Here is a 57,671-nt window from a genome sequence, read left to right as displayed (position 1 = left end):
TCCTGCGCGGCCGGATCACCGCCCGCGACGGCAAAGCGGTGGGGAGACCCTAGATGGAGCGAACGCTGTGGGTGCTGGCGTTTCTGGCGCTGTTCGTGCTGTGCCTGTGGCTGATGTACCGGGCGTGGCAGGGGAAGGCGCGGCGGCAGGCGTCCTCGATCGGGGAACTGCCCGCGGTGCCCGCCGACCTCGGGGCGCAGCTGCTGGAGCCCACGACGGGTCTCTACCTCGGCAGCACCCTGGCGCCGAGTTGGATCCAGCGGATCACGGTCGGCGACCTGGGTTTCCGCGCCACGGCGGAGCTGACCCGGTTCGAGCGGGGCATCCTGCTCGAGCGCGACGGCGCGGCCGCGATCTGGATTCCGCAGGAATCCGTCACGGCGGTTCGCACCGAACGCGGGCACGCGGGCAAGGTGATGACGGAAGATGGTGTGCTGGTAATTCGCTGGACACTGCCGACCGGGACCGAGGTGGACACCGGGTTCCGCGGTGACGACAAGACGGTGTATCCGGCCTGGACGAAGGGCGCGACCGGCACGATGACGGGAGACGAGAACACGTGAACAACGCGGTGATGGTGCTGGAGGACGGCCGGGTGTTCCGCGGCTCGGCCTTCGGCGCCGAGGGCGAGACGCTGGGCGAGGCGGTGTTCTGCACCGCGATGACGGGGTACCAGGAGACGCTGACCGACCCGAGCTACCACCGGCAGATCGTGGTGGCGACGGCACCGCAGATCGGCAACACCGGCTGGAACGACGAGGACGACGAGTCGAAGCGGATCTGGGTGGCCGGGTACGCCGTGCGCGACCCCGCGCGCCGGGTGTCCAACTGGCGCGCCACCACCACGCTGCCCGAGGAGCTGCGCCGCCAGAACGTGGTCGGCATCGCGGGCATCGACACCCGCGCGCTGGTCCGCCACCTGCGCACCCGCGGCTCGATGAAGGCGGGCATCTTCTCCGGCCCGGCCGCCGACGCCTCGGTCGACGAGTTGCTGGGCCGGGTCACCGGGCAACCCTCGATGCTCGGCGCGGACCTGGCCGGCGAGGTCAGCACCGACGACGTCTACACGATCGAGCCCACCGGCGAACACCGGTTCACCGTGGTCGCGGTCGACCTCGGGATCAAGACCAACACGCCGCGCATGTTCGCCGAGCGCGGGATGCGCGTGCACGTGGTGCCGTCGAGCGTCACGCTCGACCGGATCAGGGACCTGAAGGCGGACGGGGTCTTCCTGTCCAACGGTCCCGGCGACCCCGCCACGCAGGACGACGCCGTGGAACTCACCAAAGCCGTTCTGGGCGAAGGCATTCCGTTGTTCGGCATCTGCTTCGGCAATCAGATTCTGGGCCGCGCGCTGGGCCTGGGCACCTACAAGATGAAGTTCGGCCACCGCGGCATCAACGTGCCGGTCGTCGACCACGCCACCGGGCAGATCTCCATCACCGCGCAGAACCACGGGTTCGCGCTGGAGGGCGAGGCCGGGCAGCGATTCGACACCCCGTTCGGCGCCGCGGAGGTCAGCCACACCTGCGCCAACGACGGCACCGTCGAGGGTGTGCGGCTGGTGGACGGCCGCGCCTTCTCCGTGCAGTACCACCCGGAAGCCGCCGCCGGGCCCCATGATGCCGCTTATCTCTTCGACCGTTTCGCCGGTCTCATGGAAGGAGCCTGATGCCCCGCCGCGAGGATCTACGCCACATCCTGGTGATCGGCTCGGGCCCGATCGTGATCGGCCAGGCCTGCGAGTTCGACTACTCGGGCACCCAGGCGTGCCGGGTGCTGCGGGCCGACGGCCTGCGGGTCTCGCTGGTCAACTCCAACCCGGCCACCATCATGACCGACCCGGAGTTCGCCGACTCCACCTACGTGGAGCCCATCACGCCGGAATTCGTCGAGAAGGTCATCGAGAAGGAGCGCCCCGACGCGATTCTGGCGACGCTCGGCGGCCAGACCGCGCTGAACACCGCCGTCGCGCTGCACGAGCGCGGGGTGCTGGAGAAGTACGGCGTGGAGCTGATCGGCGCCGACTTCGAGGCCATCCAGCGCGGTGAGGATCGGCAGAAGTTCAAGGACATCGTCGCCAAGGTGGGCGGCGAGTCCGCGCGCTCCAAGGTCTGCTACACCATGGACGAGGTCCGCGAAACCGTTGCGGAACTGGGCTTTCCGGTGGTGGTGCGGCCGTCGTTCACCATGGGCGGGCTGGGCTCGGGCATGGCCTACAACGACGCGGACCTCGACCGCATCGCCGGCGGCGGCCTCGCCGCGTCCCCGACGGCCAATGTGCTCATCGAGGAATCCATCCTGGGCTGGAAGGAATTCGAGGCTGCAGCTCATGCGCGACGGCCGCGACAATGTCGTGGTGGTCTGTTCGATCGAGAACGTCGACCCGATGGGCGTGCACACCGGCGATTCGATGACCGTCGCGCCCGCGATGACCCTCACCGACCGCGAGTACCAGAAGATGCGCGATCTCGGCATCGCCATTCTGCGTGAGGTCGGCGTCGACACCGGCGGCTGCAACATCCAGTTCGCCATCGACCCGAGCGACGGCCGCCTGATCGTCATCGAGATGAACCCGCGTGTGTCGCGGTCGTCGGCGCTGGCCTCCAAGGCGACCGGCTTCCCGATCGCCAAGATCGCCGCCAAGCTGGCCATCGGCTACACCCTCGACGAGATCGTCAACGACATCACCAAGGCGACCCCGGCCTGCTTCGAGCCCACGCTCGACTACGTGGTCGTCAAGGCGCCGCGGTTCGCGTTCGAGAAGTTCCCCGGCGCCGATCCGACGCTGACCACCACCATGAAGTCGGTCGGCGAGGCGATGAGCCTGGGCCGCAACTTCGCCGAGGCGCTGGGCAAGGTACTGCGCTCACTGGAGACCAAGGCCACCGGCTTCTGGACCCTGCCCGACGGCGAATGGACCGATCCCGCGGCGATTCTCGAAGATCTGCGGACCCCCACCGAGGGCCGTATCTATCAGGTCGAGCGGGCGCTGCGGCTGGGCGCGAGCATCGAGGACGTCGCCGCCGCCTCCGGGATCGACCCGTGGTTCGTCGCGGAGGTCGCGGCCCTGGTGGATCTGCGCATCGACATTCTCGCCGCGCCGGTCCTCGACGAGCGGCTGCTGCGCCGGGCGAAGCACTACGGGCTGTCCGACCGCCAGCTCGCCGCCCTGCGCCCGGAACTGGCCGGTGAGACCGGCGTGCGGGAGCTGCGCCACCGCCTCGGCGTGCGCCCGGTGTACAAGACCGTCGACACCTGCGCCGCGGAGTTCGAGGCCAAGACGCCGTACCACTACTCCGCCTACGAGCTGGACCCGGCGGCGGAGTCCGAGGTGGCGCCGCAGCCCGAACGCGACAAGGTGATCATCCTCGGCTCCGGCCCGAACCGCATCGGCCAGGGCATCGAGTTCGACTACTCGTGCGTGCACGCCGCCCAGACCCTGTCCGAGGCCGGGTACGAGACGGTGATGGTCAACTGCAACCCGGAGACCGTCTCCACCGACTACGACACCGCCGACCGCCTCTACTTCGAGCCGCTCACCTTCGAGGACGTGCTCGAGGTGTACCACGCCGAACGCGAGTCCGGCACGGTCGCGGGCGTGATCGTGCAGCTGGGCGGCCAGACCCCCCTCGGCCTGGCACAGCGGCTGACCGACGCCGGCGTGCCCGTGGTCGGCACCTCCGCGGCGGCCATCGACCTGGCCGAAGATCGCGGCGAGTTCGGTGATGTGCTGGTCGCGGCCGGGCTGCCCGCGCCGAAGTACGGCACGGCCACCACCTTCGCGCAGGCGAAGGAGATCGCCGCCGGGATCGGTTACCCGGTGCTGGTCCGCCCGTCCTACGTGCTCGGCGGGCGCGGCATGGAGATCGTCTACGACGAGACCTCGCTGGAGGGCTACATCTCCCGTGCCACCGAGCTGAGCCCGGAGCACCCGGTGCTGGTCGACCGGTTCCTGGAGGACGCCATCGAGATCGACGTCGACGCGCTGTGCGACGGCGACGAGGTCTACCTGGGCGGCGTGATGGAGCACATCGAGGAGGCCGGTATCCACTCCGGCGACTCGGCGTGCGCGCTGCCGCCGATCACCCTGGGCCGCAGCGACATCGAGGCCGTCCGCCGCTCCACCACGGCCCTGGCCAAGGGCATCGGCGTGCGCGGCCTGCTCAACGTGCAATACGCCCTCAAGGACGACGTGCTGTACGTGCTCGAGGCCAATCCCCGTGCCAGCCGGACGGTTCCGTTCGTGTCCAAGGCCACGGCGGTGCCGCTGGCCAAGGCCGCGGCGCGGATCATGCTCGGCGCCACCATCGCCGAGCTGCGCAAGGAAGGCATGCTGCCCGCCGAGGGCGACGGCGGCCACGCGCCGCTGGACGCGCCGGTCGCGGTGAAGGAGGCGGTGCTGCCGTTCCACCGGTTCCGCCGCCCGGACGGCACCGGCATCGACTCCCTGCTGTCGCCGGAGATGAAGTCCACCGGCGAGGTGATGGGCATCGACGCCGACTTCGGCACCGCCTTCGCCAAGAGCCAGGCGGCGGCCTACGGGTCGCTGCCGGTCTCGGGCACCGTGTTCGTCTCCATCGCCAATCGCGACAAGCGGGCGATGGTGTTCCCGGTGAAGCGGCTGCACGACCTCGGCTTCCGCATCCTCGCCACGGACGGCACGGCGGAGATGTTGCGGCGCAACGGCATTCCGTGCGAGCCGGTGCGCAAGCACTCCGAGCCGGGGCCGTCGGACGAGCCGACGATCGTCGACCACATCAAGGATGGTGAGATCGACATCGTGTTCAATACCCCGTACGGCAATTCGGGGCCGCGCGTCGACGGATACGAGATCCGCAGCGCAGCGGTGGGTGTGAGCATTCCGTGTATTACGACGGTGCAGGGCGCGGCCGCGGCCGTGCAGGGTATCGAGGCAACGATCAACGGCGGTATCGGGGTGCGCTCGCTGCAAGAGCTGCACGCCGTACTTCGGGGCTGACTGAAGGAGACATAACGGTGGGAACCATCGGGTTTGGCGCGGGACCGCGACCGGTAGGCGCTGGACGAGTGAAGCCGCGGCGCCGCGCGATCGACGGCGCCGTGGTGTCCCCGCCCGGCGGCGGGGACGTCCGGCCGATGCGGAAGGTGGGCGGTTACAGCACTGTCGGCTTCCGCGCGACGCCACCCATCGACCGCAAGCCGCCGGCCGATACGGAGATCACGTCGACCGAGCGCGAACTGGCGGCGATCGACCGCGAACTCGCCGCCATCGACCGGGAGCTGGCGGCTGCGGACCGGGAGCTGGCGGGTTCGGGCACGGCCTCCGAGGCCCGGCTCGCCGGGGTTCCCGAGGCGTTCGCCGGTGTGCCCGGCCTCGCCGCGGTCGCCGACGTGCCGCCGGGCGCGCGGCTCGCCGCGGCCCACCGATGACATCGTTCGGCGCGCGGCTGCGGCAGGCGATGCGGCAGCACGGCCCGCTGTGCGTCGGTATCGATCCACACCCCCAGTTGCTGCGCGACTGGGAGCTGTCGGAGGACATCGATGGCCTGAAACGGTTCGCCGACGCGTGCGTGGACGCCTTCGCGGGCCGGGTCGCCCTGGTCAAACCGCAGGTGGCCTTCTTCGAGACGTACGGCTCCAGCGGTTTCATGGTCCTCGAGGACACCATCGCCGCGCTGCGCGACGCCGGCACCCTGGTGCTCGCCGACGCCAAACGCGGCGACATCGGCTCCACCATGGCCGCCTACGCCGCGGCCTGGCTCGGTGACGGTCCGCTGGGCAGCGACGCCGTCACGGTGTCGCCGTATCTCGGATTCGGTTCGCTCGCACCGGCATTGGAGCTGGCCGAGACGAACCGCCGCGGCCTGTTCGTGCTGGCGGCCACCTCCAATCCGGAGGCCGCCGGTCTGCAGCGCACCGTCACCCCCGACGGCCGGACCGTCGCCCAAGGCATGGTCGACGACGCCGCGGTACGCAATGTGGGCGCGGCGTTCGGCTCGGTCGGGGTCGTCGTGGGCGCCACGCTGACCGAGATCCCGAACCTCTCGCTGCTCAACGGTCCGATCCTGATGCCGGGGGTGGGCGCGCAGGGCGGGGGACCGGAGTCCGTCCGCGCCCTGGTTCCGGCGGGCAGCCATGCCGCGGTGCTGCCCAACGTGTCCCGGGAGCTGCTACGCGCCGGGCCGGACGTGCTCGCGCTGTGCGAGCGGCTCGAGCAACTCCGCGACGATTTCGCGTTTCTCCAGGCCTGAGTTTGGCACCGTCCGGGTCTCCACACGGGAGCCTGGACGGTGGCGGTCGCTCCGCGAATCGACGAAACTGGTCTGTTTGCGAATATGGGCCCGCTGGACTTCGCTCCGCCTTCGGCCGTGCGGGAATTACACCTATGTGTTTTCCGCTGTCAGCGCGCCGCGGAGGCCCCGGCGCGCGGCCTCCTGATCGGATTCCGGCACCGCTCTCGTGACCCAGATCAGGTGCCTCGAAGCGCGACACGCAGACACGAAAACGCGCGACACGCCGAAAAATCAAGAAAAGTCCTGGTCGCGCGATAACGGGCCGATTACGACCGCTTCGGTCACTCGCCCAATCGGTCATCCGCCCGGTAGTGGACCGAATAACCGCAGGCCACGCGGCTGCGAGCGGATCCGGCGGTAGGATCAGCGCTACCGGCCCAAGCGTGCGCGATGGTCCGCCCGGGTGCCCGCCACCCTGCCCGAATCCCGCGCTGACCTGGGGGGTGGGTTCGCAATCGGCACGCCGCGTGGGTACGGTCGCACAGACCGCCGGGTTACCGGCGGGAGATTTAGCAATGAACGATGAGACGGAGGAACCGTGGCCCTTCCCCAGCTGACTGACGAGCAGCGCGCCGCTGCTTTGGAGAAGGCGGCTGCCGCTCGCCGCGCTCGGGCAGAGCTCAAGGAGCGCTTGAAGCGTGGCGGCACCGACCTGAAGACGGTCCTGAAGGATGCCGAGACCGACGAGGTCCTGGGCAAGATGAAGGTGTCGGCGCTGCTGGAGGCCCTGCCCAAGGTCGGCAAGGTCAAGGCGGCGGAGATCATGAGCGAGCTGGAGATCGCTCCGACGCGGCGCCTGCGCGGTCTGGGTGACCGCCAGCGCAAGGCGTTGCTGGCGAAGTTCGACCAAGCCTGATCCGAGGGTGGTCGAGCATTCGCAGAAGGGTCGGCTGGTAGTACTGGTCGGCCCCTCGGCCGTCGGCAAGTCCACCGTGGTCCGCTGTGTCCGCGAGCGGCTGCCCGACCTGGTTTTCAGTGTGTCGGCCACCACCCGGGCCCCGCGGCCCGGGGAGGTCGACGGCCGGGACTACCGGTTCGTGACCAGGGCCGAGTTCGACGCCATGATCGAACAGGGGGAATTGCTCGAGTGGGCCGATATCCACGGCGGCCTGCAGCGGTCCGGCACCCCGGCCGCACCCGTACGGGCGGCGCTCGCCGCCAACCTGCCCGTGCTCGTGGAGGTGGACCTGGCGGGGGCGCGGCAGATCCGCACCACCATGCCGGAGGCCCTCCTGGTCTTCCTGGCGCCGCCCAGCTGGGACGAACTGGTGGCCCGGCTGACCGGCCGCGGCACCGAATCGCCCGAGGTCATCGAGCGTCGGCTGCAAACCGCGAGGACCGAACTCGCCGCATGTGACGAGTTCGACACCGTGATCGTGAACGACGACCTGACCAGCGCCTGTGAGCAGTTGGTATCGTTGTTCGTTAGCACAAATTCGAGATGAGGGCGACGGAATCGTCCCGTCGCCGCCGAATTTGCCGCAAGACCCCGATTTTCCACCACGACCCGCAGGAGCCTCCCCAGTGAGCGACACCAAGAGCGTGCCCGCGTACGACACTCCGATCGGCCTCACCAACCCGCCGATCGACGAGCTGCTCGAGCGCACGTCGTCCAAGTACGCGCTGGTCATCTACGCGGCCAAGCGGGCGCGTCAGATCAACGACTACTACAACCAGCTCGGCGACGGCATCCTCGAGTACGTGGGCCCGCTGGTCGAGCCGGGCCTGCAGGAGAAGCCGCTGTCGGTGGCGATGCGCGAGATCCACGCCGACCTGCTCGAGCACTCCGAAGGCGAGTGAGCTAGCGGCGTCGCCGCCCACCCATCTCCACCGGACGAAGAGGCTTAGTAGATGCGGATCGTTGTCGGCGTGGGCGGCGGGATCGCCGCCTACAAGGCCTGCTCGCTCGTTCGCAAGTTCACCGAGACCGGGCACGACGTCCGGGTGATCCCCAGCGAGGCGGCGCTGCAATTCGTCGGCCGGGCGACCTTCGAGGCGCTGTCGGGCAACCCCGTGCACACCGGCGTCTTCTCCGACGTGCCCGAGGTGCCGCACGTGCGCCTCGGCCAGGAAGCCGATCTGGTCGTGATCGCCCCGGCGACGGCCGACCTGATGGCCCGCTCGGCCATGGGCCGCGCCGACGATCTGCTCACCGCGACTCTGCTGACCGCACGATGTCCCGTGCTGTTCGCCCCGGCCATGCACACCGAGATGTGGGAGCACCCGGCCACGGTGGCGAACGTCGCGACCCTGCGGGCGCACGGCGCGATCGTCATGGAACCGGCCGCGGGCCGGCTGACCGGCGCCGACACCGGCCCGGGGCGGCTGCCCGAGCCCGAGGAGATCTTCGCGCTGGCGTCGCTGCTGCTGGAGCGCTCCGACGCCATCCCGCGCGACCTGGCCGGCCGCCGGATCGTGGTCTCCGCGGGCGGTACCCGCGAGCCGCTGGATCCGGTGCGCTTTCTGGGCAATCGCAGTTCCGGGAAGCAGGGTTTCGCGCTGGCCCGGCTGGCCGCGCAGCGCGGCGCGCACGTCACGCTGGTCGCGGGCAACACCATCGGCCTCGAACCGCCCGCCGCGGTGGAAATGGTGCACGTCACCACCGCCGAACAGCTCGGCGTCGCGGTCGACAAGCACGCGGTCGGCGCCGACGCGGTGATCATGGCCGCCGCGGTGGCCGACTTCCGGCCCACCAATGTCGCCGCGGCCAAGATCAAGAAGGGTGTGGACGAGCCGGACCGGATCGACCTCACCAAGAATCGCGACATCCTGGCCGGTCTGGTGCAGGCCCGGCACGACGGGCACCTGCCCGGACTGGCCATCGTCGGCTTCGCCGCGGAGACCGGCGACGAGCACGGCGACGTGCTCACCCACGCGCGCGCCAAACTCGAGCGGAAGGGCTGCGACCTGCTGGTGGTCAACGCCGTCGGCGAGGGTAAGGCGTTCGAGGTGGACAACAACGACGGCTGGCTGCTCGGGGCCGACGGCACCGAGCAGGCTCTCGACCACGGGTCGAAGCTGCTGCTGGCCAGTCGCGTGCTGGATGCGCTGGGACCGTTGTTGCGCTGAGGCGCAAACGGTTTCGGCCTAGCATGCAAATACGCGTTCGGTGCACAATGGCATCGAGCGCGATATTGCACCGACTGCCGAAACGGAGCCCTGTGGAGGCGGTAGCGGGTGGCGACGGCGGTAGTTGCTGGTAACGGCAGTGCCGCGGTGCGCTGGGACCGTGCCGCGTCGGTGGTTTGGAATAGTCTGAGGTAAAGGGTTGTGCTGTGGCGCGAGTTCGCTACTGTCGCAACTCGGTACCAGACCCGTTGAGGGAGAGGGAAAAACTGTGCGCACGTCCGGTAGTCGGCTATTCACTAGCGAGTCCGTGACCGAGGGTCATCCCGATAAGATCTGTGATGCCATCAGCGATTCCGTCCTCGATGCGCTGCTCGCGCAGGACCCCCGCAGCCGCGTCGCGGTGGAGACCTTGGTGACGACGGGCCAGGTGCACGTCGCGGGCGAGGTCACCACCGAGGCCTACGCCGACATCCCGACCATCGTGCGCGAGAAGGTGCTCGAGATCGGATACGACTCGTCCGCAAAGGGTTTCGACGGCGCCTCCTGCGGCGTGAACGTCGCGATCGGCGCGCAGTCGCCGGATATCGCCCAGGGTGTGGACACCTCGCACGAGGCCCGCGTCGGCGGCTCCGACGACGAGATCGAGCGCCAGGGCGCCGGCGACCAGGGCCTGATGTTCGGCTACGCCACCCGGGAGACCCCGGAGCTGATGCCGCTGCCGATCGCGCTGGCGCACCGGCTGTCGCGGCGGCTCACCGAGGTCCGCAAGTCCGGCGTGCTGCCGTACCTGCGTCCCGACGGCAAGACGCAGGTCACCATCGAGTACGACGGCACCAAGCCGGTCCGGCTGGACACGGTGGTGCTGTCCACCCAGCACGCCGCCGATATCGACCTGGACAACCTGCTCGCCCCCGACATCCGCGAGAAGGTCGTCGAGTCCGTGCTGGCCGACCTGGAACTGCCCGAGCCGCTCAACACCTCCGACTTCCGCCTGCTGGTGAACCCGACCGGCAAGTTCGTGCTCGGCGGTCCCATGGGCGACGCCGGTCTCACCGGCCGCAAGATCATCGTCGACACCTACGGCGGCATGGCCCGCCACGGCGGCGGCGCGTTCTCCGGCAAGGATCCGTCGAAGGTGGACCGCTCGGCCGCCTACGCCATGCGGTGGGTCGCCAAGAACGTCGTCGCGGCCGAGCTCGCCGAGCGGGTCGAAGTGCAGGTCGCCTACGCCATCGGCAAGGCCGCGCCGGTGGGCCTGTTCGTGGAGACGTTCGGCACCGAACAGGTGGATCCGGCCAAGATCTCCGCCGCCATCGCCGAGGTGTTCGACCTACGGCCGGGCGCGATCATCCGCGATCTGGACCTGCTGCGCCCGATCTACGCGCCCACCGCGGCGTACGGCCACTTCGGCCGTACCGATATCGAGCTGCCGTGGGAGAGCACCGACCGCGCCGGCAAGCTGCGCGCGGCCGTGGGGCTGTGATCGTGGCCGTCGACGGTGCCGGGCTGTAATTGACCGAGGCCGTGCCCGAGGCGGCAGCCGCGAAGACCCGCAAGGGTAAGCAGGCTGCCGCCGCCGTCGCCTCGGCACGCCCCATCGCGCGGGTGCTGCCGATGCTGGAACCCGCCCACCTCGACCGGGACTTCGACTACCTGGTCCCCGCGGACATGGACGCGCTCGCCCAGCCGGGTGTGCGCGTCCGTGTGCGTTTCTCGGGCCGGCTGATCGACGGCTTCCTCTTGGACCGCCTCGACCACACCGACCACACCGGAAAGCTGATGAGGCTGGAGCGCGTGGTCTCCGGCGAGCAGGTCCTCACCCCCGAAATCCTCCGCCTCGCCACCGCGGTCGCCTCCCGCTGTGCGGGCACTCGCGCCGATGTCCTCCGTTTGGCAATCCCTCCGCGGCACGCCAAGGTGGAATCGGAAAAGCCACGGGGACAGCGCGATTCGGGTGACTCCGCGGACGAGCCTCCGGCCGGCGAAAACAGCACCGGCCCACTGGATTCGGAGTCCCCTTCCGTCGCACCGCAGGGTCAGGCGGAGACTGCGGCGTCCTCCGACTCGGCGGCGGGCGACGATGTGGAGGCCGAAACGGCTTCGCCCGTTGATCTTTCGCGGTACTCGGGGTGGGAGAAGTATCGGCACGGGATTTCGTTCCTGGGTGCGCTGGCGGGAGGGAAAGGACCGCGGGCGGCATGGCAGGCGGTGCCGGGGGAGGAATGGGCGCGGCGGCTGGCCGAGTTGGCGGCGGTGGTGGTGGGGAGTGGGCGCAGTGCCGTGCTGATCGTGCCCGATCAGCGGGATCTGGACCGGGTGTCCGCGGCGTGCGCGGAATTGGTGGGGGACGCGGCGGTCGGGCTGGCGGCCGGGCTCGGGCCCGCGGCGCGCTATCGGCGGTGGCTGGCGGCGTTGCGGGGCACCGCCCGGGTGGTGATCGGTACGCGCAGTGCGGTTTTCGCGCCGGCGCGGGATCTCGGCCTGATCGCGATCTGGGACGACGGGGACGACACCTACGCTGAACCCCGGGCGCCGTACCCGCACGCGCGGGAGGTGGCGATGCTGCGCGCGCACGAGACCGGCGCCGCGTTCGTGGCGGGCGGGTTCGCGCGGACCGCCGAGATCCAGGCCGTCGTGGCCTCCGGGTGGGCGCACGATCTGGTCGCCGATCGCGCGGTCGTGCGGCAGTGCGCGCCGCGGATCAGTGCACCCGGTGACAGTGATGTCGCCCTGGAACGGGACCCGGTCGCACAGGCCGTGCGGATTCCGGCGGTGGCGTTCACCGCGGCCCGCAAGGCACTCGCCGCCGGGCAGCCGGTCCTCGTCCAGGTGCCGCGCCGCGGCTACGTGCCCGCCCTCGCCTGTGCCAAGTGCCGCACCCCCGCCCGTTGCCGACACTGCAACGGGCCCCTGGCACTGCCCGACACCGACGGCCCCCGATCTACGAAAGGTCCCGCGCCACAACGCAACCCCGCCGCGCGCCGCGGCCGCACGGGCACCGACACCGGGGCACCTGCGCGCGCGGTGCCCCTCGGCGGGACCGACGCGGCGACCGGAATACAGCAGGAGTTGGCCGCGTGGCCGCAACCCGGGACCGCCGCGGCGTCTCCGCCGTCGGCGCGTGAGCTGGGAGTCGCGTTGTCGCGCAGCGCTTCCGGGCCGGTGGCGCACAGTCCGAGCTGCCGATGGTGCGGGAAGACGGAGCCGGTGTTCCGGTGCGGGGCCTGTGGGTCGCGGGCGTTGCGCGCGGTGGTCATCGGGGCGGCGCGAACGGCGGAGGAGTTGGGCCGGGCGTTTCCCGAGGTGCCGATCCGGACGTCGGGCGGTGCGGCCGTGCTGGATTCGGTGTCCGGCGAGGCGCAGGTGGTGGTGGCGACCATCGGCGCCGAGCCGGCGGCCCCGGGCGGCTACGGGGTGGCGCTGCTGCTCGACGGCTGGGCGCTGCTGGGGCGCGCCGATCTGCGGGCGGCGGAGGACGCCCTGCGACGCTGGATGTCGGCCGCGACGCTGGTGCGGTCGTCCGGACAGGTGATCGTCATGGCCGAACCGTCCGTGCCCACCGTGCAGGCGCTGGTGCGCTGGGATCCGTTGGGACACGCCAGGTTCGAGCTGGAGTCCCGCATCGAGGTGCGCTTCCCGCCCGCCGTCCGCTTCGCCGCGATCGACGGCACGACCGAGTCCATCGCCGAATTGCTCGGGGAGGCACAACTTCCCGAGGACGTGGAGATCCTCGGCCCGGTGCCGCTGCCGCCCGGTGCCCGGAAACCGTTCTCCTCCGGCGATTCCCCGGCCGAGGTGGAACGCATGATCCTGCGCGTCGACCGCGCCCAGGGCGCCGCTCTGTCCCGTGCCCTGGGCGCCGCACAAGCCGTGCGCAGCACCCACCGTTCGGACGCGCCGCTGCGGGTGCAGATAGACCCGATCGATATCGGCTGAGCGAGCCCGCCTCATACCTCGGTGAACCTGCGCGATCACATCGGACAGGACGCTCGTACTCGAGGCACCCGATCGCGCGTCAGCGGCGGGCGCACTCCAGCACGAGGTGGCCGAGCGGGGTGTCTCGGACCCCGATCACCCCGAGCCCGGCCGCGGTGGCGAGTGCCCGGTAGCCGTCGGCGGTGCGTTCGCTGCCGCCGCTGAGGACCAGCATCCGCAGATTCATCTCGGCGAGGACGGCGGGATCGGAGCCCGAACTCCCGTTGCCCTCGATGACCACCACACGCCCCCGCGGCCCGGCCGCGTCCGCGCACCGCCGCAGGATCCGCACCGCGTCCTCGTCGCCCCAATCGTGCAGCACCCGCTTGAGTACGTAGGCGTCCCCGCCCTCGGGCAACGGCTCGAAGAAGCTCTGCCCGGCGAACTCACAGCGCGCGTCCAGACCGCGCTCGGCCAGATACGCCCGGCCCCGGCCGACCGTCTCCGGGAGGTCCACGATCGTGGCCCGCACTTCCGGGTGGCCGCTCAGCACCTCGGCGACCAGGGCGCCGGTCCCGCCGCCCACATCGATCACGTGGCGCACACCCGACCAGTCGTAGCCGCCCGCCGCGTCGGCGACGTACTCCGCCCCGGCGGCCATGAGCGCGTCGAATGAGGCACTCACCTGCGGATGCTTGTCGAGGTAGCGCCAGAACGGGTCGCCGAAGACCGTCTCCCACGCCGTCCCGCCGGTGCGGACGGTGTGCAGCAGACCCGTGAACGCCAGGTCCATCTGCCCGCCGAAACCGTTGAGATCCAGCCACTCTCGCATTCCGGACGGATGGCCGGAGGCCAGTAGCGCCGCCGGTTCGTTGACCGCGTACCGGCCCGGCTCCGCTTCCGCGAACACGCCCCGGCACACCAGATGGCGCAGCATCCGCTCGAGCGCTACGGCGTCGGTGCCGGAGCTGCGGGCGAGTTCGTCGGCGGACAGGGCGCCGTCGGCCAGGAGATCGGTCAGTCGCAGCGTGGCCGCCACCCGCATCGCCATCGGCGTGACCAGGTCGGTCAGCGGCGCCAGCACTGCCCACGCCGTATCCCACGGCGCCGACTGTGCGGGCTCGTCCGCGGTGGTGTTCACGTCCACGGCACTCTCCTTTCGCGGCTTGCCCCCGGAAGGTATCCGCCGATTCTCCGGCCGGCTTGGACGAATGGGAACCCCTCAGCTCACCGCCGCGAGCCGCGATCGCATGTCGAGCCGCCGCCGGCCGCGCAGTGTGTACACCACGAGCAGCCCGATGATCACCCACTGCACCGGATTCATCAGGGCGACCGTCACCGAGACCGGCAGCGAGTAGATCAGCACCAGCCGCAGCACGGCATCCGCGGCGAGCCCGGCGCCCCACACCGCGGTCGAGGTGCGGAACACGCGCTGGACCTCGGAGTCACTGTGCCACAACGCATTCCAGCGTGCGGCCGAGTCCGCGCCGGGCGCGTGCATACGCTGCGCCAGCCCGTACATGGCGGGACGGCCCACCACACAGCTGCCGAGCAGCAGGGCACCGATCACCGCCGAACTGACGGGATCCTTCACCAGCAGCATCCGCTCGTCGCCGCCGATCAGCGCGAGCGCCAGCCCGAGCAGGTTCAGCGCGAACGCGAACGCCGCCAGCCCGTCGACCTTGCGCTGCGCCGCCGCGACACCGACCGCCCACAGCCCCGAGACGACCGTCGAACACAACAGCGCGGCGTAGTCGCTGTATCCGGCGCCGGTCAGCAGGTAGTAGACGGCCGGCGACAGCCCGATGCTCGCGGCGATGAACAACAGGTTGCGGGCACGGCCCGGCCGCGGCTCGGCTGCGGTTGTCGGAATCTCTTGGGAGACGCTGTGATTCATGGCTGGAACGCTATCGGCCGCACCGTGCCTGCCGCCTGGGTGCGGGGGTGGAGATCGGAATCTCCACCCGGGGGCCGAGTTCGCCTCCGTCGGCGGCCGCAAGGATGCTGGTGGAGGAGACGACCGCGAAGGAGAGCGATGCGAGGGCTACGGCGCGCCGTGCGGGTGCTGTTCGGCGGCGACCCCGAATCCAGCCCGCTCACGCAGCTGATCGGCACGATGTTGCTGGCGGCGAACCTGCTGCTCAATCACCGCCCGCCGGTGCCGGTGTGGCTGTGGTGGACGCTCGGCGCGACCTACGCCTGCTGGGTGCTGTTCACCGTGGGCATCGCCCGGTGGCCGCGCCCGGCCTTCGCGGCGCTGGTGTGCTGCGCCCTGATCAGCGCGGCGGCGGTGGGACCGGCCCCGGACTCGTCGGTGCTCGTCATGCTGTGCGTGGCGGTCAGCGTCCTCGCCCAGCATCTGGTGCCGAGCGTCGCCGCCATTCTGGTCGTCTTCGCGGGCTGTCAGGTCGCGCTCGTCGCCGGCGGGCTGATCGCGGGGCGGTCGGCGGCGACGGTGGCCGCGCATGTCGCGATCCTCGTCATTCTGGTGCTGCTGGGCCTGTATCGGCGGCAGTACCGGATGCGGGTCCGGGAAACCGAGATGCTGCTGGAGCAGACCCGGCGCGCCCAGCACGAACACGGCCGCGCCGCCGCCCTGGACGAGCGGGCGCGCATCGCCCGCGAGATGCACGACGTGCTCGCGCATTCGCTCGGTGCGCTCACGGTGCAGTTGGAGGTCGCCGAGGGCCTGCTCAGCGAGAAGGGCGATGTGGACGGCGCGCTGGCCCGCCTGCGGCAATCGCGCCGGCTCGCCGCCGACGGCCTAGCCGAGGCCCGTAGCGCGGTGGCCGCCTTGCGCAGCGACGTGCCGCCGCTGCCGGAAGCGATCCACGAACTGGTGGAGAGCTATCGGCGCGACCATCGGCTGCGGGTGAGCTGCCGGGTCGACGGTCCGGCGCGGGCGGTCGGCCCGGCGTCCACAGTGTCGCTGCTGCGCGCCGCGCGCGAGGCCCTGACCAACGCGGGCAAACACGCGCCGGGCGAATCCGTGACCCTCACCCTGGAATTCACGCGCGACCGGGTGCGGCTGGCGGTGCGAAACCCGTTGGCGGCCACGGCGTTATCGGATCGGCCCAACGGCGGCGGGTATGGTCTGATCGGAATGCGTGAGCGGATCGCGCTGGTCGGCGGCACGCTGTCCGCCGGTCCGGACGGTGACGGCTGGCTGGTGACGGCGGAGGTTCCGGAGTGAGCGGGCAACGGTCCGGCGACCCGATCCGGGTCCTGGTGGTGGACGATCAGCAGATCATGCGGGAGGGGCTGGTCGCGCTGCTCGGTCTCGTCGACGAGGTGGCGGTGGTCGGCGCGGTCGGCGACGGCGAGCAGGCGGTGCGCGCGGTCGCCGACCTCACTCCGGAGGTGGTGCTGATGGATCTGCGGATGCCGGTGCTCGACGGCGTCGAGGCGACACGCCGGATCGCCGAGCGCCACCCGGCCACCGCGGTGCTCGTGCTGACCACCTACGCCGACGACGAGTCCATCGTGAGCGCGCTGCGGGCCGGCGCGCGCGGCTATCTGACCAAGGACGCCGGCCGGGTGGAGATCGCGGCGGCCATCCGCGCCGCGGCGGCCGGGCAGTCGACCTTCGACGCCACCGTGTCCCAGCGGCTGGTGGCCGCGCTGTCGCGCCCCGAGCCGCCGAGCCGTCCGGCCACCCGCCCCGGCGGGCTGACCGGACGCGAGGCGGAGGTGCTCGGCCTGATCGGCCGGGGCCTGAACAACGCCGAGATCGCCGCCGCCCTGTTCGTCGGGGAGGCCACGGTCAAAACCCACATCAACAACGCCTTCGCGAAGATCGGCGCCCGCAACCGCGCCGACGCCGTCCGCTACGCCTACCGTCACGGCCTCGCCGAACCGAACTGACTCGGCGCGCTGCGGAGTACCACGCGCGGACTCGTCAGCGGAAGGCGGCGATATTGGCGCGCACCCAGGTGGCGTAATCCGTTGCGGGACGGCCGAGTACGCGCTCGACGTCGGAGCTGATCGCGAGTTCGGCCGGAGTCGGCTCGCCGAGAATCGACAGCGTGTCCTCGGCGACGGGACCCGGCATGAACTCGGTCATGGCGGTGAACGCCTGCGCCCGGGTCAGCTCGGCGAACCGCACCGGCTCGCCGAGTTCGGACTCCAGGGCGCGGGCCTGTTCGCGCGGCGTGACGAGGCGCGGGCCCGTGAGGGTGTAGACCTTCCCGGCATGCTCGCCCGAGCGCAGGGCCGCCGCGGCCACGGCGGCGATGTCGGCAGGGTCGACGTGCGGCAGCCCGGTATCGCCGAACGGCGCGAAAACCGAGCGCTCGGCGCGGACGGAATCGGCCCACGCGAACGAGTTGGAGAAGAACCCGCCGGGCCGGAGCACCGTCCATTCCAGTCCGGAGTCCCGCAGCGCGGCCTCGAAATCCACCAGGCGCGTGGCGGACACCCGTCCCGGCCGTGTCACCACCGACAGCGACGACACCAGCGCCACCCGCCGCACCCCGGCGTCCGCGGCGATCCGGACCACCTCGGCCGGATCCGGACCGGTGAACCCCAATTCGCCACTGAGGAGCAGGAACAGCGCATCGGCACCGGCGAACGCGGGCGCCAACTCGGCTGTCCGCGCGAGATCGGCGCGCCGATGCTCGACCCCGTCCGGCGAGGACACCGCACTGCCGCGCGACACCGCCACCACCTTCTCGCCCGCGTCGGCGAGGAGCGGCACGAGAGTGCGCCCGATGTTTCCGGTCGCTCCGGTCACCACGATCATTGTTCGACTCCTGAGTTAGTTGGCTGACTAAATCGACAGTAGGGCCCGCGACCGCTGTTTGTCTATAGTTAGTTGGGTGACCAACTCAGTGGAGAAGGCGAAGCGCGGGAAGCGCGAGCGGCTCGTCGCGGCGGCGGCGCAGGTCTTCCACGAGCGCGGCGTGGAGAAGACGACCATCGCCGACATCGCGAGCGTGGCCGATGTGCCGGTCGGCAACGTCTACTACTACTTCAAGACCAAGGATCAGCTGGTGCGGGCGGCGATCGGGGCGCACGACGACTACCTGCGCGAGCTGATCGCCGAGCTCGAGCGCCACGACGCCCCGGCCGACCGGCTCAAGGCGCTGATCCGGGGCTGGGTCGACCAGCGCGATATCGCGGCCCGATTCGGTTGTCCCTCCGGCACTCTGGCCGCCGAACTGGACAAGCGGGCCGACGGACTGGACGAGGAAATGGCCGAGGTCATGGGACGGTTGATCGACTGGGCGCGGGCGCAGTTCGAGGCCATGGGCCGTGCCGACGCCGATCAGTTGGCCGTCGCCCTGGTGGCTTCGTACCAGGGAATCTCGTTGCTCACCAATACTTTCCGTGATCCGGAGCTGATGGCGGTCGAGGGCCGCCGCCTGGAACGCTGGATCGACGACCTCGCCGCGGCGTAGCGCTCAATCCCGGGCGATCAGCGTGCCGGCCCGCTCCAGGGACCGTTCGATCTCGGCGCGCGTGCCGCCCATGCCGACCAGGAGATCCACCGTCGCGGGGCCGAGAACCGTTGTCAGACTGCTGTTCTCGGCGCCCAGGTAGCCGCTCAGATCCAGCATGACCGTGCCGTGCATGAGGGCCCATACCCGTGCCGCCGTCTGCCGGGCGGGTGCGGGAGCCAGATGCCCGCCGTCGATCATCCGCTCGACGGCGCCCACCAACTGCTCGAAGGTCTCCGCGCCGACGGCCTCGGCGACCGGCCCGGCGGTGAAATCGCGGTCCAGCGGATGCTCGGTCTGCTCCGCGGTGAGGCCGAACATCAGCCGGTATCGCTGCGGGCTGGCCAGCGCGTAACGGCGGTAGGCGTAGCCCATGGCGAAGAAGTCGGCGACCGGGTCGTCGGTGGGCGGCGTCCCGGCCAATGCCACGCCGAACTGCGTGAACGCTTCGGCCGCAACGGCTTTCAGCAGGCCGTTCATGCCACCGAAATGCGTGTAGACCGTCATCGTGGAGGCGCCGGCCGCGGCCGCCACCCGCCGGGTCTGCAGGGCCTCGGGCCCGCCCTCCTCGAGCAGCCGCAGGCCGGACTCCACCAGCCGGTCGCGCATGGCCGCGCCTCGGCGTCGGGTCGCGGCGTCCGAGCGGGAATTCACGATTGCCTCACCTCCATAACGAGGTTATCCTAAGCCACATAACTCGGTTATGTTTCTGTGGGGAGCTTGATATGGGCAATCGCTACCTCGAGGGCGTTTTCGCCCCCGTGCAGCGCGAATACACGTTGACCGATCTCCCGGTCACGGGCGCCGTTCCGGACCACCTCGACGGCAGGTATCTGCGCAACGGCCCGAACCCGGTCGGTGAGCTGGATCCCGCTCTGTACCACTGGTTTTCCGGTGACGGCATGGTGCACGGGATACGCCTGCGCGACGGACGGGCGGAGTGGTATCGCAACCGCTGGGTTCGCGGCCCGGTCACCTCCGTCGCGTTGGGCGAGACGCCGGTGGTCCGCGGAGTGTCGGGCATCGGGGCGAACACGAATGTCATCGGGCATGCCGGGCGGACCCTGGCGCTGGTCGAGGCGGGCCTGGCCAATTACGAGCTGACCGAGGAACTGGAGACGACCGGGGTCTGCGATTTCGGCGGCACGCTCAGCGGCGGGTACACCGCCCACCCCAAACGCGACCCCGATACCGGCGAACTGCACGCGGTGTCGTACTCCTTCCGGTCCGGAAATACCGTGCGGTACTCGGTGATCGGTACGGACGGCCGGGCTCGGCGCACCGTCGACATCCAGGTCGGCGGCGCGCCGATGATGCACGACTTCTCGCTGACCGAGAAGTACGTGGTGCTCTACGACCTCCCGGTGACGCTGGATCCCAGACTGTCGGCCGAGATGGCGGTTCCGCGCGGGTTGCGGTTGCCGGCGCGGCTGCTGCTGTCCGCGCTGATCGGCCGGATCCGGCTGCCGAATCCGCCGGTGTCGCAGCGGCACGAGCCGCCCCGGGATCGACGCCTCCCGTACGCGTGGAATCCCCGCTACCAGGCCAGGATCGGGATCATGCCGCGCGAGGGCGGCAATGCCGACGTCCGCTGGTTCGAGATCGAGCCCTGCTACGTCTTCCATCCGCTCAACGCCTACGACGACGGCGACACCGTCGTACTGGACGTGGTGCGCCATCCCAAGATGTTCGACACCGACCGCCTCGGCCCCAGCGACGGCGCGCCGACCCTGGACCGCTGGGAGGTCGACCTGAACGCGGGGAAGGTCCGGCAGCACCGCTTCGACGACCGGGCGCAGGAGTTTCCGCGCATTGATGAGCGCCGCGTCGGCAAACGGCATCGCTACGGGTACGCGCCGGCGGTCCGCGGTGGCGGCGACGGCGATTCGGTGCTCTACAAGCACGACCTCGTCACCGGCGTCACCGCACAGCGCTCGTTCGGTGCGGGAAAGGGGTTGGGCGAGTTCGTGTTCCAGGCCTCCGGGCCGGATGCCGCGGAGGACGACGGGGTGCTGATGGGCTTCGTGTACGACGCTCCGAGCGATCGCAGCGAATTGGCGATCCTCGACGCCGGAACCCTCGAGACGGTCGCGAGCGTCCAGCTGCCGCATCGGGTCCCCGCCGGATTCCACGGCAGTTGGATCCCGGCCGCCTGATCGGAGCATCCGGTTGGTTTGTGTCCCACCTCACTCTTGTCGAAGATGCATTGCCGATATATCGTCGATGTTGTCAAAGAACGAACAAGCCTGAGGAGGCACAGCCATGGAAAACATGGAGAACATGGAAATGCGCGGTCGCCGGCGTGGTCCGCGGCCCGGTGGGCGCGAGCAGTTCCGCCGCCATCCGCGTGGCGGGCACGGCCCGCACGGTTTCGGTCCCGGTTTCGGACCGTTCGGCCCGGAGTTCGGTCCCGGTTTCGGACCCGGCGGCCCGTTCGGTCGTGGTCGCGGTCGTGGTGGCCGGGGGCGGCGCGGTGATGTTCGCGCGGCGATCCTGCTGCTGCTGCAGGAACGGCCGATGCACGGCTACGAACTGATCCAGCAGATCCGCGAGCGCAGCGAGGACGTCTGGCGTCCCAGCCCGGGATCGATCTACCCGGCGTTGTCGCAGCTCGAGGACGAGGGCCTGGTACTCATCGAGAAGGTCGCCGGGCGCAAGACCGCCAAGCTCACCGACGCGGGCACCGAGTATGTGGAGTCCCGTCGCGACGAACTCGGCGATCCCTGGCAGGAGGTCCGTGACGGCGTCGGCGACCAAGCGCTGGACCTGCGCGAACTGGTCGGCCAGCTGATGGGCGCGGTCGCCCAGGTGGCGCGGGCCGGCACACCGGAACAGGCGGCCAAGGCGGCCGAGGTGCTCACCGAGACGCGCCGCTCGCTGTACCGGATCCTCGCCGACGACGACACCGCCCCCGGAAACTGACGGCGGCGAAACACCGTAGTGCGCGGACCATTTGCCACCGGCGTGGGGAATGATTCGTGCAATGGGACAACAGCGGCGCCGCGGATTTCGGGAGGTCTCACAGTGGTGGCACATCGCGGTGACGGGCGCGACGGTGTGCGCGCTGGCGCTCGGCGCCGGCGCGCCTGCCGTCGCCGACCCGGCCGCGCCGCCCGACTATCGCCCGCCGGTGGTCCCCACCGAGCCCGGCCCGCCGCAACCGGAACACTTGACGGCCGCCTGGTACATGAAGGCCCATCCCGCCGCCACGCCCGGCGGGACCAATGATTTCGCCTGTCGCCCCAGCGCCGAACACCCGCGCCCGGTAGTGCTCGCGCACGGCACCGACGCCTCTGCCTACACCGACTGGGCCGGCGTCGGACCGGTGCTCGCCCAGGCCGGCTACTGCGTCTTCGCCCTGAACTACGGGGGTAAACCGGGCGCGATCCGTGACTTCGGCACCGAGGACATGTGGCTGTCGGCGCGGCAGGTCGGCGAGTTCGTCGAGTGGGTGCGGACGGCGACCGGCGCGCCGCGAGTGGACCTCGTCGGATTCTCGCAGGGCGCCAACGTGACCCGCTACTACCTGAACAAACTCGGCGGGGCCGCCGCGGTCGGTCAATGGGTGGGCCTCGCCTCGCCGAGTCATGGCGGCGATATGTACGGCCTGGTCCGCGTGGCCGATTCCATTCCGGGCCTGTGGGGGCTGTTCGAACGGCTCACCTCGCCGGCGGCGGTGCAGCAGGCCGCCGGGTCGCCGTTCATCCGGGCGCTGAACTCCGGCGGGGACACGGTGCCCGGCGTGCGGTACACCACCATCGGCAGCCGGGTCGACGAGATGATCCAGCCGAACGACAGCATGGCGCTGACCGGACCGAACGTGACGAAAATCCTGCTGCAGGACCTCTGCCCGGTCGACCAGACCGGGCACTTCCATCTGGTCTACGACCCGCTCGCGTGGCAACTGCTGCTCAACGTTCTGGATCCGGCGCACGCGCGGCCTCCGGAGTGCCGATTCGTGCCGCTCGGGACCGGTATTCCCGAGGTGGTCCTGGGCGCGCACACCTGATCGGGGCGAACCCCGGCGGCACGCCGCCGCCGACTTCGTAAACTGAGACGACCGTTTCCTTACTCGCCCGGGAGTTGTTGCACGTGACCATCCAGCCCGTTCGCCTGTTCGGCGATCCCGTCCTGCGTGCCCGTGCGGACGAGGTCACCACTTTCGACAGGGAACTGCGCCAGCTGGTGACCGATCTGACCGACACCATGCGCGGCAGCGGTGGCGTCGGGATGGCGGCGCCGCAGATCGGGGTCGGCCTGCGGGTGTTCGTCTACGACACCAGCAGTGCCGGGCTCGACCGTCCGGGCACCCGGAGAGCGGGGCATCTGGTGAACCCGGCCTACGAGGTGATCGGCGCCGAGGAGCAGACCGGTCCGGAGGGCTGCCTGTCGATTCCGGGTCTGCGCTACGACGTCACCCGGGCGTTGCGGGTGATCGCCCGGGGCGTCGATTTCGACGGCGCCGCAGTCGAATTCGAGGCCGACGGCCTGCTGGCGCGGTGTGTCCAGCACGAGACCGACCATCTCGACGGCGTGCTGTACCTGGATCGGCTGGACGCCGCGACCCGCAAGGAGGCCATGCGCGCCGTGCGGGAATCGGACTGGTTCGGCGCCGGGAAGACGGTGATGTCGGCGGCCGAAGTGTCGGCCACCCGCGCCGCGGCGGCGGGACGGGGCCGCTGATGCGCCTGGTATTCGCCGGCACGCCGGAACCCGCGGTGCCGTCGCTGCGGCAGCTGATCGAGTCGTCGCGGCACGAGGTCGTGGCCGTGGTGACCCGCCCCGACGCCGTGGCCGGTCGCGGACGCAAGGTCACCCGGTCGCCGGTCGGACGGCTGGCCGACGAGCACGGCATCGAAGTGCTGACGCCGAACAAGCCCGCGGAACCCGAATTCGTCGAGCGGCTCACCGAGCTGGCGCCGGACTGCTGCCCGGTGGTGGCCTACGGCGCGCTGCTGCCCCAGCGAGTGCTCGACATTCCCCGGCACGGCTGGGTGAATCTGCACTTCTCACTGCTCCCGGCCTGGCGTGGCGCCGCGCCGGTGCAGGCGGCGATCCTGGCCGGTGACGAGATCACCGGTGCGTCGACCTTCCAGATCGAGGCCGGGCTGGACACCGGCCCGGTCTTCGGCGTGGTGACGGAGAAGATCGGCGTCGCCGACACCGCCGGGACCCTGCTGGGCAGGCTCGCGGAAACCGGTGCGCGCCTGCTGGAATCGACCCTCGACGGCATCGAGGACGGCACCGTGCACGCGGTCCCGCAGGCCACCGACGGCGTCTCCTACGCGCCCAAGATCGACTCGGATGCCGGGCACATCCGCTGGGACCAACCGGCCCTGGCGGTCGGTCGTCGCATCCGCGCCGTCACCCCCGCGCCCGGCGCCTGGACCGAAGTGGACGGCAAACGCCTCAAACTGGGTCCGGTGGAACTCGTCGAGGACACCCTGCCCGCCCGGTCGATCGACATCCGCAAAACCGGCGTCTACATCGGCACCGCCACCACCGCGGTCCGCCTGGATCAGGTTCAGCCACAAGGCAAACGCATGATGCCCGCCCTCGACTGGGCCCGCGGCGCCCGCCTCCAGCCCGGCGCGGTGGTCGAGTGACCCGCCCCGAAGATGCTGCGGGACGGCGTAATCCGAACGCCCGCGGAAAAGGCTCCCGGCAGAACGAAGCCCGCGCACCGCGACCACCGCGGTCGGACGATGCCCGCGGGCCTCAGCGCCGCCGCGCTGACCAGGCGCAGGATTCGCCATCTCGGCAGACCGGCGGCAAGGCGGGGCCGCAGGCTCGGCGAGCGGATGATGGGCGGGGGAAAGGTCGTTCCGGGCGGCGGGGTGGGGTGGCGGGGGATCCGGCTCGGGTGGTGGCGCGGGATGTGTTGCGGGCCGTGCGGGAGCGGGATGCGTATGCGAATCTCGTGTTGCCCGGGCTGCTTCGGGAGCGGCGGGTCGAGGGGCGGGACGCGGCGTTTGCCACCGAATTGGCGTATGGGGCCTGCCGGGCGATGGGGGTGCTGGATGCGGTGATCGCGGATTGTGCCGGGCGGGGCGTCGATGATATCGACGGGCCGCTGCTGGATGTGTTGCGGCTCGGCGTGTATCAGCTGCTGCGGACGCGGGTCGGTGCGCATGCGGCCGTGGATACTTCGGTGGAACTGGTGCGTGCCGAATTCGGTAGTGGCAAGGCGGGTTTCGTGAATGCCGTACTGCGGCGAGCGGGGGAGCGCACGCCGGAGGAGTGGGTCGATCGGCTGGCGCCGCGGGATCCACTGGGGCACTTGGCCTTCGAGTACGCCCATCCGAAGTGGATCGCGCAGGCATTCGCGGACGCGCTCGGCGCCCGTGCCGAGGAACTGCGCGACCTGCTGGCCGCCGACGACGAGCGCCCGGCCGTACACCTGGTGGCCCGGCCCGGCGACATCACCGCCGAGGAACTGGCCCTCGTCACGGGCGGCGAGGTCGGTCCGTGGTCGCCGTACGCCGTTCACCTCGAGGGCGGCGATCCCGGCAAGCTGGAGCCGGTGCGCGCGGGCATGGCGGCCGTGCAGGACGAGGGCAGCCAGCTGGTGGCGCTGGCGCTGGCCCGCGCCCCGCTGCACGGCCCCGACACCGGCCGCTGGCTGGACCTGTGCGCGGGACCAGGCGGCAAAACGGCGCTGCTCGGTGCCCTCGCCGATATCGACGGATACCGTGTCGACGCCGTCGAACCGGCCGAACACCGCGCCGAACTGGTGCGCAAGGCGACCGGCGGCCTGCCGGTCACGGTGCACGTGACCGACGGCCGCGCCAGCGGCCTCACCCCCGGTTACGATCGCATCCTCGTCGACGCGCCCTGCACCGGCCTCGGCGCATTGCGCAGGCGCCCCGAGGCCCGCTGGCGCCGCACCCCGGCCGACGTCCGCGACCTCACGGTCCTCCAGCGCGAACTACTCACCGCCGCTTGGGATCTGCTGCGCCCGGGCGGCGTGGTGGTCTACTCGACCTGCTCGCCACACCTCCCCGAGACCGTCGCGGTCATCGGCGACCTGGTCCGCCGCACCAACGCCGAGCAACTCGACACCCGCACCCTGTTCCCCGGCGTCACCGACCTCGGCGACGGCCCCGCCGCCCAGCTGTGGCCCCACCTGCACGGCACCGACGCGATGTTCACCGCCGCCCTACGCAAACCCGCGTAACCCTGCGGCCCGTGTGGTCTGGCCTCGGCAACGTATCCCGTGGGTCGGTTTCGGCGGCGTGTGCGTGTGGTCCGGTCCCGGCGGCGTATCCATGTGACGGGTACCCGTGTGGCCTGGCCTCGGTGGCGGACCTGTGTGACTGGCTCCCGGCGGCGTGCGTGTGGCCTGGTTCGACGGGCGTATCGTGACCCGAAACTTCTCCGGGAATGTCGGCGGGTCCGGGTCATCTCGGCCGCCGATTGTGATGTCCGCGATAGCAACTCGCCGGGGCGGTAACGCGGTAGCGGGACGTCACACGGCCGGGCTGTGTTAGGCCGACGAGCGTGGTGGACCCGAGTCGGGCCTGGTACGGGTGTTGGTGGTGCGGGGTGCGGGCGGGGCTGAGCGCGGGTCGCGGATGGCAACGGACGGGGGCGGGACCGTCTCGGTGGCGCGCCGTGCGACCGCACCGCGAGCGCGGGGTATGTCGCGACCTGGAAGAATGGTTCGGGCAAATCGGCCGCGTACGCGGCCGGCGGGGTCTTGCCCGGCGACGAGTGGGACACCGTAAGCGTGGCGTTTGCACATCGGTAACCCTGGCGTGAGACAACCACAGCGCACAGGTGGGGGCCGATCGGAAAGGTGAACAGGGACGTGATACTCCAGCCGGAGGTCTCGGAGACCGCGGCGTCCGCCGCGCCGTCTCCACTGCTGCGGTCGGCATTCGCCGCGTCGCCCCGCACCCTGGTCGACATCCTGGCCGAGACGGCGCTGGACCATCCCGACGCGCCCGCGATCGACGACGGCACCGACACCCTCAGCTACGCCGAACTGCTGGCGGAGATCGACGACACCGTGGACCGGCTGCGCGAGGCGGGTGTGCGGGCCGGCGACCGGGTGGGCGTGCGCATCCCGTCGGGCACCGGCGAGCTGTACGTCACGATTCTCGCCGTGCTGCACGCGGGAGCCGCCTACGTCCCGGTCGACGCCGACGATCCGGACGAACGCGCGCGCCTGGTCTTCGGCGAGGCCGGGGTCAGCGCGATCGTGACCGCCGACGGGGTGGTCCCGCACGGCGACACCACCGCCGCCCGCCCGGGGACCACCGCGTCCCCGGACCCGGACGACGACGCGTGGATCATCTTCACCTCCGGCTCCACCGGCACGCCGAAGGGCGTCGCGGTCACGCACCGCAACGCCGCCGCCTTCGTCGACGCCGAGGCCCGCCTGTTCCTGCCGGACGCGCCACTCGGCCCGGACGACCGGGTATTGGCCGGGCTCTCGGTGGCGTTCGACGCCTCCTGCGAGGAGATGTGGCTGGCATGGCGGCACGGCGCCTGCCTGGTCCCGGCCCCGCGGGCGCTCGTGCGCAGCGGCATGGACCTGGGCCCGTGGCTGGTGCGCCGCCGGATCACCGTCGTCTCGACCGTCCCGACACTGGCGGCGATGTGGCCCGCCGAGGCCCTCGACGCCGTGCGGCTGCTGATCTTCGGCGGCGAGGCGGTACCGCCCGAACTGGCCGAGCGCCTGGCCGGATCCGGGGCGCGCGAGGTGTGGAACACCTACGGCCCGACCGAGGCGACCGTCGTCGCCTGCGCCGCCCGGCTGACCGGACAGCCGCCCGTGCGCATCGGCCTGCCGCTGGACGGCTGGGACCTGGCCGTCGTCGACTCGGGCGGAAACCCGGTGGGGGAGGGCGAATCCGGTGAATTGGTAATCGGCGGCGCGGGCCTGGCCCGCTACCTCGACCCCGCCAAGGACGCCGAAAAGTACGCTCCCATGCCCACTCTGGGCTGGCAGCGGGCCTACCGCAGCGGTGACCTGGTCCGCAACGAGAGCGCGGGCCTGGTCTTCCTCGGCCGCGCCGACGACCAGGTGAAGATCGGCGGCCGCCGCATCGAACTCGGCGAACTCGACAACGCGCTCCAGCACCTGCCCGGCGTCACCGCGGGCGCGGCGGCCGTGCGAACCACCAAGGCGGGCAACCGGATTCTCGTCGGCTACCTGTCGGTCGCCGATCCCGGGTTCGACGTCGCGCACGCCCGGACCCTGCTCGCCGAACAGCTCCCGGCGCCGCTCGTGCCGCGCCTGGCCGTCCTCGGCGAATTACCCACGCGCACCTCGGGAAAGGTGGATCGCGACGCGCTGCCGTGGCCGCTACCGGGTGCGAAATCCGCCCAGGAACCCGCCGCGGGCCTGAGCGAGACGGCGCAATGGATTGCGGGACAGTGGAATTCGATCCTCGGCGCCGAGGTGAGCGGCCCTGACGCGGACTTCTTCGACCTCGGGGGCGGCTCACTCGCCGCGGCGCAACTGGTGACCGCGTTGCGCGCTCGGTTCTCGCAGATCACCGTCGCCGACCTGTACGACCATCCCCGGCTGGGCGCGCTCGCCGAGCTGTTGGAGTCCGCCGCACCGGTGGCCGAGGTCGCACCGCGCGTGGTCACCCCGACCCCGCGCCGCGCGCAATGGGCGCAACTACTGGCCCTGATACCGCTCACCACGCTGACCGGCCTGCAATGGCTGACCTGGCTGGGCATCGTCACCAATGTCGCGAGCTCGTTCGGCGCGATCCCGTGGATGCCGGGCCTGTCCTGGTGGTGGGCGCTGCTCGGCTTCGTGCTGTTCATCTCGCCGCCGGGCCGCATGGCGATCTGCGTCGCGGGCGCCCGGCTGCTGCTGCGGGGCGTCGGGCCGGGCAGCTATCCGCGCGGCGGCTCGGTGCACCTGCGGCTGTGGGCGGCGGTGCGGCTGTCGGAGGCCAGCGGCGCCGAGAACCTGTCCGGCGCACCGTGGATGGTGCCGTTCGCGCGAGCGCTGGGCGCCCGGGTCGGCAAGGGTGTCGACCTGCACACCCTGCCGCCGGTGACCGGTCTGCTGGAACTCGGCGACGGTTGCAGCGTCGAACCGGAGGTGGATCTGGCGGGCTACTGGATCGACGGGGACCGCGTGCACATCGGCGCGGTCCGCATCGGCGCGGGCGCGGTGGTGGGATCGCGTTCCACGCTGCTGCCCGGTGCGGTGATCGGCAAGAATGCCGTGGTGGCACCGGGTTCCGCGGTCTTCGGCAAGGTGAAGGCCGGACAGGAGTGGGCCGGCTCGCCCGCGACGAAGATCGGCAAGGCCGAGCGCCGCTGGCCCGCCGGCACCCCGCCGCGCGCCGTGCACTGGGTAGTGATTTTCGGCCTGACCTCGATGGCGCTGGCCGCCATGCCGATCGCCGGGCTGGCCGCCGGCGGCGCGTTCATCGCGTGGTGGATCCGCGACGACCGCACGCTGCCGGGCGCGGTCGCCGACGCGTTCCTGATCCTTCCCGTCGCGACACTGCTGAGCCTGGCGGTCTTCGCCGCCGCCACCCTCGTCGCGGTCCGGCTGCTGTCCATCGGGCTGACCGAGGGCTATCACCCGGTCCGCAGCCGGGTCGGCTGGCAGGCGTGGTCGACCGAGCGACTGATGGACTCGGCGCGCACCTTCCTCTTCCCGCTCTACGCCAGCCTGCTGACGCCGTTGTGGCTGCGCCTGCTCGGCGCGAGCATCGGCAAGAACGTCGAAGCGTCCACGGTGCTGCTGCTACCCAAGTTCACCACCGTCGCCGACGGCGCGTTCCTCGCCGACGACACCATGGTCGCCGGTTACGAACTCGGCGGCGGCTGGCTGCACATCGGCGACGCGAAGGTCGGCAAACGGGCCTTCCTCGGCAATTCGGGAATGACCGCGCCCGGCCGCCGGGTCCCGAAGAACGGGCTGGTGGCGGTGCTGTCGGCCGCGCCGGAGAAGGCGAAGGCCGGATCGTCGTGGCTGGGCAGCCCGCCGGTGCGGTTGCGCCGCACCGCGGGCGACTCCGACACCGGCCGGACGTTCGACCCGCCGCTGCGGCTGCGGGTCGCACGCGGGATCGTGGAGACCTGCCGCCTGTTCCCGGTGATGGTCACCTTCGGCATCGGGCTCGGAGTGTTGTTCGCGCTGGCCGCGCTGGCACAGGGGCCCGGATACTGGTTCGCGGCAATGCTGTCCGGTGTGGTGCTGCTCGTCGCGGGCGGCTTCGCCGGCGCCTGCGCGGTGGCGGCGAAGTGGCTGATGGTCGGGCGCATCGCGAAAGTCGAACACCCGCTGTGGAGTTCGTTCGTGTGGCGCAACGAGGTATCCGACGCGTTCGTGGAAACCGTTGCGGCGCCGTGGTTCGCGCGCGCGGCCACCGGCACCGCGGTGATGAACGTCTGGCTGCGCGGGCTCGGCGCGACGATCGGGCGCGGGGTGTGGTGCGAGTCGTACTGGCTGCCCGAGGCCGACCTGGTGACCCTCGGCGACGGCGCGACCGTGGAACGCGGGTGTGTGGTGCAGACCCACCTGTTCCATGATCGGATCATGGCCATGGACACGGTGACTCTGGAGGCGGGCGCCACTCTCGGCCCGCATTGCGTGGCGCTGCCGGCGGCGCGGATCGGCACCGGCGCGACCGTCGGCCCGGCGTCCCTGGTGATGCGCGGCGACACCGTGCCGTCCTCGACTCGCTGGCAGGGTAACCCGATCGCGCCCTGGCCGGAGGGCGCGGCGTGATGGGTGACAAGTTCTACGAGGTACCCATCGACGAGTACCTGCCGCAGAACGGCAACCGCGGCTACCGGGTGTCGCGCTACGAGCTGGAACTGGTCTACAAGGTGTCGAGCAACCGGCTGTCGGGCCGGGCCGCGATCACCGCGGTGACCACCGCGATGAGTTCCCGCTTCGCCCTGGATCTGTCCCAATCACTGAGTGTCACCAAGGTTTTCGTCAACGGCGCGAGGGCCAAGTACGCGCATCAGCGCGGGAAGCTGACGGTCACACCGGCGCAGAAGATTCCGGCGGGCGGCGTGCTCGCCATCGTCGTCCAATACGCGGGCACCCCGCGGCCGGTGCGCGGTCCGTGGGGCGAGGTCGGCTGGGAGGAATTGACCGACGGCGCGCTGGTGGCCAGCCAGCCCAACGGCGCCGCCTCCTGGTTCCCCTGCGACGATCACCCGAGTTCCAAAGCGAGCTACCGGATTTCGATCACCACCGACTCGCCCTACTACGCCGTCGCCAACGGCACGCTGATCCGCAAGCAGACCAAGGCCAGCCAGACCACCTGGGTCTACGAGCAGCCGGAACCGATGTCGAGCTACCTGGCGACCATCCAGATCGGCCCGTACCGGCGATACCGCGTCGGGTCGGCGCACGGTGCCGACGTGCCGATGCACGCGCTGGTCCCGCCGCGGCTGCGCACGGCCTTCGAGCACGACTTCGAGCGGCAGCCGCGGATGATGGCGGAATTCCGGGAACGGTTCGGGCCCTACCCTTTCGAGGGCTACACGGTGGTGGTGACCGACGACGAACTGGAGATCCCGATCGAGGCGCAGGGCCTGTCGATCTTCGGCGCCAACCACTGCGACGGCCGGCGCGGCGCGGAACGGCTGATCGCCCACGAGCTGGCCCACCAGTGGTTCGGCAACAGCCTCACGGTGCGGCAGTGGCGCGATATCTGGCTGCACGAGGGCTTCGCCTGCTACGCGGAGTGGATCTGGTCGGAGGCCGCGGGCGGCCCGAGCGCCGACCAGCTGGCCCGCGCGGCCCGGCACAATCTGGCCCGCAGCCCCCAGGACATCGTGGTCGGCGATCCGGGACCGGGCCTGATGTTCGACGATCGCGTCTACAAGCGCGGCGCGCTCACCCTGCACACCCTCCGCCTCGAACTCGGCGACGCCAAATTCTTCGGCCTGCTCCGCGAATGGACGGCCCGATACCGCCACTCCTCGGTCGACACCGAGGAATTCGCCGACCTGGCCGGTCATTACAGCACCGCGTCCCTGCGCCCGCTGTGGGCGGCCTGGCTCTACGACCGGCCACTACCCCAGCTGCCCCCGCAGAGCAGCACGGCGGGTTGAGGCGGACCGGCCTGCGCGGACACTTTCCGCACCAACGCGGCTTATTCCGCCACTTCGCGCCGAACTGCGTCCGGCCAGGCCGGTCAGGCCCCCGGGACGTTGCGTTCGAGTTCGTCGAGCCAGGCGGTCGCGACCGCGTCGCTGGGGGCGCGCCAGTCGCCGCGCGGGGACAGCGAGCCGCCGGACCCGACCTTCGGCGCGTTCGGCAGGGTGGACCGCTTGAACTGGCTGGTCTGCACGAACCGGCGGAGGAATTCGGCCAGCCAGTGCTTGATCGCGGGCAGGTCGTATTCGTGGCGGTCGGCCTCGGGGATCAGATCGGGCCAGCGGCCGCGGGTGCGGTCGGACCACGCGTGGTGCGCCAGATAGGCGATCCGGCTGGGCAGATAGCCGAAGCGCAACAGGAAGTACAGGTGGAAATCCTGGAGTTCGTAGGGGCCGACGGTGGCCTCCGAACTCTGCCCGGGCTGCCCCGAATCCCCTTCCGCCGCATCGTTGTCCGACGGAACCAGCTCCGGTGAGATCTCGGTCGACAGGATCGAGGTCAGTACCTCGTCGGCGGCCGGGCCCAGTTCGCCGGTGTCCACCGCCCAGGCGATCAGATACTTGATCAGCGTCTTGGGCACCGACGCGTTCACGCTGTAGTGCGCCATGTGATCGCCGACGCCGAAGGTGCACCAGCCCAGCGCGAGTTCGCTGAGGTCCCCGGTGCCGACGACCAGCGCGTGCTGCTGATTCGCCAGCCGGAACAGGTGCGAGGTGCGCTCGCCCGCCTGGACGTTCTCGTAGGTGACGTCGTATTGCGGAACGCCGTCCGCCGCAGGGTGTTCCAGGTCGCGCAGCATCTGCGTCGCGGACGGCCGGATGTCGATCTCGTGGGCCGACACCCCGAGCGCGCGCATCAGCCGGTGCGCGTCGTTCAATGTCCTTGTGCCGGTGGCGAATCCGGGCATGGTGTAGGCCAGCACGTGCGAGCGGGGCAGGCCCAGCCGGTCCATCGTCTTGGCGGCCACGATCAACGCCAGGGTGGAATCGAGCCCGCCCGAGACCCCGATCACCACGCGCTGCGATCCGGTCGCCGCCAGCCGAGTGCTCAGCCCCGCCACCTGGATGTGGTGCACCTCCGCGCACCGCTCGTTGCGCACCGCCGGATTCGCGGGAACGTAAGGGAAGCGCGGCAATTCGCGCTCCAGGCGGACCTCGCCGGACGGTATCGGCAGCTCCGTCTCGATCCGGCGCAGCCGCGCCAGCCGCTCGCGATGGTCGTGCACATTGTCGGCGAAACTGGTCATCCGCAGCCGGTCGGCGGCCAGCCGCGGCAGGTCCAGATCGGCGGTCACGAGCTGCGGATGGTCGGCGAAACGCTCGCCCTCGGCGAGCAGATCGCCGTTCTCGCAGATCACCGCCTGCCCGTCCCAGGCCATATCGGTGGTCGACTCCCCGTTGCCCGCGGCCGAATACAGGTAGGCGGCGATATTGCGGGCCGAGTGCGAGGCGCACAATTGCCGCCGATAATCCGCCTTGCCCACGACGATATTGCTGGCCGAAAGGTTCACCAGCACCGTCGCCCCGGCTAGCGCGGCGAAACCGCTGGGCGGCAACGGCACCCAGCCGTCCTCGCAGATCTCCAGGTGGCAGCAGAACCCGTCCAGATTCGACGCCGTGAACAGCAGATCGGCCCCGAACGGCACCCGCTGCCCGGCGACGGTGAGATGGTCGTCGAGGTTCTCCCGCGCCGCCGCGAACTGCCGCTTCTCGTAGAACTCGCGGTAGTTCGGCAGATAGCTCTTGGGCACCGCGCCCAGCACCCGGCCCCGATCGATGACGATGCCGCAGTTGAACAATCGACCCTGGGCCCGCACCGGCGCCCCGACCACCAGCACCGTCTCGATCCCGGCGCTCTCGGCGACCACTCGCTCCAGCGCCGCGTCGACGGCGTATTGCAGCGCGTCCTGATGGAACAGATCGTCGGCGGTGTAGCAGGACAGGCCCAGTTCGGGGAAGACGGTCAGCACCGCGTGCCGGTCGGCCGCCTGGCGCGCCAGCGTCAGGGTCTGCTCGGCGTTGTAGGCCGGATCGGCCACCCGCACGGGCGGGACGGCCACCGCGACCCGGGCGAACCCGTGCCGGTACAGCGAATCGAACGGCAGCTGCGTCATGCGTTCACTCCCGGGCCGACTGCTCCCGCAGCCGGGCAAGGGTTTTGGCGAGAATGCGGGAGACGTGCATCTGGGAGATGCCCATGCGCTGCGCGATCTGGGTCTGGGTCATGGATTCGAAGAAGCGCATGGTGAGGATCCGCCGTTCGCGCTCGGGCAGCCCGGCCAGCAGCGGCCGGATCGCCACGTACTCCTCGACCCGGTCGAACTGCGACTCCTCCTCGCCGAGGGTGTCCAGCAGCGACGCCTCGGTGTCGCGGCCCACCGACACGGCGTCGATGGAGCTGGGCTGGTAGGCATTGCCCGCGATGACCGCCTGGGTCACCTCGTCCGGGTTGATCTCCAGCTCGGCGGCGATCTCCTTGACCGTCGGGGAGCGGCCCAGCGACTGCGACAGGGTGTCGATGGCGGCCCCGATGCGCAGATGAGTTTCCTTGACGCGCCGCGGAACTCGCATCGCCCAGGTGTTGTCGCGGAAGTAGCGCCGCACCTCGCCCATGATCGTGGGCACCGCGAAGGACAGGAAGTTCGAGCCGCGGGTGATGTCGAACCGGTCCACCGCGTGCACCAGGCCCACCCGCGCGACCTGGGTCAGATCGTCGAAAGGCTCACCGCGCCCGCTGAATTTGCGGGCGATGTGGTCGGCCAGCGGAATGCAGCGGCCGATCAGCTGCGCCCGCAGCTCGGCCCGCCGGTCGGCATCGTCGCCGGATCGCGCGAGTTCCTCGAAAAGCGTTGTGACGTCGTCATATCCGGTGACCGACTGGGCGACCTCCGCCACGTCCTCGTCGTTCTCGGTGGCCTGGTCCTCTGCGCTTTTCTCGGCGCTGGCGTCGGAGCCGGCGGTGGCCGGTGAGCGCGGCTGGGACTGGTCGGCTGCCGCGGCGTCGCCGGACTCGAACACGGTGTCCTCGTCAGCCACTACGCCTTCCCCCGGACCCGCCGGAATTCCACGATGGTCGGGAAGCCGGATGCCGTCTGGTCGAAGGGGTCCTGAGTGATTGTCACCTCATCGGTGAGCGTGCGCAGCACATGCCAGCCGAAGCTGCGCTGGTCGGGCAGGCCCTCGGCGGCCGCGATGCCGGTGACGCGCACCAGCAGGTCCTCGTCGCCCACGGTGAACCGGCACCGCAGCGCGGTGCCCGGACCGGCCACGGAGATGAGTGTCGAGCAGGCCTCGTCGACCGCCAGCCGGATGTCGGCCACCTCGTCCAGGGTGAAATCGCTGAGCAGCACCAGCGTTTCGGCGAGCCCGCGCACGATCGGCAACTGTGACACGGTAGCGGCGACGCCGATCTCCACGGGGGTGCTGCGCAGGCCCTGTTCCGCCGAAATATTGATCACCCTGAGAAGGCTACCCAAGACCGCCGCCGGTAATCCGTTCTGTGCCTGCATTGAGACGGCAGGTGGCCTCGACAGGCAGGTCATAGGGGTGTTGCGGGCACCGCTACACTTCGCGCTGTGTCCACCTCGAACCCACCCTTCCACCGGCCGTCACCGATGATCGCCCCGTCCATCCTGTCCGCCGATTTCGCGCATCTCGCGCACGAGGCGCAGGCGGTCGCGAGCGCCGACTGGCTCCATGTCGACGTGATGGACAACCACTTCGTACCGAACCTGACTCTCGGCCTGCCGGTGGTGCAGAGCCTGCTGAAGACGACCGACATCCCGCTGGACTGTCACCTCATGATCGAGGATCCGGGTCGCTGGGCGCCGCCGTACGCCGAGGCGGGCGCCTACAACGTCACCTTCCACGCCGAGGCCACCGACGATCCGGTCGCCGTCGCCCGCGACATTCACGCCGCGGGCGCCAAGGCCGGTCTGTCGGTGAAGCCGAACACGCCGATCGAGCCGTACCTGGAGATGTTGCGGCACTTCGACACCCTGCTGGTGATGAGCGTGGAGCCGGGCTTCGGTGGCCAGTCCTTCATCCCGCATGTACTGGACAAGGCCCGCACGGTCCGGCGGCTGGTCGACTCCGGTGAGCTGCGGCTGGTCGTCGAGATCGACGGTGGCATCAATATGGACACCATCGAGCAGGCCGCCGAGGCCGGGATCGACTGTTTCGTCGCCGGGTCGGCGGTGTACGGCACCGAGGATCCGGGTGCGACGGTGGAGAAACTGCGCCAGAAGGTCGTGGCCGCCCAGTAGTAGCGGCGAAAAGGTCAGCGCGCCGGTACTTTTCGGCCGCACACCGCCCGGGTCGCCTCGATGACGGACTCCAGCGGTGGCACCGTGTCGGCGGTCTCGGGTGTCCGGATCCAGGTGCGGTATCCGGTGCGCTCGTCCTCCGCCGACGGCAGCACCACCTGGCTGCCGGTGCAGGCCACGGTGACGTAGAGCCGGAACAGTTCGGCCGAGACGTAGTTGGTCAGGCTGTCCGGGTGGGCCGGGCCGGTGAGGAAGGTCCAGCGCCGGGCGCGGGGATGGTGGACGACGGGCCCGGCCAGTTGGTCCTGTGTCAGCTGCCGCTGCACGCGTTCGCCGAGATCCGCCGGCATGGTGATGGCGCCGTAGCGTTTGCCGATCTCGAGCAGGATGTGACGTGACGTGGGATCGATCGATGCCGGCAGGTGAAATTCGCGACGGTATTGAACACAGCGAACCTCGAGTGTCGAATCGAGAAGCGTGGTCACACCGCACCCCCATCTCTGTCGTGGTTGTCCAACCTGGATCCGGCCCCTCGCGGGACCGCTGACTTCCTTCGGTTCGACCGGCCGAGCGGCGAAAATGCTCGTGATGAAGAAGTTGAACGCCGGGGATCAACTGCATAACAATATTGCTTCCGATTTCAAGCGAACGCAAGCTTCGGGTGTAAGTGAGTCGGCGACCGGGTACAAACCCGGCTCCGGGACTCGACGGTCGCGGTAATTCCCGGTGCGGGTCTCGGCAAACAGCCCCCGGAAATTAATCGGCGGCGAAATTCGCCTTTCTCGTCGGGATAATTCCCGGACTTACAGGAATGTATTTCCGATTCTGACCAGCGCACAAGTCTCTTCGGCTGTTTCGCCCGGCTTTGCCGGACGCCGGTCTGGCGAACGCGGGACGGACGCGGCCGGGTGCCGCCTACGACCGCGCGTCGTTACGCTGGAGGCGCCGCAGCGGCTCCCGGGAATAGCACCGGCGGTGCGGGCTGTTGGCGCTAGCGGGCACCGGGTGACAGGAGAAAAGGGCATGTTCACAGGCATCGTCGAGGAACTGGGCGAGATCGTCGCCGCGGACCGGCTGGCCGATTCGGCCCGCCTGACCATCCGCGGCAAACTGGTGACCTCCGATGCCGGACACGGTGATTCGATCGCGGTGAACGGAGTCTGCCTGACCGTCGTGGACGTCGTCGACGGCGATTCGTTCACCACCGATGTCATGGGGGAGACCCTCGACCGCTCCAGTCTGGGCGGACTGGGCGCCGGGTCGCGGGTGAATCTGGAACGCGCCGCTGCCGTGAACAGCCGCCTCGGCGGCCATATCGTGCAGGGGCACGTCGACGGCACCGGCACCGTCGTTTCCCGCGACCCGCAGGAGAACTGGGAGGTCGTGCGCATCTCGCTGCCGGAGAACCTGGCCCGCTACGTCGTGGCGAAGGGGTCCATCACCGTCGACGGCATCTCGCTGACGGTCTCGGCGCTCGGCGGCGACGCCGCGTCCGGCGACTGGTTCGAGGTGTCGCTGATCCCCACCACCCGCGAACTCACCACCCTCGGCACCGCACCGGTCGGCGCCACCGTCAATCTCGAGGTCGATGTCATCGCCAAGTACGTCGAACGGTTGCAGCAGCGCGGATAGGCAGGCTGCCGTCACGGGCCGATCCGGGAACCAGGGCCCGACGCAGTACTGTTACTGGTACCTAATCGAGATGGAGCGCAGCAGACGTGACCAGGTTCGACACCATCGAGCGCGCAGTCGCCGACATCGCCGCCGGTAAGGCGGTCGTCGTCGTCGACGACGAGGGCCGTGAGAACGAGGGCGATCTCATCTTCGCCGCGGAGAAGGCGACCCCCGAGCTGGTGGCCTTCATGATCCGCTACACCTCCGGCTACATCTGTGTGCCGCTGACCGGTGCCGACTGCGACCGCCTGGGCCTTCCCCCGATGTACGCGATCAACCAGGACAAACACGGCACCGCGTACACGGTGTCGGTGGACGCGCGCGAGGGCGTCAGCACCGGCATCTCCGCCGCCGACCGGGCCACCACCATGCGCCGGCTCGCCGATCGGTTCGCCAAGCCCGAGGACTTCACCCGGCCCGGGCACGTGGTGCCGCTGCGCGCCAAGGACGGCGGCGTGCTGCGCCGCCCCGGCCACACCGAGGCGGCCGTGGACCTCGCGCGCCTCGCCGGTCTCGGCCCCGCCGGCGTGATCTGCGAGATCGTCAGCCAGAAGAACGAGGGCGACATGGCCCGCACCGAGGAGCTGCGGGTCTTCGCCGACGAGCACGAACTCGCGCTGATCTCCATCGCCGACATGATCGCGTGGCGGCGCAAGCACGAGAAGCAGGTGGAGCGGGTCGCCGAGGCGCGCATCCCCACCAGGTTCGGCGAGTTCCGGGCGGTCGGTTACAAGAGCATCTACGACGAGGTGGAGCATGTCGCGCTGGTGCGCGGCGACTTCACCGTCGACGGCGGCGAGGACGTCCTGGTCCGGGTGCACTCCGAGTGCCTGACCGGCGACGTGTTCGGCTCGCTGCGCTGTGACTGCGGCCCGCAACTGGACGCCGCCATGGAGATGGTGGCGGCCGAGGGCCGGGGCGTGGTGCTGTACATGCGCGGGCACGAGGGCCGCGGCATCGGCCTGATGCACAAGTTGCAGGCCTACCAGCTCCAGGACAACGGGCACGACACCGTCGACGCCAACATCGAACTGGGCCTGCCCGCCGACGCCCGCGATTACGGCACCGGCGCGCAGATCCTGGTCGACCTGGGCATCCGCTCCATGCGGCTGCTGACCAACAACCCGGCCAAGCGTGTCGGCCTGGACGGCTACGGGCTCAGCATCACCGAGCGGGTGCCGATGCCGGTGCGCGCCAACGCCGAGAACCTGCACTACCTGCGCACCAAGCGGGATCGCATGGGCCACGACCTGGTCGGGCTGGACGATCTCGACCTGGGCGAGACCGCGCGATAATCCCCGCGCGCTTCGAGCGGACACGACGACGGCCACACGGAAAGGCGGATCTTTCGAATGAGCGGTACGGGCGTACCGGAGTTCGCGCTCGAGGATGCGAAGAGCCTGCGGCTCGGCATCGTCGCCTCGCGGTGGCATACCAAGATCTGCGACACCCTGGTCGCCAACGCCGAGCGGGTGGCCCGCGCCAGCGGGGTCGAGGAGATCACCGTGGTGCGCTGCGCGGGCGCGATGGAACTGCCCGTGGTGGCGCAGGCGCTCGCCCGCGACCATGACGCGGTGGTCGCGCTCGGCGTCGTGATCCGGGGCGAGACACCGCATTTCGAATACGTCTGCGACGCGGTGACCGCCGGCCTGACCCGGGTGTCGCTGGACGAGAGCACCCCGGTGACCAACGGCGTGCTCACCGTCAACACCGAGCACCAGGCCCTGGACCGGGCGGGACTGCCGGATTCGGCGGAGGACAAGGGCGAGCAGGCCGCCGCCGCCGCGCTGGACGCGGCATTGACGCTGCGGGCGCTGCGCACCGCGCCCGACACCGCCGGACGCGGCCAGACGGTCTGAGCCGATGTCGCCCGTCGTCCGCATCTGGAAGCGCGGTCCGCAACCCCCCGAGCCGGAAGCCGCTGGGCCGCAGTGGGATCTGGAGGTGCGGCCGCGGCGTGCGGTGCGGACCGCGCGGATCGTGGCCGCGGTGATCGCGATCCTGTTCACCGTCGCCGGTCTCGCCTCGGCGCACAGCGCGACGGGCGTGAACTTCCGCGGGGCCGACCAGGTGGCGGTCATCTGTTTCGGGTGGCTGCTCGCCGGTGCGGTGCTGCTGCTGACCCGGCCCCGGGTGCGGGTGGGCGCGCAGGGCGTCTCGGTGCGAAATATCCTGGGTGACAACATGTTCGAGTGGAAAGACATTCGCGGCATCACGATCCCGGACAAGCGTGCCTGGGCCCGCCTCGAACTCTCCGGCGACGAGTACGTCCCGATGCTGGCGATCCGCGTCAATGACAAGGAGCACGCGGCCCACGCCATGGACCGCTTCCGCGACCTCGGCGCGAAATACACCGCGGAGCAATAGCGCCGAGCCGCGGAACCCTTACTTGGCGTCGCCCATCACCGCGCCCTCGCGGCGGGGGTCCGCGCCGCCGATCCAGCCGTCGCCGTCCCGTCGCAGCGCGCTGAGGCCGCTGGTCTGGGCGTCGACGGAGACCTGGTGGCCCATCTCGCGCAGTCGCCGCACGAGCGGGTCGTGGTCGCCCTTGTCGGTGGCATCGATCGCCGGGTGCTCACCGCCGACGCCGGTGACCGGCGTATTGGCCGCGCCGAACGCGACCCCGGACACCGCCTGCTGCGGGTCGAGCCGCCAATCCAGCATGTTCACCAGCGTTTTCACGACGAACTGGATGATCACCGAGCCGCCGGGCGAGCCGGTCACATAGGAGAGCTGACCGCGTGCCCCGTCGGCGCCGCGGTCGAACACCAGCGTCGGGCTCATCGAACTGCGGGGGCGCTTGCCCGGCTGCAGCCGGTTGGCCAGCGGTGCGCCGTCGGCCGCCGTGGGAGTGGCGTTGAAGTCGGTGAGCTGGTTGTTGAGGACGAAGCCGTCGACGAGATGGAACGAGCCGAAGGCCGACTCCACCGTCGTGGTCATCGCGGCGGCGTTGCCGTACTTGTCCACCACCGAGACATGGCTGGTGCCGTGCTCGGGCGGCTGCGGGCCGGTGCCGAGCGGCACGGGACCGAAGTCGCCGGGTTGCGCGGTGCCCATCGCCCGGTCCGGGTTGATCTGTGCCGCACGTTGTTTCAGGTAATCCCTGTTCAGCAGCGTATCGGGGGAGTTGCCCGGCAGCGGGACGAAATCCGTGTCGGCGACGTACTTGTCGCGGTCGGCGTAAGCCAGCCGCTCCGCCTCCGAAATCAGATGGACCGCTTGGGCATTGGGCTTGCCCCCATTGTTGTCGACATTGTCCGGCGGTAGCGCCGACAGGTCGAAATTCGACAGGATGCCCAGGGTGGCGGCGACCGTGATGCCGCCCGAGGACGGATTGGGCATGCCGCAGATCTCGTGCTCGCGGTAGCCCGTGCACAGCGCTGTCCGCTTCTTGGCCTGGTAACCGGCCAGATCCGCGAGGGTGATCTGGCCCGGGGTGCGCCCGCCGGAGGTGGTGGCGGTGGCATCGACGATGTCCTGGGCGATGGCGCCGGTGTAGAACGCGGCCGGACCGTCGGAGGCGATGGCGCCCAGCGTTTTCGCCATGGCCGGATTGGTCAGGTTGGCGCCGACGGGCTTGGGGCTGCCGTCCGGCTGGAGAAAGTAGGCCTTGGCATTCTCGTCGCGGGCCAGATCGGGGGCGGACTCCGCGATCTGGCCGGCCAGCCGCGGACTGATCGCGAAGCCCTGATCGGCCAAGTCGATCGCGGGGGTGAACAGGTCGCGCCAGGGCTGCTTGCCGTGGTCGTTGTGCGCCAGTTCCAGCAGCCGCAGCGCGCCCGGCACGCCGATGGACCGGCCGCTGGCCCGCGCATTCGGTTGCGGCGCGGTCTGATCGGTGTCGCTGACCCAGCGTAGATAGTTCTCGGTGGCGGCGGCGGGCGCGACCTCGCGGCCGTCGTAGGCCTCGACCGCGCGCGCGGCCGCGTCGTAGTACATCAGGAACGCGCCGCCGCCGATGCCGGAGGCCTGCGGCTCCACCAAGCCGAGCACCAACTGCGCCGCCACCAGTGCGTCGGCCGCCGTGCCGCCGTCGGCCAGCACGCGGCAGGCCGCCTGTGTCGCAAGGGGATTGGCGGCCGACACGGCATAGGTGCCGGTGCGCACCGGCGTCATATTGCCGCGATAGCCCGACGCGATCTCGGGATTGGTCGCGATATCGGTGCCGGTGGCGGTGGGACCGGCGGCGACGCGGGTGCCGTTCGGGGTCTCCGCGCACGACGGCGCCGACCGCTCGGAATCCGATGAGCAGCCGGTGATCACTCCGGCGGCGAGCAGTGCGGCGGTGGCACCGGCCCAGATGTGTCGCGTGCGCCTCATGACCGGACTCTATCGCCCGAGTCCGACACGGGCAGTGCTTTCGTCCGGCCACCACCGGGGAACTCCGCTACCGACCAGGTAACCTCGGACGCTCACCGACCGATCGCGGAGGGCCAACCGGCAGATGACGGAAGTGCGGAGCAAGACATTCCTCGAAGCCGAGGACAGCGGCTACCACAAGAGTCTGAAACCACGCCAGCTGCAGATGATCGCCATCGGCGGTGCGATCGGCACCGGACTGTTCCTCGGCGCGGGCGGCCGCCTGGCGAGTGCCGGTCCCGGACTGTTCCTGGTCTACGGCGTGTGCGGCGTCTTCGTGTTCTTCATTCTGCGGGCGCTGGGGGAACTGGTCCTGCACCGGCCGTCGTCGGGATCGTTCGTCTCCTATGCCCGCGAGTTCTACGGCGAGAAGGCCGCTTTCGCCGCCGGGTGGATGTACTTCCTGAACTGGTCGATGACCGGCATCGTCGACACCACCGCCATCGCCACCTATCTGCACTACTGGGGCCCGTTCCAGCCGGTTGCCCAGTGGCTGCTGGCGCTGGTCGCGCTGTGCCTCGTGCTCGGGGTCAACCTGATCTCGGTGAAGTGGTTCGGCGAACTGGAATTCTGGGCGGCGCTGGTGAAGGTCGTCGCGCTGGTGGCGTTCCTGGGGATCGGCACCTTCTTCCTGGCGGGCCGGTTCACCGTCGACGGCAACGAGACGGGCCTGGGCATGGTGTCGCATGCCGGGGGCTGGTTCCCGACCGGCCTGCTGCCGCTGGTCACCGTGACCTCCGGCGTCGTATTCGCCTACGCGGCCGTGGAAATGGTCGGGACCGCGGCGGGGGAGACGGAGAACCCGCAGAAGATCATGCCGCGGGCGATCAACTCGGTGATCCTGCGCATCGTGGTGTTCTACATCGGCTCGCTGGTGCTGCTGGCGCTGCTGCTGCCGTACACGGCGTACTCAGCGTCGGAGAGCCCGTTCGTCACCTTCTTCGGCAAACTCGGTGTGGGGAACGCGGGTTCGGTGATGAACTTCGTGGTGCTCACCGCCGCGTTCTCGAGCCTGAACGCGGGGCTGTACTCCACGGGTCGCATTCTGCGGTCGATGTCGATGAACGGCAGCGCGCCGAAGTTCACCGGCCGCATGAACAAGCGCGGCGTGCCCTACGGCGGCATCCTGCTGACCAGCGTCATCGCCCTGTTCGGCATCTGGCTCAACTACATCGTGCCCGCGCGCGCGTTCGAGATCGTGCTGAACGTGGCCTCGATGGGCATCCTGTCGTCCTGGGCGACGATCGTGCTGTGCCAGTTGCAGCTGTGGCGGCGGTGGCGCAACGGTGAGGCCGAACGCCCGGCGTTCCGGATGTTCGGGGCACCCTACACGGGCCTCGCGACGCTGGTGTTCCTGGCGGTCGTGCTGGTGCTGATGGGCTTCGACTATCCGGTCGGGACCTGGACGGTCGCCAGCCTGGTCGTGCTCGTGCCCGCGCTGATCCTGGGCTGGTTCGCCGCGCGCAAACGGGTGCTGGCCATCGCGGCGGAGCGCCGTGGATACACCGGCGAGTTCCCGGTGGTCGCCAACATTCCCCTCGACGACGACCGAGAAACCTAGCGCCGCACTACTTTACGCTCCGTGGATCAGCCCGCGGACATGCTGTGGTCGGTACGAACCTGCCAGCGGCCCTCGCTGCGAATGAGCCGGACCGGGTGGTCGAAACAGGCGCTGATGTTCGCGCCGGTGAGTACCTCGTCCACCGGACCGGTTGCGACACAACGGCCTTCGCGTAACAGCAGGACGTGTGTGGTGCCCGGCGGCAGCTCCTCGAGGTGATGGGTCACCAGCACCGAGGACAGCTCCGGATGCGTGGTCTGCAAGCGGTCGATGCGGTCGATGAGCTGCTCGCGACCGGCCATGTCGAGTCCGGTGGTGGGCTCGTCGAGCAGCAGCAGGCGCGGATTCGGCATGAGGGCGCGCGCGATCAGCGCGCGGCCGCGTTCCCCCTGGGACATGGTCGGCCAGCGGGCGTCGCGGCGGTGCGCCAGGCCCAGCAGTTCGATCAGGCGGTCCGCCTCGGCGATCTCGGCGGCCGTCGCATTCCAGCGCTGCTTCAGGTCGGCGGTGTTGGTGAGGCCGGTGAGCACCACCTCGTGCGCGGTGAGCGGATACGGGGGAGCGTGCCGGGGGTCGACATGGCCGATGGCGGTGCGCAACTCGCGCATGTCCACCCGGCCGAGCCGGTGGCCGAGCACCTCGACGGTGCCGTGCGTGGGATGTTCGAAGGCGCCCAGCATCTTCAGCAGCGTGGTCTTGCCCGCGCCGTTGGGCCCCAGCAGCGCCCAGTGCTCGCCCGGGCGCACCGTCAGCGACACCTCGGCGAGGATCGGATTGCCGTTGCGCACGAAATCCACCGCGGTGACCTGGATGATGGGGGTGTCGGCCATGCGCCCACGGTAACAAACTCCTCAGACAAGCTGATGGGTGATCTGTGTCATGGGACGAATTGTGTACGCTGGCCCGGTGACCATCGAGGCCGTGCTGTTCGATTTCTCCGGGACGCTGTTTCGCCTGGAGGGCGACGAGAGCTGGGTCGAGGATCTCATCACCGCCGACGGCCGCCCGCTGGACGCCGCCGAATCGGCCGAGGTGCTGCGGCGCATGACGGCCCCGGAACAGCTGGTGCGGTTCGATGAGCGCGGGCAGTACGCCTGGGAGCATCGCGACCTCAGCGCCGAGTTGCATCGCGAGGCGTACATGGCGGTACTGCGCCAGTCGGGAATCGAGCAGGGCCGGGCGGACCGGCTGTACGACCGCATGGTCGACCCGCTGGAGTGGACGCCGTACCCGGATACCGACGCGGTGCTGAAATCGCTGGACGCGCAAGGCATTCCGGTGGCGGTGGTCAGCAATATCGCCTTCGATGTGCGCCCGTCGTTCGAAGCGCACGGCTGGGAGCGTGAGGTGGCGCTGTACGCGCTGTCGTTCGAGATCGGCGCGATGAAACCCGACCCGCGGATCTTCGAATGGACGCTCGAGCGTCTGGGGGTCGCGCCCCAGGCGGCGCTCATGGTCGGTGACAGTCGCGAGAACGACGGCGGCGCAACGGCTCTCGGCTGCCGGTTCGCCTGGGTGGACCCGTTGCCGACCACCGATCGGCCGGATGGGCTGCGGTCGGCGTTGCGTGAGTACGGACTGACTGTCTGACCCCGCACGTCAGGTTGTCGGGCGGGCCAGCGCGCGCCCGGCGGCGCGCCCGGAGAAGATGCAGCCGCCCAGGAAGGTGCCCTCCAGCGCGTTGTAACCGTGCACCCCGCCGCCACCGAATCCCGCCACCTCGCCCGCGGCGTACAGGCCGGGGAACGGTGTGCCGTCGGCCTGGATCACCTGCGAGTCGAGGTTGGTCTGCAAGCCGCCCAACGTCTTCCGGGTCAGGACGTTCAGCCGGACGGCGATCAAGGGGCCGTGCGCCGGGTCCAGGATGCGGTGCGGCTTGGCTACCCGCCCGAGCCGGTCGCCCCGGGAGCGGCGGGCATTGGCGACGGCCATCAGCTGCGCGTCCTTGCTGTACTTGTTGACCAGTTCCCGGTCGCGGGCGACGATCTGGCGTTCCAGATGGGCGGGGTCGAGCTGGGGTCCGCGGGCGATCTTGTTCATGCCGGTGACGAGTTCGGGCAGCGTGTCGGCGACGACGAAATCGACGCCGTGCCGTTTGAAGGCCTCCACCGGACCCGGTGCGCCCTTGGCGATTCGGCTGCGCAGCGTCAGCTGGAGATCCTTGCCCGTGATATCCGGATTCTGCTCGGAGCCCGACAGCGCGAACTCCTTCTCGATGATCGACTGGGTCAGCACGAACCACGAGTAGTCGTAGCCGGTATCGAGGATCGCCCGCATCGTGGCGTTGGTGTCGAATCCGGGGAAACACGGTGCGGGCAAACGGTTTCCGTTCGCGTCGAACCACAGCGAGGACGGGCCGGGGATGATCCGGATGGCGTGGTCGGGCCAGACCGGGTCCCAGTTGTGGATGCCCTCGGTGTAGTGCCACATGCGATCCCGGTTGACGATGCGCCCGCCGGCCGCCTCGGTGATGCCGAGCATCCGCCCGTCGACGTGCGCGGGCACGCCCGAGATCATGGTCTGCGGGCACGGTCCCAGTCGTTCGGTGGGCCAGTTCTTGCGGATCAGATCGTAGTTGTGGCCGATGCCGCCGGAGCTGACGACCACCGCCGGGGCGCGAAACTCGAACTCGCCCACGGTATCGCGTGACGACGCCCGGCCGCGCTCGAGTTCGGTGGGCTCCAATACACCGCCGCGCACGCCTACCACCGCGCCGTCCTCGACGATCAGGTCGTCCACCCGGTGCCGGAAAGCGAACTCGACCAGGCCGCTACGCTCGGCCGCCAGCACCGGTTCCAGGAACACCCGCACCACCTCGGGACCGGTGCCCCAGGTCAGGTGGAAGCGGGGCACCGAGTTGCCGTGTCCGTCGGCGGCCGCGCCACCCCGTTCGGCCCAGCCGACCAGCGGCGTCACCCGCAAACCGAGATCGTGCAGATACTGCCGCTTCTCGGTGGCGGCGAACTCGACGTAGGCGCGGGCCCACTGCCGCGCCCAGTGGTCCTCGTCGTCGCGGTCGAATCCGGCGGAGCCCTGCCAGTCCTGCCAGGCCAGTTCGAAGGAGTCCTGCACGCCCATCCGCCGCTGCTCCGGGGTGTCGACGAGGAACAGCCCGCCCAGCGACCAGAACGCCTGCCCGCCCAGGTTGTTGCGATTCTCCTGATCCAGCACCAGGACCCGCCGCCCGGCCCGGGTCAGCTCGTAGGTGGCCACGAGGCCGGCCAGTCCGGCTCCGACGACGATGACGTCCGGCTGGTGCGACGGTGCCACGGGAACTCCTCGCGCTCGACTGCAATGGATACACGAGTGTATCGGTTGAGGTGGCGCGGCGCACGCATCCGAACTTGTCGGTGGCTCGTGGGATGGTTCGTCGGTGCGAACCATGACCGCTGCCGCCGCTCGCCGCACCGCGCTGGCCGCCCAGGGCCTGGCCGGTCCGCGCCCGTCCGGCACACCCACCCGCCGTACTCTCCAGCGCGTGCTGGAGAAAACCCAGCTGCTGCAATTGGATTCGGTCTCGGCCGTGGTGCGGGCGCACTATGCCCCGGTGTTCGCCCGGATCGGCGGCTACGACCGCGCCCTGCTGGACGAGCTGGCCTGGAGTCACAACGCGCGGCGGCCGCGGCGGCTGGTGGAGTACTGGGCGCACGAGGCGGCGCTGTTGCCCGTCGAGGATTGGCCGTTGCTGCGCTGGCGCATGTCGCGGTTCCGCGACGGGCGGTGGGGCGGGGCCGCTCGCGTGGTGGAGCGCAATCCGCGACTGCCCAAGGACGTGCTCGAGGCGGTCGGCGAACTGGGCCCCGCCACGGCGGGCGAGGTGGAGAAGCATCTCGAGCTGGAACGGCCGCGCACCAAGGGCCACTGGGGCTGGAATTACAGCGACACCAAGGTGGTATGCGAGCTGCTGTTCGCCACCGGCGAGCTGTCGGTGGACAAGCGCGTCGGATTCCAGCGCTACTACGACCTGACCGAGCGCGTACTGCCGCCGGAGGTGCTGGCGCGCGAGGTGGACGAGGCCGAGGCGGTGCGCGAACTGGTCCGCCGCGCCGCGACCGCGCTGGGTATCGCCACCGAAGCCGATCTGCGCGACTACTACCGGCTGCACCGCCGCCAGACCGAGCCCGCCCTCGCCGACCTGGTCGATGCCGGTGAGCTGGAGCCGGTGCGGGTCCACGGCTGGGATCGGCCCGCCTACCTGCGCGTGGGCGCTCGCACCCCGCGCCGTGTGGAGGGCGGCGCGCTGCTGTGCCCGTTCGATCCGCTGATCTTCTTCCGGCCGCGCACCGAGCGCATCTTCGACTTCCACTACCGCATCGAGATCTACACACCCGAGGCCAAGCGGGTACACGGCTACTACGTCTTCCCGTTCCTGCTCGACGGCGACCTCGTCGCCCGCGTCGATCTGCGTGCCGACCGTGCCACCGACCGCCTGCTGGTCCCCGCGGCCTTCGCCGAGCCCGGCCGGGATTCCGCCTACGTCGTCGCCGGTCTCGCGCGGGCGTTGCGGGAGCTGGCCGACTGGCTGGAACTGGAGACCATCGAGGTCGGCGAGCGAGGTGATCTCGCCGCCGAACTGGGCGCGGTGGTGCGTTAGAACGAAAGCTGTACACCGGCAAGGGAATTCGACGGGGGGAATGTGGTGCATCGGCCATACGAGGATGAGCGGTTCGGAAAGTCGCGGGCGGGGGCGCGAGTGCGGTGCTACCTTCGGACGATGTCGTCGAACCGTGTGCGGCGCAGTCGAATTGTCCGGATATGTGTCCTGGCCGTCACGGCCGTGCTGATCGCCGGCGGCTGCGGGGGATCGGAACCCGAACACACCGCCGCGGCGCCCGCCGCCGGCCCCTGGCCACCGGCGGACGGTCGCGGCGCGTGCGAGGTCGACAAACAGCCGGACGTGCCCGCCACCATGCGCGACGGCGTGGTGCTGAAGTCCGATGTGTACCGCCCCCGCACCGCCGACCCGGTGCCGGTGATCCTGATGCGCACCCAGTACGGCAAGGACGCGGCGCAGATCCAGCCCTACCGGTATCGCCCGCCGGACTGGTTCGCCTCGCACTGCTATCTCGTTGTGGTGCAGGACATTCGCGGGCAGGGCAAGTCGGGCGGCACGTTCACCGAGTTCGGCAACGACCTGGACGACGGCTACGACGCGGTGGAGTGGGCGGCCGCCCTGCCCGGGTCGAACGGCAAGGTGGGCATGTACGGGTCGTCGTATGTGGGTGCCACGCAATGGCTCGCGGCCGTCCGCACGCCGCCGCACCTCGCGACGATCGTGCCCGCCAACACGTCCTCGGACTACTACGACGGCTGGACCTACGACGGCGGCGCGTTCCGGCTGGCATTCGTCGAACCGTGGGCGATGGAGACGATCGCGCGGACCGCGGCGGAGAACCGCGGCGACACGGCGACCGCGAAACAACTGCTCGCCGAGGGCACCGACTACACGCGCTGGCTGAGTTTCCGTCCGTACCAGCAGTTTCCGCCGCTGCGCCCGGACGACCCGGTGGTCGCGCCGTGGTTCTACGACTGGATCCGGCACTCGGCCCGCGACGACTACTGGAAGGAATGGAGCATCCGCGACCGGTACCCGAACGTCCGGGTGCCGGTGCTGGACGTGGAGGGCTGGTACGACGCCTTCCTCACCGGCGGCATCGAGAACTTCACGGGCATGGTCCAGCGCGGCGGGACCGAGGATGCGCGGCGCAACCAGCGCTTGGTCATCGGGCCGTGGGACCACGTCGGGTGGGGCCGGCCGGGCAGCGGCGTCGGGGCGCCGAAGATGGCCGCGGGCCCGGCCGGGGACAGCCCGATCAACGAGCTGATGCTGACCTGGTTCGACCGATTCCTGAAGGGCGCCGACAACAAGGTGTCCGGGCAACCGGCCGTGGACTACTTCGTGATGGGCGCCAACCGGTGGAAGACGGCGTCCGCGTGGCCGTTGCCGGACACCCGGTGGACCACCTACTACCTGTCCGGCCCCGGCGGTCCCGGCCCCGGCGGCCGTCGGGGCGCCCTGGTCGAGGCCGCGCCGAAGGATCCACAGCAACCGGACCGGTACTACTACGACCCATTGAATCCGGTGCCCAGCGCGGGCGGTCATTCCTGCTGTGGCGCCACGACCGGCCCGCAGGGTCCCTTCGATCAGGGCGCCGTGGAACAGCGCTCCGATGTGCTGACCTTCACCACCGACCCGATGTCGTCGGACACCGAGATCACCGGGCCGACGGAGGTGACCCTGTGGGCCGCCTCGACCGCGCCCGATACCGATTTCACCGCCAAACTGGTGGTCGTCGCGCCGGACGGATCGACCGTCAACCTCAACAACGGCATCGTTCGCGCGGCGTTCCGCGAATCCCTCGAGCATCCGTCACCGATCGTGCCGGGGCAGCCGTACCGGTACACGATCAAGGTGTGGCCCACCAGTTACCAGGTACCGGCCGGATCGCGCGTCCGCGTGGAAATCTCCAGCAGCGACTTCCCGCAGTACGCGCCGAACCCGAACACGGGCGAACCGTTCGGGCAGACAGCGGCCGTGCAGGGCGCGACGCAGACGATCTTTCACGACGCCGAACACCCGTCGTCGGTGGTGCTGCCGATCATTCCCGCGGGGGACAGCGGCAGCGCGTTGTTCCCGCTCACGCGGTAAAGCCATGCGAGGCAAAGAAACTCGGCATCGCGACGGACCGGCGATGCCGATCGCGCTGCCCGCGCGCGGCACGCCGAACGCGGCCGGGCAGCTTGCCGACCGATCGCGGCGGGCATAGCGTGGCAGCATGTCGCGCATCGAGATCGAGGATCTGCCCGCCGATACCGCCGAGGTGCTGCGCCGCCGCGCCCGCTACGCCGGGCTGCCGGTACTGGACTATGTGCGCCAGGAGTTGACGGCGCTGAGCGCGCGCCGCGTGCCGATCGATTCCGTCGTGGAGTTCCTGGAGAACGAGCGCCCGGATCATCCCTCCGCCACTCTCGACGAGGGCGCGATGGCCCTGATCCACACCTACGATCTGCCCGCCGACGCGTGGAGCGTGCTCGGCCGCCGTGCCGCCGCCGCGGGTGCGCCGCTCGGCGACTACGTGCGCCAGGAGCTGATCAAGCTGGCCCGCCGGAGCACGCTCGAGGAGTCGATGCAGGAGTTCCGCGACATCCTGGACCGCGACCCGAATCTCGACGTCGACCTGGCCGCCGTCGAGGACACCCTCCGGTACGTGCGCGGGATGTAGGCCTCACCCGGCCGCGGCCGGAACAGGCTGGGCCGCAGCGCTTTCCGCGGCCCGACCCCACCGGCCCGCCAGCGCGGCGCACACGAACAGCTGAATCTGGTGAAAGATCATCAGCGGCAGCACGATCAGCCCGACCGGATGCCCCGCGAACAGCACCGTCGCCATCGGCAGCCCGGTGGCCAGGCTCTTCTTCGAGCCACAGAAGATCACCACGATCCGATCGGCGCGGTCGAATCCGAGCAGTCCGCTGCCCGCGGAGGTCACCGCCAGCAGCACACCCAGCAGGCCCGCGCACACCGCGACCACCGCCAGCAGCGCCCACGGCGACAACCCGCGCCAGATGTGCTCGACCATGCCCGCGCTGAAGGCGGCATAGACCACCAGATACACCGAACCCCGGTCCACGACGCGGGTGACCGCCGCATGCCGCAGCAACCACCGCAGCCACGGCCGCAACAACTGCCCGGCGAGGAACGGCAGCAGCAGTTGCACGACGATCGACAGGATCGCGGTGAGGGACACCGTCGTCCCGCCGGTGGTGTGCATCAGCAGCATTACCAGCAGGGGCGTCGCGAAGACACCGACGAGATTCGACAGCGACGCGCTCACGACCGCCCCCGCCACATTGCCGCGCGCGATCGAGGTGAACGCGATCGAGGACTGCACCGTCGACGGGAGCAGGCACAGATAGAGCATGCCGGTGTAGAGGTCCGCGGTCAGCACCGAGGGCACCAGCAGCCGCAGCGCGAGGCCGAGCAGCGGGAACACCACATACGTCACCGCGAGCACGCTCGCGTGCAGCCGCCAGTGCCGCAGCCCGGCCAGCGCCTCGCGCGGTTCCAGCCGGGCGCCGTAGAGCAGGAACAACACCCCGATGGCGATCTTGGTGGCCCAGTCCAGGACGTCGGCGGCGCCACCGCGCGCGGGCAGCGCGACGGCCACCAGCACGCTGACCAGGATGCCGAGCATGAAGGCATCGATGCGCAGCTTGGCGAGAAACTTCACGTAGCTACGGTATGACCGCCGAACTGATCACGACAGGCGGCGTAATCGATAACTCCGAACGAGTATCGTGATGAATGTGTTCGACCCGGACCTGCTGCGCACCTTTCTCGCCGTCGAGCGGGCCGGTGGTTTCACCGCGGCGGGCCGCCTCCTCGGGCTGCGGCAGTCGACGGTCAGCGGGCACGTCGCCAGGCTGGAACAGGCGGCCGGGCGCGAACTGTTCCGCCGCGACACCCGCAATCTCGCCCTCACCGCCGACGGCGCCGCGATGGTCGGCTTCGCCCGCGCCATCCTCGACGCGCAGGCGACGGCCGAACGTTACTTCTCCGAATCACGGCTGTCCGGCCTGATCCGGCTCGGCGCCTCCGACGACGTGATGGCCCGCGAACTGCCCGACGTGCTGCTCGAATTCCAGCGCAGCCACCCCGGCGTGGATCTGGAGCTGACCGTGGGGCTCAGCGAGAACCTGAAGACCCGGATGAACGCGGGGGAGCTGGATCTGGTGGTCGGCAAGCGGCTGCCCGGCGAACGGCACGGCGAACTGCTCTGGCGAGACCGGCTCGTCTGGGCGGGCCGTTCCGGCGCAACGGGTTTCGACGATCCGGTCCCGCTGGTGACGTATCCGCCGCCGAGCCTCACCCGGCACATCGCCCTGCGCGCCCTGGAACGCGAGGGACGCACCTGCCGCATCGCCTGCACCAGCGACAGCCAACTGGGCCTGCGGGCCGCGGTGCTGGCAGGTCTCGGCCTGGTGGTGCATGCCGAAAGCCTGCTGCCCGCAGGACTTTTCGCCGTCGCGGATCCCCGGCTGCCAGAACTGGGTGACCTCGAGTTCGTCCTGCTGCGCCGCCGCAGCCGCCCGCCGGAGCCGGAGCGCGCTCTGTGCGCAGCGATCAAATCCGCTGCCCGGCGGTTCCAGCACGCATGAGCTCAAGACCGGTCGATGCGGCTGCCGATGACCACGGTCGCGTACAGCTCCTCGGATTCGGCGACGCGTGGCGTGAGTCCGGAACGGGCGAAGATGTCCACCGCGGCCGGAGCCTGTTCCTCGCTCGATTCCACCAGTACGTGACCGCCGGGCGCCAGCCAGGAGGGCGCGGCGGCGGCCACCCGGCGGACGATGTCGAGGCCGTCGGCGCCGCCGTCGAGGGCCGAATGTGGCTCGTGCTCACGGGCTTCCGGGGGCATGTCGGCGATCAGGGCGGTCGGCACGTACGGGGTGTTGGCGAGCAGAATGTCCACCCGCCCGGCCAGTTCCGCGGGCAGGGGAGTGAACAGATCGCCCTCGTAGACGCGCGCGCCCAGCGGGGCGAGGTTGCGGCGAGCGTAGGTCACGGCGGCGGGCTCGATGTCGCCGGCCGTGAGCTGGGTCCGGATGCCCGCGCGCGCCAGCTCCGTGGCGACCGCCAACCCGAGCGCGCCACAGCCGCAGCACAGATCGAGCACGACGCGGGAGTTGCCGGGCGGGCGGCGGCCGAGCGCGACGGCCTGCTCGACGAGGAATCCGGTGCGTTGCCGCGGCACGAAGACCCCCGGTCCGACCGCGACCCGCAGCCCGCGAAATTCGGCCCAGCCCAACAGGTGTTCCAGCGGTATGCCAGAAGTTCGCTGTGCCACGAGTGCGTGTAATTCGGCGGGCGACGAGGCCGCCTCGGTCAGCAGGGCGGCCTCGTCCTCGGCGAAGACACAACCGGCCGCGCGCAGGGCGGCGACGGTGTCCGGGTCGGATGCGATCACCCGCTCATTGTGCCGATTCCGGCGGTCAGCGCTCCGACGGTAGGAGGAAGGTGCGGGTGGCGTCCAGGTAGATGCCGCGCTGGGCGGCCCGGTTCGGCGGCGGCAGCTGCGACACCAGCTGATCGGTGGAGGTCATCGCGCCCACCACCGGGGTTCCGGCGACGATGAAATCCGCGACCGCGCGGCGGATGTGGTTCGGCGAGGTCACCACGACCGCGCTGGTGGCCCCGGCGTCGCGCAGCATGCGGCTGCTGAATAGCGCGTTCTGCACCGTCGACCCGGCGCGGTCCTCGACCAGCACCCGGTTCGCCGGAATGCCGTGCCCGATCAGCCAACCCGCCATGGCCACCGCCTCCGGCACCCCGTTCTGCGGGTTGCCGCCGGTGACCACGATCGGCGACCCGGGTGCGGCGATCGCCTGTAACCATGCCGCCTGCAGGCGATTCACCAGTTCGGGGCGCAGCGCGCCATCGGGCAGCAGGCCGTAACCGAGCACCACGATCCCGGTCTGCGGGCCGACCAGCGCGGGCAGCGGATTGGGCAGGGTGCCCACCGCCGCACCGATGGCGCCCAGCAGATTACGGGTGCCCTGAGCCATCGCGCCGTCGACGGCTCCGAGCCGGTTCAGCGCACCCTCACGGGTGATCAGGTCACCGCTGTAGTCCGACCAGATCGCCTGCAGCGCGAGCGCCTGCGCGTCGTCGGGGGTGCCGTCGAGCAGCGCGCGCAGATCGGCCAGGCCGGCCGGATCGTTGCCGCTGAGGAAGTTGGATTGGGCGGAGTTGTAGAGCGGGGCCGGGCCCTCGGCAGCGGTGGCCGCGCCCGCGAACGGACCGGCGAGCACGAGGGTGACCGCCGAACCGGCGGCGAGATATCGGAGACGCCTGGCGATTTTCACTGCAGTCGACACCTTTCCGAGGGAGCGGGTCTTGCGCGTGTTGCTGGCAATTGCCTCTGGACAATCCAGCCCACGATACGACCGCCCGGCCCCGCGAGAGCGGATTTGGAGGTGTGACATATCTGGAGGTAACGGGCAGAAAGAGGTGAACTCGCATAATTTGCGTGTTCATAGCGTCAAACAACACCTGTTCCGGGTCCGCCACCACCAACGCCCGACCGTGTACCGACAGATTGCACTGATGTCGATACTCCGCCGGCACCCGCAGATCGTCCTTTCGGCCCACGCGCCAGCGGCCAGTCGACATCGGTCGAACCATCATGCGATGGTCGGCATCGAACGCAACCGACTGTCCCGCAACCCAACCGAGCGTTTGCGGCCCGGACCGATCGGACAGTCGTCCATGATCATCGATCGCTGAGAGGGCGAGATGCACGCCGTCGCCGCAGAGCTGCTCGGGGGAGCGGACGCCCAGCGGTTTACGCCTTCTCGGCCCGCTGGCGGTAGCCGCTCGCGAGGAGTGTGCGGAGCCGGTCGAGCGACTCCTCCTCGGCGCCGTTGCCCTTGATCCAGGCAATGGAACAGGCCGCGAGGAACAGGTCGTAGCCACGCACCGACGCGCGTACGTGTCCCGTGCTCTGGGCTGCTTCCACGTACTTGTCGGTGGCGGCGATGAAGATGTCGCAAGGAATGGTGAGCGGGTTGTCCGGGTCCTGCGCCTGGGCCGCGGCCATGAGTGGGTCCGGGAGCCCGCTGAAGGCGCTGAAGTACTCCTCCATGGCCCGCAGCCACTGCTCCAACGCCTCGCCGGCATCGCCCAGCTGCTCGACGTCCGCTCGGCGGGCCACCAGCTCCTCGGAGCGTGTCTGCAGGACGGCCGCCAGCAGCGCTTCCCGGGTGGGGAAGTGCCGGTACAGAGTGCCGGGCCCGAGGCCCGCCTCCTTGGCCACCGCCTCGAGTGAGGTGCCGACCCCGTGGCGCAGGAAGTGACGCTGCGCGGTCTCCAGAAGGGCCGCGCGGTTGCGCTGGACATCCGCGCGCAGCTTGCGTCCTCGCTGTGCACTCGCGTCCATGCACCCTCCTGATGTCCAGATATCCTGCGAATTACATCAAAACGGAGGCTGCCTCCATGTTAGTTCGAGCATAAAGCGGAGGTGATGTCCGGTCAAATGGACGGGCCATCTCGATCAAGGTGGGCAGTCGTTCCAGCCTGCTTGGGCGGAGCGAGAGGAAGCGCATTGAGACGGCTGAGCGTCCCGCCGATCGTGACCGGGCTGGGTCGAGCGCATGAGGCCGGGCTCCCTTCGATCGGATGATCGATTTCAGGGGTGGCGCGTCTCAGCGGATCGCGGCGGCGTTGTGTAGCCGGGTGGTGACGGCCTCGCCGAGGGATCGTGTGGTGGCGTTGCCGCCAATGTCGGGTCAGGTGCTCGGTGCCGGCGGCCAGGACGTCTTCGATGGCGGTCATGATGGCGGCGGCGTCGGGCTCGCCGAGGTGGTCGAGCATCATTGCGGCGCACCAGATTTGACCGATCGGGTTGGCGGTGCCCTTTCCGGCGATGTCGGGTGCTGAGCCGTGTACGGGTTCGAACAGGCTGGGGTAGCGGCGTTCGGGGTTGATATTGCCGCTGGGGGGCGACGCCGATGGTGCCGGTGCAGGCCGGGCCGAGGTCGGAGAGGATGTCGCCGAACAGATTGCTGGCGACGACGACGTCGAACCGGTCGGGGTGCAGCACGAAATTCGCGGTGAGGATGTCGATGTGGTATTTGTCCACCGCCACGTCGGGATACCGCTGGGCGACCTCGGCGACGCGTTCGTCCCAGTAGGGCATGGTGATGGAGATGCCGTTGCTCTTGGTGGCGGAGGTGAGGTGTTTGCGCGGGCGCGACTGGGCCAGGGTGAAGGCGTAGTCGAGGATCCGGTCCACTCCGACGCGGGTCATAACGGTTTCCTGGACGACTGTTTCACGGTCGGTGCCCTCGAAGATCTTGCCGCCGATGCTGGAGTATTCGCCCTCGGTGTTCTCGCGCACTACGTAGAAGTCGACGTCGCCGGGGACGCGTCCGGCCAGCGGGCTGGGAATGCCGGGGAGCAGTTTGACCGGTCGCAGGCTGACGTACTGGTCGAAGTGGCGGCGGAATTGCAGGAGGTTGCCCCACCGGGAGATGTGGTCGGGCACGACCTCCGGCCAGCCGACGGCGCCGAAGAACAGGGCGTCGAAGCGGCTGAGTTGCTCGAACCAATCGTCGGGAAGCATGGTGCCGGTGCGGGTGTAGTAGTCCGCGCAGGCGTAGTCGAACTGCTCATAGTCGAGCGTGAAATCGAAAGCCGCCGCGGCGGTTTCGAGGATGCGCAACCCTTCCGGGACGACCTCGGTGCCGATGCCGTCACCGGGGATGACGGCGATGCGGTGAGTGGCGCCCATGGTGAACACTCCTTCGTTCAGGCGAGTCTCCGGGCACGCGGCGTCGGTGCGGCCCGGGGCAGGGTGGATGTCGTTGTGGTGTGGCCGGGCTCGCGTGCCCTGGCCTGTCAGGCTGGTTCGTTTCCGGTGTGCTGTTCGCGGTCTTCGAGTTCGGTAATGGCGGCGGGTTTCCTCATTCCGGCCGCACTGGTGGCCCTGGCGATCGCGCTGAATACCTGCGACCGTGACCGCACGGGTGGTCCCGAGCAACGTCTTCGCCGTGCCGTCGATCCAACTCGTCGACAACGGCCACGGGCCGGCGCTCACCGCGGGCGCGCACATTCCCGAAGACCGCAGCCTGGACACCGTCCGGCTACAGACCTCGCTGACCGCGCTGAGCGCGATCGCCGACGCCGCCGGGCGCGGCGGCTCCGAGCCGGCACTCGGGCTGCTCGCTCTCGCCGAACGAGCCAGCAGTGGGCGCGGCGCCGACGCCGTCCGTTCCGGCGCGGAACTCACGCGAATTGCCGAAACACTCAATCGCACAATGACTCAGAGCGACACCACGTCCACCCTGACGGCCCTGTCCCAAGCCCTCGCCGCGCTGCAATCCTCGGCACCCGACCTGCTCTCGGCGGTGCACAACGCCAGCGGTCCCCTCCGAGCCGCCGCCGAGCGGCGAGAACAGTTGCGCGGCATGCTCACCGGCGGTCTCACCACCGGCGCCACGGTCGCCGCGGCGCTGG

At 70.1% G+C, this 57,671-nt stretch carries 49 protein-coding genes and 2 pseudogenes (2 of these 51 running past the window's edge); 35 read left to right on the top strand and 16 right to left on the bottom strand.

Annotated features, from left to right (window positions below; genetic code table 11):
* From ACFMRZ_RS07140 to ACFMRZ_RS07085, 12 genes and pseudogenes are all read left to right on the top strand, one after another.
* Positions 1 to 53, top strand: the 3' end of a protein-coding gene (locus ACFMRZ_RS07140) for a dihydroorotase (protein ID WP_400178413.1). The gene continues 1,252 nt to the left of window position 1, outside the view; the window shows 53 of its 1,305 coding nt (coding positions 1,253–1,305); its start codon lies beyond the left edge, outside the window; it ends in the stop codon at positions 51 to 53.
* Complete coding sequence (locus tag ACFMRZ_RS07135; protein WP_400178412.1) at positions 54 to 563, top strand: transporter; 510 nt, start codon at positions 54 to 56, stop codon at positions 561 to 563. It abuts the gene before it with no gap.
* Between the two features lie 11 nt (positions 564 to 574).
* Positions 575 to 1,672 carry a glutamine-hydrolyzing carbamoyl-phosphate synthase small subunit gene (gene carA / locus ACFMRZ_RS07130; RefSeq protein ID WP_400182792.1) on the top strand — a complete coding sequence of 366 codons (1,098 nt, stop codon included), beginning with the start codon at positions 575 to 577 and terminating at the stop codon, positions 1,670 to 1,672.
* Positions 1,672 to 4,981: pseudogene (gene carB, locus ACFMRZ_RS07125) on the top strand (carbamoyl-phosphate synthase large subunit). Before carA ends, carB begins: the two are co-directional and overlap by 1 nt.
* Positions 4,982 to 5,049: 68 nt before the next feature.
* Positions 5,050 to 5,412, top strand: a complete 363-nt coding sequence (locus ACFMRZ_RS07120; protein WP_400178411.1) for a hypothetical protein — start codon at positions 5,050 to 5,052, stop codon at positions 5,410 to 5,412.
* Entirely contained in the window at positions 5,409 to 6,233 is an 825-nt protein-coding gene (pyrF, locus tag ACFMRZ_RS07115; RefSeq protein ID WP_400178410.1) for an orotidine-5'-phosphate decarboxylase, read from the top strand. Before ACFMRZ_RS07120 ends, pyrF begins: the two co-directional genes overlap by 4 nt.
* 580 nt (positions 6,234 to 6,813) lie before the next feature.
* Positions 6,814 to 7,131 (top strand): integration host factor, actinobacterial type, encoded by a 318-nt coding sequence (gene mihF, locus ACFMRZ_RS07110; protein WP_068018717.1) that lies wholly within the window; start codon positions 6,814 to 6,816, stop codon positions 7,129 to 7,131.
* A gap of 7 nt (positions 7,132 to 7,138) precedes the next feature.
* Entirely contained in the window at positions 7,139 to 7,720 is a 582-nt protein-coding gene (gene gmk / locus ACFMRZ_RS07105) for a guanylate kinase (RefSeq protein ID WP_187688400.1), read from the top strand.
* 79 nt (positions 7,721 to 7,799) lie between these two features.
* A complete protein-coding gene (gene rpoZ / locus ACFMRZ_RS07100) occupies positions 7,800 to 8,075 on the top strand; it encodes a DNA-directed RNA polymerase subunit omega (RefSeq protein ID WP_280274317.1) in 276 nt (91 codons plus the stop codon).
* A gap of 51 nt (positions 8,076 to 8,126) precedes the next feature.
* Positions 8,127 to 9,344 carry a bifunctional phosphopantothenoylcysteine decarboxylase/phosphopantothenate--cysteine ligase CoaBC gene (gene coaBC, locus ACFMRZ_RS07095; protein WP_400178409.1) on the top strand — a complete coding sequence of 406 codons (1,218 nt, stop codon included), beginning with the start codon at positions 8,127 to 8,129 and terminating at the stop codon, positions 9,342 to 9,344.
* A gap of 268 nt (positions 9,345 to 9,612) precedes the next feature.
* Positions 9,613 to 10,827, top strand: a complete 1,215-nt coding sequence (metK, locus tag ACFMRZ_RS07090) for a methionine adenosyltransferase (RefSeq protein WP_280274315.1) — start codon at positions 9,613 to 9,615, stop codon at positions 10,825 to 10,827.
* Positions 10,828 to 10,958: 131 nt separating this feature from the next.
* Complete coding sequence (locus tag ACFMRZ_RS07085; protein WP_400182791.1) at positions 10,959 to 13,280, top strand: hypothetical protein; 2,322 nt, start codon at positions 10,959 to 10,961, stop codon at positions 13,278 to 13,280.
* Positions 13,281 to 13,359: 79 nt separating this feature from the next.
* Here the strand turns inward: ACFMRZ_RS07085 and ACFMRZ_RS07080 are convergent, their stop codons facing one another.
* Together ACFMRZ_RS07080 and ACFMRZ_RS07075 are read right to left on the bottom strand one after the other, a co-directional pair.
* Positions 13,360 to 14,406, bottom strand: a complete 1,047-nt coding sequence (locus tag ACFMRZ_RS07080) for a methyltransferase (protein ID WP_400178408.1) — start codon at positions 14,404 to 14,406, stop codon at positions 13,360 to 13,362.
* A gap of 75 nt (positions 14,407 to 14,481) precedes the next feature.
* A complete protein-coding gene (locus ACFMRZ_RS07075; protein ID WP_400178407.1) occupies positions 14,482 to 15,156 on the bottom strand; it encodes a VC0807 family protein in 675 nt (224 codons plus the stop codon).
* A gap of 138 nt (positions 15,157 to 15,294) precedes the next feature.
* Between ACFMRZ_RS07075 and ACFMRZ_RS07070 the strand changes: the two genes are divergently transcribed.
* Both ACFMRZ_RS07070 and ACFMRZ_RS07065 read left to right on the top strand, forming a co-directional pair.
* Positions 15,295 to 16,452, top strand: a complete 1,158-nt coding sequence (locus tag ACFMRZ_RS07070) for a sensor histidine kinase (protein ID WP_400178406.1) — start codon at positions 15,295 to 15,297, stop codon at positions 16,450 to 16,452.
* On the top strand, positions 16,449 to 17,123 hold the full coding sequence (locus ACFMRZ_RS07065; RefSeq protein ID WP_400178405.1) for a response regulator: 675 nt from the start codon (positions 16,449 to 16,451) through the stop codon (positions 17,121 to 17,123). Before ACFMRZ_RS07070 ends, ACFMRZ_RS07065 begins: the two co-directional genes overlap by 4 nt.
* Positions 17,124 to 17,157: 34 nt before the next feature.
* Here the strand turns inward: ACFMRZ_RS07065 and ACFMRZ_RS07060 are convergent, their stop codons facing one another.
* The gene (locus ACFMRZ_RS07060; protein ID WP_400178404.1) at positions 17,158 to 18,000 is read right to left on the bottom strand and encodes an SDR family oxidoreductase; all 843 of its coding nucleotides are present in this window, start codon (positions 17,998 to 18,000) and stop codon (positions 17,158 to 17,160) included.
* A gap of 76 nt (positions 18,001 to 18,076) precedes the next feature.
* Between ACFMRZ_RS07060 and ACFMRZ_RS07055 the strand changes: the two genes are divergently transcribed.
* Positions 18,077 to 18,658 carry a TetR/AcrR family transcriptional regulator gene (locus tag ACFMRZ_RS07055; protein ID WP_400178403.1) on the top strand — a complete coding sequence of 194 codons (582 nt, stop codon included), beginning with the start codon at positions 18,077 to 18,079 and terminating at the stop codon, positions 18,656 to 18,658.
* Positions 18,659 to 18,661: 3 nt separating this feature from the next.
* Here the strand turns inward: ACFMRZ_RS07055 and ACFMRZ_RS07050 are convergent, their stop codons facing one another.
* Positions 18,662 to 19,351 carry a TetR/AcrR family transcriptional regulator gene (locus tag ACFMRZ_RS07050; protein WP_400178402.1) on the bottom strand — a complete coding sequence of 230 codons (690 nt, stop codon included), beginning with the start codon at positions 19,349 to 19,351 and terminating at the stop codon, positions 18,662 to 18,664.
* A gap of 71 nt (positions 19,352 to 19,422) precedes the next feature.
* Here ACFMRZ_RS07050 and ACFMRZ_RS07045 point away from each other — a divergent pair, with 71 nt between their 5' ends.
* The 8 genes from ACFMRZ_RS07045 to ACFMRZ_RS07010 all read left to right on the top strand — a co-directional run bounded on the left by ACFMRZ_RS07045 (position 19,423) and on the right by ACFMRZ_RS07010 (position 31,753).
* Positions 19,423 to 20,853, top strand: coding sequence for a carotenoid oxygenase family protein (locus ACFMRZ_RS07045; protein WP_400178401.1), 1,431 nt, complete (start codon positions 19,423 to 19,425; stop codon positions 20,851 to 20,853).
* Between the two features lie 106 nt (positions 20,854 to 20,959).
* Complete coding sequence (locus ACFMRZ_RS07040; protein ID WP_400178399.1) at positions 20,960 to 21,619, top strand: PadR family transcriptional regulator; 660 nt, start codon at positions 20,960 to 20,962, stop codon at positions 21,617 to 21,619.
* A gap of 61 nt (positions 21,620 to 21,680) precedes the next feature.
* The gene (locus ACFMRZ_RS07035) at positions 21,681 to 22,706 is read left to right on the top strand and encodes an esterase/lipase family protein (protein ID WP_400178398.1); all 1,026 of its coding nucleotides are present in this window, start codon (positions 21,681 to 21,683) and stop codon (positions 22,704 to 22,706) included.
* Positions 22,707 to 22,789: 83 nt separating this feature from the next.
* Entirely contained in the window at positions 22,790 to 23,380 is a 591-nt protein-coding gene (gene def, locus ACFMRZ_RS07030) for a peptide deformylase (RefSeq protein WP_280366888.1), read from the top strand.
* Entirely contained in the window at positions 23,380 to 24,303 is a 924-nt protein-coding gene (fmt, locus tag ACFMRZ_RS07025; RefSeq protein WP_400178397.1) for a methionyl-tRNA formyltransferase, read from the top strand. The genes def and fmt overlap by 1 nt, the downstream gene beginning before the upstream one ends.
* A gap of 236 nt (positions 24,304 to 24,539) precedes the next feature.
* Positions 24,540 to 25,874: an RsmB/NOP family class I SAM-dependent RNA methyltransferase gene (locus ACFMRZ_RS07020; protein ID WP_400178396.1), complete on the top strand. Its 1,335-nt coding sequence runs from the start codon at positions 24,540 to 24,542 to the stop codon at positions 25,872 to 25,874.
* Between the two features lie 633 nt (positions 25,875 to 26,507).
* Complete coding sequence (locus tag ACFMRZ_RS07015) at positions 26,508 to 30,410, top strand: Pls/PosA family non-ribosomal peptide synthetase (RefSeq protein ID WP_400178395.1); 3,903 nt, start codon at positions 26,508 to 26,510, stop codon at positions 30,408 to 30,410.
* Positions 30,410 to 31,753 (top strand): M1 family metallopeptidase, encoded by a 1,344-nt coding sequence (locus ACFMRZ_RS07010; protein ID WP_400178394.1) that lies wholly within the window; start codon positions 30,410 to 30,412, stop codon positions 31,751 to 31,753. Before ACFMRZ_RS07015 ends, ACFMRZ_RS07010 begins: the two co-directional genes overlap by 1 nt.
* Before the next feature lie 83 nt (positions 31,754 to 31,836).
* Here ACFMRZ_RS07010 and ACFMRZ_RS07005 read toward each other — a convergent pair whose 3' ends face one another.
* From ACFMRZ_RS07005 to ACFMRZ_RS06995, 3 genes are all read right to left on the bottom strand, one after another.
* The gene (locus ACFMRZ_RS07005; protein WP_400178392.1) at positions 31,837 to 33,912 is read right to left on the bottom strand and encodes an NAD(+) synthase; all 2,076 of its coding nucleotides are present in this window, start codon (positions 33,910 to 33,912) and stop codon (positions 31,837 to 31,839) included.
* Between the two features lie 4 nt (positions 33,913 to 33,916).
* Positions 33,917 to 34,693, bottom strand: a complete 777-nt coding sequence (locus ACFMRZ_RS07000; protein WP_280274321.1) for an RNA polymerase sigma factor SigF — start codon at positions 34,691 to 34,693, stop codon at positions 33,917 to 33,919.
* Positions 34,694 to 34,833: 140 nt separating this feature from the next.
* On the bottom strand, positions 34,834 to 35,256 hold the full coding sequence (locus ACFMRZ_RS06995) for an anti-sigma factor (protein WP_280274301.1): 423 nt from the start codon (positions 35,254 to 35,256) through the stop codon (positions 34,834 to 34,836).
* 156 nt (positions 35,257 to 35,412) lie between these two features.
* Here ACFMRZ_RS06995 and rpe point away from each other — a divergent pair, with 156 nt between their 5' ends.
* Positions 35,413 to 36,063, top strand: coding sequence for a ribulose-phosphate 3-epimerase (gene rpe / locus ACFMRZ_RS06990; protein ID WP_280274320.1), 651 nt, complete (start codon positions 35,413 to 35,415; stop codon positions 36,061 to 36,063).
* 14 nt (positions 36,064 to 36,077) lie between these two features.
* On the opposite strand, the gene ACFMRZ_RS06985 is transcribed toward rpe, so the two are convergent.
* Positions 36,078 to 36,548 (bottom strand): hypothetical protein, encoded by a 471-nt coding sequence (locus ACFMRZ_RS06985; protein WP_280274300.1) that lies wholly within the window; start codon positions 36,546 to 36,548, stop codon positions 36,078 to 36,080.
* Between the two features lie 538 nt (positions 36,549 to 37,086).
* Here ACFMRZ_RS06985 and ACFMRZ_RS06980 point away from each other — a divergent pair.
* The 4 genes from ACFMRZ_RS06980 (at position 37,087) to ACFMRZ_RS06965 (ending at position 40,104) form a co-directional block, all read left to right on the top strand.
* A complete protein-coding gene (locus tag ACFMRZ_RS06980) occupies positions 37,087 to 37,695 on the top strand; it encodes a riboflavin synthase (RefSeq protein ID WP_280274299.1) in 609 nt (202 codons plus the stop codon).
* Positions 37,696 to 37,781: 86 nt separating this feature from the next.
* Positions 37,782 to 39,032 carry a bifunctional 3,4-dihydroxy-2-butanone-4-phosphate synthase/GTP cyclohydrolase II gene (locus ACFMRZ_RS06975; RefSeq protein WP_280274298.1) on the top strand — a complete coding sequence of 417 codons (1,251 nt, stop codon included), beginning with the start codon at positions 37,782 to 37,784 and terminating at the stop codon, positions 39,030 to 39,032.
* A 57-nt stretch (positions 39,033 to 39,089) separates the two neighbouring features.
* Complete coding sequence (ribH, locus tag ACFMRZ_RS06970; protein WP_280274297.1) at positions 39,090 to 39,596, top strand: 6,7-dimethyl-8-ribityllumazine synthase; 507 nt, start codon at positions 39,090 to 39,092, stop codon at positions 39,594 to 39,596.
* A gap of 4 nt (positions 39,597 to 39,600) precedes the next feature.
* Positions 39,601 to 40,104 carry a PH domain-containing protein gene (locus ACFMRZ_RS06965; protein WP_280365444.1) on the top strand — a complete coding sequence of 168 codons (504 nt, stop codon included), beginning with the start codon at positions 39,601 to 39,603 and terminating at the stop codon, positions 40,102 to 40,104.
* A gap of 18 nt (positions 40,105 to 40,122) precedes the next feature.
* Here the strand turns inward: ACFMRZ_RS06965 and ggt are convergent, their stop codons facing one another.
* Positions 40,123 to 42,057 (bottom strand): gamma-glutamyltransferase, encoded by a 1,935-nt coding sequence (gene ggt / locus ACFMRZ_RS06960; protein WP_400178391.1) that lies wholly within the window; start codon positions 42,055 to 42,057, stop codon positions 40,123 to 40,125.
* A gap of 124 nt (positions 42,058 to 42,181) precedes the next feature.
* Here ggt and ACFMRZ_RS06955 point away from each other — a divergent pair, with 124 nt between their 5' ends.
* Complete coding sequence (locus ACFMRZ_RS06955) at positions 42,182 to 43,657, top strand: amino acid permease (RefSeq protein WP_280274294.1); 1,476 nt, start codon at positions 42,182 to 42,184, stop codon at positions 43,655 to 43,657.
* 26 nt (positions 43,658 to 43,683) lie between these two features.
* Here the strand turns inward: ACFMRZ_RS06955 and ACFMRZ_RS06950 are convergent, their stop codons facing one another.
* Positions 43,684 to 44,487 carry an ABC transporter ATP-binding protein gene (locus tag ACFMRZ_RS06950; RefSeq protein ID WP_400178390.1) on the bottom strand — a complete coding sequence of 268 codons (804 nt, stop codon included), beginning with the start codon at positions 44,485 to 44,487 and terminating at the stop codon, positions 43,684 to 43,686.
* 76 nt (positions 44,488 to 44,563) lie between these two features.
* Here ACFMRZ_RS06950 and ACFMRZ_RS06945 point away from each other — a divergent pair, with 76 nt between their 5' ends.
* Positions 44,564 to 45,247: an HAD family hydrolase gene (locus tag ACFMRZ_RS06945; protein ID WP_400178389.1), complete on the top strand. Its 684-nt coding sequence runs from the start codon at positions 44,564 to 44,566 to the stop codon at positions 45,245 to 45,247.
* A 9-nt stretch (positions 45,248 to 45,256) separates the two neighbouring features.
* On the opposite strand, the gene ACFMRZ_RS06940 is transcribed toward ACFMRZ_RS06945, so the two are convergent.
* Positions 45,257 to 46,927, bottom strand: a complete 1,671-nt coding sequence (locus ACFMRZ_RS06940) for an FAD-binding dehydrogenase (RefSeq protein ID WP_400178388.1) — start codon at positions 46,925 to 46,927, stop codon at positions 45,257 to 45,259.
* Between the two features lie 103 nt (positions 46,928 to 47,030).
* On the opposite strand from ACFMRZ_RS06940, the gene ACFMRZ_RS06935 reads away from it, so the two are divergent.
* From ACFMRZ_RS06935 to ACFMRZ_RS06925, 3 genes are all read left to right on the top strand, one after another.
* The gene (locus ACFMRZ_RS06935) at positions 47,031 to 48,251 is read left to right on the top strand and encodes a winged helix-turn-helix domain-containing protein (protein WP_400178387.1); all 1,221 of its coding nucleotides are present in this window, start codon (positions 47,031 to 47,033) and stop codon (positions 48,249 to 48,251) included.
* A 120-nt stretch (positions 48,252 to 48,371) separates the two neighbouring features.
* Entirely contained in the window at positions 48,372 to 50,306 is a 1,935-nt protein-coding gene (locus ACFMRZ_RS06930) for a CocE/NonD family hydrolase (RefSeq protein WP_400178386.1), read from the top strand.
* A 127-nt stretch (positions 50,307 to 50,433) separates the two neighbouring features.
* On the top strand, positions 50,434 to 50,880 hold the full coding sequence (locus ACFMRZ_RS06925) for a hypothetical protein (RefSeq protein WP_400178385.1): 447 nt from the start codon (positions 50,434 to 50,436) through the stop codon (positions 50,878 to 50,880).
* A 3-nt stretch (positions 50,881 to 50,883) separates the two neighbouring features.
* Here ACFMRZ_RS06925 and ACFMRZ_RS06920 read toward each other — a convergent pair whose 3' ends face one another.
* Positions 50,884 to 51,885, bottom strand: a complete 1,002-nt coding sequence (locus ACFMRZ_RS06920; protein WP_400178384.1) for a bile acid:sodium symporter family protein — start codon at positions 51,883 to 51,885, stop codon at positions 50,884 to 50,886.
* A 70-nt stretch (positions 51,886 to 51,955) separates the two neighbouring features.
* Here ACFMRZ_RS06920 and ACFMRZ_RS06915 point away from each other — a divergent pair, with 70 nt between their 5' ends.
* Positions 51,956 to 52,813, top strand: coding sequence for a LysR family transcriptional regulator (locus tag ACFMRZ_RS06915; RefSeq protein WP_400178383.1), 858 nt, complete (start codon positions 51,956 to 51,958; stop codon positions 52,811 to 52,813).
* A 2-nt stretch (positions 52,814 to 52,815) separates the two neighbouring features.
* Here the strand turns inward: ACFMRZ_RS06915 and ACFMRZ_RS06910 are convergent, their stop codons facing one another.
* The 4 genes and pseudogenes from ACFMRZ_RS06910 to ACFMRZ_RS06895 form a co-directional block, all read right to left on the bottom strand.
* Entirely contained in the window at positions 52,816 to 53,622 is an 807-nt protein-coding gene (locus ACFMRZ_RS06910) for a putative protein N(5)-glutamine methyltransferase (RefSeq protein WP_400178382.1), read from the bottom strand.
* A 25-nt stretch (positions 53,623 to 53,647) separates the two neighbouring features.
* Positions 53,648 to 54,520: a YdcF family protein gene (locus ACFMRZ_RS06905; RefSeq protein ID WP_400178381.1), complete on the bottom strand. Its 873-nt coding sequence runs from the start codon at positions 54,518 to 54,520 to the stop codon at positions 53,648 to 53,650.
* Positions 54,521 to 54,999: 479 nt separating this feature from the next.
* Positions 55,000 to 55,593, bottom strand: a complete 594-nt coding sequence (locus ACFMRZ_RS06900; protein ID WP_400178380.1) for a TetR/AcrR family transcriptional regulator — start codon at positions 55,591 to 55,593, stop codon at positions 55,000 to 55,002.
* Positions 55,594 to 55,858: 265 nt separating this feature from the next.
* A pseudogene (locus ACFMRZ_RS06895) lies at positions 55,859 to 56,946 on the bottom strand (tartrate dehydrogenase).
* A gap of 223 nt (positions 56,947 to 57,169) precedes the next feature.
* Between ACFMRZ_RS06895 and ACFMRZ_RS06890 the strand changes: the two are divergent.
* Positions 57,170 to 57,671 carry the 5' portion of an MCE family protein gene (locus ACFMRZ_RS06890; protein WP_400178379.1) on the top strand. The gene runs 497 nt beyond the window's last position, so only the first 502 of its 999 coding nucleotides appear in the window; the start codon lies at positions 57,170 to 57,172; its stop codon lies beyond the right edge, outside the window.

It is taken from the genome of Nocardia sp. N2S4-5 (genome assembly GCF_044628355.1).
Taxonomy (GTDB): Bacteria; Actinomycetota; Actinomycetes; order Mycobacteriales; family Mycobacteriaceae; genus Nocardia; species Nocardia wallacei_B.
Note: the sequence above shows the minus strand (reverse complement) of the source record. Positions and strands in the feature narration are given on the sequence as shown.

Bases quoted from the DNA above. Each gene is read 5' to 3' on its own strand.
- ACFMRZ_RS07135 (WP_400178412.1), top strand. From the start codon at position 54: ATGGAGCGAACGCTGTGGGTGCTGGCGTTTCTGGCGCTGTTCGTGCTG.
- carA (WP_400182792.1), top strand. From the start codon at position 575: ATGGTGCTGGAGGACGGCCGGGTGTTCCGCGGCTCGGCCTTCGGCGCC.
- pyrF (WP_400178410.1), top strand. From the start codon at position 5,409: ATGACATCGTTCGGCGCGCGGCTGCGGCAGGCGATGCGGCAGCACGGC.
- coaBC (WP_400178409.1), top strand. From the start codon at position 8,127: ATGCGGATCGTTGTCGGCGTGGGCGGCGGGATCGCCGCCTACAAGGCC.
- ACFMRZ_RS07085 (WP_400182791.1), top strand. From the start codon at position 10,959: ATGCTGGAACCCGCCCACCTCGACCGGGACTTCGACTACCTGGTCCCC.
- ACFMRZ_RS07075 (WP_400178407.1), bottom strand. From the start codon at position 15,156: ATGAATCACAGCGTCTCCCAAGAGATTCCGACAACCGCAGCCGAGCCG.
- ACFMRZ_RS07070 (WP_400178406.1), top strand. From the start codon at position 15,295: ATGCGAGGGCTACGGCGCGCCGTGCGGGTGCTGTTCGGCGGCGACCCC.
- ACFMRZ_RS07060 (WP_400178404.1), bottom strand. From the start codon at position 18,000: ATGATCGTGGTGACCGGAGCGACCGGAAACATCGGGCGCACTCTCGTG.
- ACFMRZ_RS07045 (WP_400178401.1), top strand. From the start codon at position 19,423: ATGGGCAATCGCTACCTCGAGGGCGTTTTCGCCCCCGTGCAGCGCGAA.
- ACFMRZ_RS07040 (WP_400178399.1), top strand. From the start codon at position 20,960: ATGGAAAACATGGAGAACATGGAAATGCGCGGTCGCCGGCGTGGTCCG.
- ACFMRZ_RS07035 (WP_400178398.1), top strand. From the start codon at position 21,681: ATGGGACAACAGCGGCGCCGCGGATTTCGGGAGGTCTCACAGTGGTGG.
- fmt (WP_400178397.1), top strand. From the start codon at position 23,380: ATGCGCCTGGTATTCGCCGGCACGCCGGAACCCGCGGTGCCGTCGCTG.
- ACFMRZ_RS07010 (WP_400178394.1), top strand. From the start codon at position 30,410: ATGGGTGACAAGTTCTACGAGGTACCCATCGACGAGTACCTGCCGCAG.
- ACFMRZ_RS07005 (WP_400178392.1), bottom strand. From the start codon at position 33,912: ATGACGCAGCTGCCGTTCGATTCGCTGTACCGGCACGGGTTCGCCCGG.
- rpe (WP_280274320.1), top strand. From the start codon at position 35,413: ATGATCGCCCCGTCCATCCTGTCCGCCGATTTCGCGCATCTCGCGCAC.
- ACFMRZ_RS06980 (WP_280274299.1), top strand. From the start codon at position 37,087: ATGTTCACAGGCATCGTCGAGGAACTGGGCGAGATCGTCGCCGCGGAC.
- ribH (WP_280274297.1), top strand. From the start codon at position 39,090: ATGAGCGGTACGGGCGTACCGGAGTTCGCGCTCGAGGATGCGAAGAGC.
- ACFMRZ_RS06965 (WP_280365444.1), top strand. From the start codon at position 39,601: ATGTCGCCCGTCGTCCGCATCTGGAAGCGCGGTCCGCAACCCCCCGAG.
- ggt (WP_400178391.1), bottom strand. From the start codon at position 42,057: ATGAGGCGCACGCGACACATCTGGGCCGGTGCCACCGCCGCACTGCTC.
- ACFMRZ_RS06955 (WP_280274294.1), top strand. From the start codon at position 42,182: ATGACGGAAGTGCGGAGCAAGACATTCCTCGAAGCCGAGGACAGCGGC.
- ACFMRZ_RS06950 (WP_400178390.1), bottom strand. From the start codon at position 44,487: ATGGCCGACACCCCCATCATCCAGGTCACCGCGGTGGATTTCGTGCGC.
- ACFMRZ_RS06930 (WP_400178386.1), top strand. From the start codon at position 48,372: ATGTCGTCGAACCGTGTGCGGCGCAGTCGAATTGTCCGGATATGTGTC.
- ACFMRZ_RS06925 (WP_400178385.1), top strand. From the start codon at position 50,434: ATGTCGCGCATCGAGATCGAGGATCTGCCCGCCGATACCGCCGAGGTG.
- ACFMRZ_RS06915 (WP_400178383.1), top strand. From the start codon at position 51,956: ATGAATGTGTTCGACCCGGACCTGCTGCGCACCTTTCTCGCCGTCGAG.
- ACFMRZ_RS06900 (WP_400178380.1), bottom strand. From the start codon at position 55,593: ATGGACGCGAGTGCACAGCGAGGACGCAAGCTGCGCGCGGATGTCCAG.